The 56,627-nt window shown below is 64.9% G+C and carries 54 protein-coding genes, 1 tRNA gene and 1 pseudogene (1 of these 56 running past the window's edge); 26 read left to right on the forward strand and 30 right to left on the reverse strand.

Annotated features, from left to right (window positions below):
• Positions 1 to 171 (reverse strand): hydantoinase/oxoprolinase N-terminal domain-containing protein (locus LC060_RS10330; protein WP_226636496.1); only part of this gene is annotated, 171 nt, incomplete at its 3' end.
• Between the two features lie 283 nt (positions 172 to 454).
• On the opposite strand from LC060_RS10330, the gene LC060_RS10335 reads away from it, so the two are divergent.
• The 6 genes from LC060_RS10335 (at position 455) to LC060_RS10360 (ending at position 6,893) form a co-directional block, all read left to right on the forward strand.
• Positions 455 to 1,960 (forward strand): aldehyde dehydrogenase family protein, encoded by a 1,506-nt coding sequence (locus LC060_RS10335; protein WP_226635312.1) that lies wholly within the window; start codon positions 455 to 457, stop codon positions 1,958 to 1,960.
• Positions 1,961 to 2,220: 260 nt separating this feature from the next.
• On the forward strand, positions 2,221 to 3,435 hold the full coding sequence (locus tag LC060_RS10340; RefSeq protein ID WP_226635313.1) for an FAD-dependent oxidoreductase: 1,215 nt from the start codon (positions 2,221 to 2,223) through the stop codon (positions 3,433 to 3,435).
• 185 nt (positions 3,436 to 3,620) lie between these two features.
• The gene (locus LC060_RS10345) at positions 3,621 to 4,367 is read left to right on the forward strand and encodes an arylmalonate decarboxylase (RefSeq protein ID WP_226635315.1); all 747 of its coding nucleotides are present in this window, start codon (positions 3,621 to 3,623) and stop codon (positions 4,365 to 4,367) included.
• A gap of 216 nt (positions 4,368 to 4,583) precedes the next feature.
• Positions 4,584 to 5,813, forward strand: coding sequence for a class I SAM-dependent methyltransferase (locus tag LC060_RS10350; RefSeq protein ID WP_226635316.1), 1,230 nt, complete (start codon positions 4,584 to 4,586; stop codon positions 5,811 to 5,813).
• Positions 5,810 to 6,184, forward strand: coding sequence for a hypothetical protein (locus LC060_RS10355; RefSeq protein WP_226635318.1), 375 nt, complete (start codon positions 5,810 to 5,812; stop codon positions 6,182 to 6,184). The genes LC060_RS10350 and LC060_RS10355 overlap by 4 nt, the downstream gene beginning before the upstream one ends.
• Positions 6,185 to 6,215: 31 nt before the next feature.
• On the forward strand, positions 6,216 to 6,893 hold the full coding sequence (locus LC060_RS10360; protein ID WP_039393590.1) for a hypothetical protein: 678 nt from the start codon (positions 6,216 to 6,218) through the stop codon (positions 6,891 to 6,893).
• Positions 6,894 to 7,054: 161 nt separating this feature from the next.
• Here the strand turns inward: LC060_RS10360 and LC060_RS10365 are convergent, their stop codons facing one another.
• The 9 genes from LC060_RS10365 to LC060_RS21045 form a co-directional block, all read right to left on the reverse strand.
• On the reverse strand, positions 7,055 to 8,248 hold the full coding sequence (locus LC060_RS10365) for a CaiB/BaiF CoA transferase family protein (protein WP_226635319.1): 1,194 nt from the start codon (positions 8,246 to 8,248) through the stop codon (positions 7,055 to 7,057).
• Positions 8,245 to 9,165, reverse strand: coding sequence for a hydroxymethylglutaryl-CoA lyase (locus LC060_RS10370; protein WP_226635321.1), 921 nt, complete (start codon positions 9,163 to 9,165; stop codon positions 8,245 to 8,247). The genes LC060_RS10365 and LC060_RS10370 overlap by 4 nt, the downstream gene beginning before the upstream one ends.
• Positions 9,162 to 9,767, reverse strand: coding sequence for a 3-isopropylmalate dehydratase small subunit (gene leuD, locus LC060_RS10375; RefSeq protein ID WP_226635322.1), 606 nt, complete (start codon positions 9,765 to 9,767; stop codon positions 9,162 to 9,164). The genes LC060_RS10370 and leuD overlap by 4 nt, the downstream gene beginning before the upstream one ends.
• Entirely contained in the window at positions 9,764 to 11,152 is a 1,389-nt protein-coding gene (locus tag LC060_RS10380) for a 3-isopropylmalate dehydratase large subunit (protein ID WP_226635324.1), read from the reverse strand. Before LC060_RS10380 ends, leuD begins: the two co-directional genes overlap by 4 nt.
• A gap of 81 nt (positions 11,153 to 11,233) precedes the next feature.
• Positions 11,234 to 12,259 (reverse strand): zinc-binding dehydrogenase, encoded by a 1,026-nt coding sequence (locus LC060_RS10385; protein WP_226635325.1) that lies wholly within the window; start codon positions 12,257 to 12,259, stop codon positions 11,234 to 11,236.
• A complete protein-coding gene (locus LC060_RS10390; RefSeq protein ID WP_226635326.1) occupies positions 12,256 to 13,893 on the reverse strand; it encodes an FAD-binding oxidoreductase in 1,638 nt (545 codons plus the stop codon). Before LC060_RS10390 ends, LC060_RS10385 begins: the two co-directional genes overlap by 4 nt.
• An 81-nt stretch (positions 13,894 to 13,974) precedes the next feature.
• On the reverse strand, positions 13,975 to 15,369 hold the full coding sequence (locus LC060_RS10395) for an FAD-dependent oxidoreductase (RefSeq protein WP_226635327.1): 1,395 nt from the start codon (positions 15,367 to 15,369) through the stop codon (positions 13,975 to 13,977).
• Between the two features lie 7 nt (positions 15,370 to 15,376).
• Positions 15,377 to 15,736 (reverse strand): hypothetical protein, encoded by a 360-nt coding sequence (locus LC060_RS10400; protein ID WP_039393604.1) that lies wholly within the window; start codon positions 15,734 to 15,736, stop codon positions 15,377 to 15,379.
• Positions 15,733 to 16,965, reverse strand: coding sequence for a class I SAM-dependent methyltransferase (locus tag LC060_RS21045; protein ID WP_226635330.1), 1,233 nt, complete (start codon positions 16,963 to 16,965; stop codon positions 15,733 to 15,735). Before LC060_RS21045 ends, LC060_RS10400 begins: the two co-directional genes overlap by 4 nt.
• A gap of 104 nt (positions 16,966 to 17,069) precedes the next feature.
• On the opposite strand from LC060_RS21045, the gene LC060_RS10410 reads away from it, so the two are divergent.
• From LC060_RS10410 to LC060_RS10440, 7 genes are all read left to right on the forward strand, one after another.
• Entirely contained in the window at positions 17,070 to 17,378 is a 309-nt protein-coding gene (locus LC060_RS10410) for an REDY-like protein HapK (RefSeq protein ID WP_039393609.1), read from the forward strand.
• Positions 17,375 to 18,196: an SDR family NAD(P)-dependent oxidoreductase gene (locus tag LC060_RS10415; RefSeq protein WP_226635331.1), complete on the forward strand. Its 822-nt coding sequence runs from the start codon at positions 17,375 to 17,377 to the stop codon at positions 18,194 to 18,196. Before LC060_RS10410 ends, LC060_RS10415 begins: the two co-directional genes overlap by 4 nt.
• Position 18,197: 1 nt before the next feature.
• On the forward strand, positions 18,198 to 19,580 hold the full coding sequence (locus tag LC060_RS10420) for an MmgE/PrpD family protein (RefSeq protein WP_226635334.1): 1,383 nt from the start codon (positions 18,198 to 18,200) through the stop codon (positions 19,578 to 19,580).
• A gap of 37 nt (positions 19,581 to 19,617) precedes the next feature.
• Positions 19,618 to 20,508, forward strand: coding sequence for a VOC family protein (locus tag LC060_RS10425; protein WP_226635336.1), 891 nt, complete (start codon positions 19,618 to 19,620; stop codon positions 20,506 to 20,508).
• 1 nt (position 20,509) lies between these two features.
• A complete protein-coding gene (locus tag LC060_RS10430) occupies positions 20,510 to 21,172 on the forward strand; it encodes a hypothetical protein (RefSeq protein ID WP_226635338.1) in 663 nt (220 codons plus the stop codon).
• A gap of 60 nt (positions 21,173 to 21,232) precedes the next feature.
• Positions 21,233 to 21,961, forward strand: coding sequence for a DUF3108 domain-containing protein (locus tag LC060_RS10435; protein ID WP_226635340.1), 729 nt, complete (start codon positions 21,233 to 21,235; stop codon positions 21,959 to 21,961).
• Between the two features lie 162 nt (positions 21,962 to 22,123).
• Positions 22,124 to 22,861: a GntR family transcriptional regulator gene (locus tag LC060_RS10440; RefSeq protein WP_226635342.1), complete on the forward strand. Its 738-nt coding sequence runs from the start codon at positions 22,124 to 22,126 to the stop codon at positions 22,859 to 22,861.
• Between the two features lie 47 nt (positions 22,862 to 22,908).
• Here the strand turns inward: LC060_RS10440 and LC060_RS10445 are convergent, their stop codons facing one another.
• From LC060_RS10445 to LC060_RS10460, 4 genes are read right to left on the reverse strand one after another with little or no spacing between them, the layout of a single operon-like run.
• Positions 22,909 to 23,922, reverse strand: a complete 1,014-nt coding sequence (locus LC060_RS10445; RefSeq protein WP_226635344.1) for a zinc-dependent alcohol dehydrogenase family protein — start codon at positions 23,920 to 23,922, stop codon at positions 22,909 to 22,911.
• Positions 23,919 to 24,833: a polysaccharide deacetylase family protein gene (locus LC060_RS10450; protein ID WP_226635346.1), complete on the reverse strand. Its 915-nt coding sequence runs from the start codon at positions 24,831 to 24,833 to the stop codon at positions 23,919 to 23,921. Before LC060_RS10450 ends, LC060_RS10445 begins: the two co-directional genes overlap by 4 nt.
• Position 24,834: 1 nt before the next feature.
• Positions 24,835 to 25,731, reverse strand: a complete 897-nt coding sequence (locus tag LC060_RS10455; protein ID WP_226635348.1) for a polysaccharide deacetylase family protein — start codon at positions 25,729 to 25,731, stop codon at positions 24,835 to 24,837.
• A complete protein-coding gene (locus LC060_RS10460; protein WP_205466514.1) occupies positions 25,731 to 26,411 on the reverse strand; it encodes an isochorismatase family protein in 681 nt (226 codons plus the stop codon). The genes LC060_RS10455 and LC060_RS10460 overlap by 1 nt, the downstream gene beginning before the upstream one ends.
• 286 nt (positions 26,412 to 26,697) lie before the next feature.
• On the opposite strand from LC060_RS10460, the gene LC060_RS10465 reads away from it, so the two are divergent.
• From LC060_RS10465 to LC060_RS10485, 5 genes are all read left to right on the forward strand, one after another.
• Positions 26,698 to 26,991, forward strand: coding sequence for a DUF1330 domain-containing protein (locus LC060_RS10465; protein ID WP_226635350.1), 294 nt, complete (start codon positions 26,698 to 26,700; stop codon positions 26,989 to 26,991).
• A 65-nt stretch (positions 26,992 to 27,056) separates the two neighbouring features.
• Positions 27,057 to 28,064 (forward strand): formylglycine-generating enzyme family protein, encoded by a 1,008-nt coding sequence (locus tag LC060_RS10470; RefSeq protein WP_226635352.1) that lies wholly within the window; start codon positions 27,057 to 27,059, stop codon positions 28,062 to 28,064.
• A 5-nt stretch (positions 28,065 to 28,069) separates the two neighbouring features.
• Positions 28,070 to 30,262, forward strand: a complete 2,193-nt coding sequence (locus LC060_RS10475) for a xanthine dehydrogenase family protein molybdopterin-binding subunit (protein ID WP_226636498.1) — start codon at positions 28,070 to 28,072, stop codon at positions 30,260 to 30,262.
• Positions 30,263 to 30,276: 14 nt separating this feature from the next.
• A complete protein-coding gene (locus LC060_RS10480; RefSeq protein ID WP_226635353.1) occupies positions 30,277 to 30,750 on the forward strand; it encodes a (2Fe-2S)-binding protein in 474 nt (157 codons plus the stop codon).
• A 44-nt stretch (positions 30,751 to 30,794) separates the two neighbouring features.
• Positions 30,795 to 32,357, forward strand: a complete 1,563-nt coding sequence (locus LC060_RS10485; protein ID WP_226635355.1) for an AAA family ATPase — start codon at positions 30,795 to 30,797, stop codon at positions 32,355 to 32,357.
• An 86-nt stretch (positions 32,358 to 32,443) separates the two neighbouring features.
• On the opposite strand, the gene LC060_RS10490 is transcribed toward LC060_RS10485, so the two are convergent.
• The 9 genes from LC060_RS10490 to LC060_RS10530 all read right to left on the reverse strand — a co-directional run bounded on the left by LC060_RS10490 (position 32,444) and on the right by LC060_RS10530 (position 40,745).
• The gene (locus LC060_RS10490; RefSeq protein ID WP_226635357.1) at positions 32,444 to 32,623 is read right to left on the reverse strand and encodes a hypothetical protein; all 180 of its coding nucleotides are present in this window, start codon (positions 32,621 to 32,623) and stop codon (positions 32,444 to 32,446) included.
• A complete protein-coding gene (locus LC060_RS10495; RefSeq protein WP_226635358.1) occupies positions 32,620 to 33,399 on the reverse strand; it encodes an MBL fold metallo-hydrolase in 780 nt (259 codons plus the stop codon). The genes LC060_RS10490 and LC060_RS10495 overlap by 4 nt, the downstream gene beginning before the upstream one ends.
• Positions 33,396 to 34,187: a TatD family hydrolase gene (locus LC060_RS10500; RefSeq protein ID WP_226635360.1), complete on the reverse strand. Its 792-nt coding sequence runs from the start codon at positions 34,185 to 34,187 to the stop codon at positions 33,396 to 33,398. Before LC060_RS10500 ends, LC060_RS10495 begins: the two co-directional genes overlap by 4 nt.
• Positions 34,187 to 35,758 (reverse strand): methionine--tRNA ligase, encoded by a 1,572-nt coding sequence (metG, locus tag LC060_RS10505; protein ID WP_226635362.1) that lies wholly within the window; start codon positions 35,756 to 35,758, stop codon positions 34,187 to 34,189. The genes LC060_RS10500 and metG overlap by 1 nt, the downstream gene beginning before the upstream one ends.
• 65 nt (positions 35,759 to 35,823) lie before the next feature.
• Complete coding sequence (locus LC060_RS10510; RefSeq protein WP_226635364.1) at positions 35,824 to 36,795, reverse strand: DNA polymerase III subunit; 972 nt, start codon at positions 36,793 to 36,795, stop codon at positions 35,824 to 35,826.
• Positions 36,792 to 37,442, reverse strand: a complete 651-nt coding sequence (tmk, locus tag LC060_RS10515; protein WP_226635366.1) for a dTMP kinase — start codon at positions 37,440 to 37,442, stop codon at positions 36,792 to 36,794. Before tmk ends, LC060_RS10510 begins: the two co-directional genes overlap by 4 nt.
• Positions 37,439 to 38,623, reverse strand: a complete 1,185-nt coding sequence (locus LC060_RS10520; protein WP_226635369.1) for a D-alanyl-D-alanine carboxypeptidase family protein — start codon at positions 38,621 to 38,623, stop codon at positions 37,439 to 37,441. Before LC060_RS10520 ends, tmk begins: the two co-directional genes overlap by 4 nt.
• Before the next feature lie 102 nt (positions 38,624 to 38,725).
• Positions 38,726 to 39,727, reverse strand: coding sequence for an SPOR domain-containing protein (locus tag LC060_RS10525; RefSeq protein ID WP_226635371.1), 1,002 nt, complete (start codon positions 39,725 to 39,727; stop codon positions 38,726 to 38,728).
• On the reverse strand, positions 39,711 to 40,745 hold the full coding sequence (locus LC060_RS10530; RefSeq protein ID WP_226635379.1) for a lytic transglycosylase domain-containing protein: 1,035 nt from the start codon (positions 40,743 to 40,745) through the stop codon (positions 39,711 to 39,713). The genes LC060_RS10525 and LC060_RS10530 overlap by 17 nt, the downstream gene beginning before the upstream one ends.
• Positions 40,746 to 40,926: 181 nt before the next feature.
• Here LC060_RS10530 and LC060_RS10535 point away from each other — a divergent pair.
• The 5 genes and pseudogenes from LC060_RS10535 to LC060_RS10550 all read left to right on the forward strand — a co-directional run bounded on the left by LC060_RS10535 (position 40,927) and on the right by LC060_RS10550 (position 43,368).
• Positions 40,927 to 41,016: transfer RNA gene (locus LC060_RS10535), tRNA-Ser, on the forward strand.
• 96 nt (positions 41,017 to 41,112) lie between these two features.
• Positions 41,113 to 41,319, forward strand: a complete 207-nt coding sequence (locus LC060_RS10540; protein ID WP_226635381.1) for a hypothetical protein — start codon at positions 41,113 to 41,115, stop codon at positions 41,317 to 41,319.
• Positions 41,320 to 41,427: 108 nt separating this feature from the next.
• Positions 41,428 to 41,670, forward strand: a pseudogene (locus LC060_RS21050) (tannase/feruloyl esterase family alpha/beta hydrolase); the annotation flags it as partial.
• Positions 41,656 to 42,195: a tannase/feruloyl esterase family alpha/beta hydrolase gene (locus tag LC060_RS21055; RefSeq protein WP_413465116.1), complete on the forward strand. Its 540-nt coding sequence runs from the start codon at positions 41,656 to 41,658 to the stop codon at positions 42,193 to 42,195. The pseudogene LC060_RS21050 and the gene LC060_RS21055, both read left to right, overlap by 15 nt.
• Before the next feature lie 186 nt (positions 42,196 to 42,381).
• Positions 42,382 to 43,368 (forward strand): aldo/keto reductase, encoded by a 987-nt coding sequence (locus LC060_RS10550; protein ID WP_226635383.1) that lies wholly within the window; start codon positions 42,382 to 42,384, stop codon positions 43,366 to 43,368.
• 22 nt (positions 43,369 to 43,390) lie between these two features.
• Here LC060_RS10550 and LC060_RS10555 read toward each other — a convergent pair whose 3' ends face one another.
• Entirely contained in the window at positions 43,391 to 43,804 is a 414-nt protein-coding gene (locus LC060_RS10555; protein WP_226635385.1) for a cupin domain-containing protein, read from the reverse strand.
• Between the two features lie 304 nt (positions 43,805 to 44,108).
• Here LC060_RS10555 and LC060_RS10560 point away from each other — a divergent pair, with 304 nt between their 5' ends.
• Positions 44,109 to 45,437, forward strand: a complete 1,329-nt coding sequence (locus tag LC060_RS10560; protein ID WP_226635387.1) for an MFS transporter — start codon at positions 44,109 to 44,111, stop codon at positions 45,435 to 45,437.
• A 51-nt stretch (positions 45,438 to 45,488) separates the two neighbouring features.
• On the forward strand, positions 45,489 to 46,484 hold the full coding sequence (locus LC060_RS10565; protein WP_226635390.1) for an amidohydrolase family protein: 996 nt from the start codon (positions 45,489 to 45,491) through the stop codon (positions 46,482 to 46,484).
• Here the strand turns inward: LC060_RS10565 and LC060_RS10570 are convergent.
• From LC060_RS10570 to LC060_RS10585, 4 genes are all read right to left on the reverse strand, one after another.
• Entirely contained in the window at positions 46,481 to 47,950 is a 1,470-nt protein-coding gene (locus tag LC060_RS10570; RefSeq protein WP_226635392.1) for a carboxylesterase/lipase family protein, read from the reverse strand. The two genes, LC060_RS10565 and LC060_RS10570, sit on opposite strands and share 4 nt — an antisense overlap.
• Before the next feature lie 55 nt (positions 47,951 to 48,005).
• Entirely contained in the window at positions 48,006 to 50,258 is a 2,253-nt protein-coding gene (locus LC060_RS10575; RefSeq protein ID WP_226635394.1) for a beta-glucosidase family protein, read from the reverse strand.
• Between the two features lie 96 nt (positions 50,259 to 50,354).
• On the reverse strand, positions 50,355 to 52,586 hold the full coding sequence (locus tag LC060_RS10580) for a TonB-dependent receptor (RefSeq protein ID WP_226635395.1): 2,232 nt from the start codon (positions 52,584 to 52,586) through the stop codon (positions 50,355 to 50,357).
• Positions 52,587 to 52,821: 235 nt separating this feature from the next.
• On the reverse strand, positions 52,822 to 53,586 hold the full coding sequence (locus tag LC060_RS10585) for an SDR family NAD(P)-dependent oxidoreductase (protein WP_226635397.1): 765 nt from the start codon (positions 53,584 to 53,586) through the stop codon (positions 52,822 to 52,824).
• Positions 53,587 to 53,751: 165 nt separating this feature from the next.
• Here LC060_RS10585 and LC060_RS10590 point away from each other — a divergent pair, with 165 nt between their 5' ends.
• Entirely contained in the window at positions 53,752 to 54,654 is a 903-nt protein-coding gene (locus LC060_RS10590) for a LysR family transcriptional regulator (RefSeq protein ID WP_226635399.1), read from the forward strand.
• Between the two features lie 104 nt (positions 54,655 to 54,758).
• Here LC060_RS10590 and LC060_RS10595 read toward each other — a convergent pair whose 3' ends face one another.
• Entirely contained in the window at positions 54,759 to 56,006 is a 1,248-nt protein-coding gene (locus tag LC060_RS10595; RefSeq protein ID WP_226635401.1) for an MFS transporter, read from the reverse strand.
• 35 nt (positions 56,007 to 56,041) lie between these two features.
• A protein-coding gene (locus LC060_RS10600; protein ID WP_226635403.1) for a phosphotransferase crosses the window boundary here: on the reverse strand, positions 56,042 to 56,627 show its 3' portion. 488 nt of this gene lie beyond the right edge of the window; the window shows 586 of its 1,074 coding nt (coding positions 489-1,074); its start codon lies off the right edge, out of view; its stop codon occupies positions 56,042 to 56,044.

Genomic DNA, 56,627 nt, shown 5'->3' on the forward strand with positions numbered 1-56,627 from the left:
CGGCGTAATCCCCGCCTTCTCGCAGATCGCGCCAAGACCGTTCAGAATACCTTCCGAACTGTCATGCGGCGTCGACGGCGTCTTGTGACGGAAAAACGAGCCGTCTTCCTGGTTGAACAAAAGTAGGTCGGTGAACGTCCCTCCGACGTCGACACCCAAGCGGTAGGTCATGCTTTCCCCATCCGTTCTCTCGCCTAGCGGCGCTGTGGTTGCTGCCCGGTTCGGCGGGGCGGCGCCTCGTGCGAGAAGCCCCTTTGTCCTTGCGGGTCAGCCAGATCTGGTTGTGCGTGGATGACGCGTCGGCCTCCACGGTGTGCTCGAACAGTGAACGTGATCGCGTTTTCATGCTGCGCTTGCGGATAGAGTTATCCGCCCTGCGGCTTTTCGGCTTGGCGTGCGTCGGTCCAGGATGGCATCTGCACTAGGACGAGGCGGAACAAAGGAGACACCGACGATGCCACTCGACTTCGCCAGCTTGCGTCCCGCGACGCGCGAATTCCTTGCCCGCCGCGCCCGCGGCGAGGGCCTGCTGATCGACGGTGAATGGCGCAAGGCCGCCAGCGGCAACACCTTCGCAACGCTCGACCCGGCGACCGGCTCGGAACTGGGCCAGGTGGCCGCAGCGGGCGCGGACGACGTGAACGATGCCGTTGCCGCCGCCCGTGCGGCTCAGATCAAGTGGGCCGCCACCATCCCTGTTGAGCGTGCGCGCATCCTCTGGAAGATCGCGGACCTCCTCGAGGCCAACATCGACGAACTCGCCGAGATCGAGACGCTCGATCAGGGCAAGCCGCTGTTCGTGGGCCGCTGGGCCGAGATCCCCGGTGCCATCAACCAGTTCCGCTTCTTCGCGGGCCAGGCCATGAACATCGAAGGCAACACGATCGAGAACTCGATCAACTACCAGCCCGAAGGTAAGCAGGTGCGCAGCTGGACCGTGCGGGAGCCGGTCGGCGTGGTCGCGGCCATCGTGCCGTGGAACTCGCCGCTGGTGCTGACCGCGATGAAGCTCGCTCCGGCGCTCGCCGCTGGCTGCGCGCTCGTCCTGAAGCCCGCAGAGGACACCTCGCTCTCCGCGCTGCGTCTGGCCGAGATCATGGTCGAGGCGGGGCTGCCCGCAGGCGTTCTCAACGTGATCACCGGCCTTGGCGGCGAAACCGGCGCAACGCTGGCGCAGCACAAGGATGTCGACAAGATCGCCTTCACCGGTTCGACTGCAACGGGCCGTGCGGTGCTCGATGCGGCAAAGACCAACTTCAAGCGCGTGACGCTGGAGCTGGGCGGCAAGTCGCCCTCGATCGTCATGCCCGACGCGAACCTCGATCTCGCCATTCCGGGCGTGGCCAATGCAATCTACTTCAACGGTGGCCAGGTCTGTATTGCAGGCTCGCGCCTCTACGTGCACCGTTCGATCCACGACCAGGTCGTGGAAGGCGTGGCCAACTATGCCAAGGGCCTGAAGCTTGGCCACGGCCTTGAAGCCGATACGCAGATGGGCCCGGTCGTCTCGCTGCGCCATGCCGAGCGTGTCGAGGGCTTCCTGCAGCGCGCCAAGGGCGCAGGCGCCACGATGCTCACGGGCGGTGAGCGCACCGGCGAGGCCGGCACCTTCATCACGCCGACCGTCGTCACGGACGTGACGCCCGACATGGAAATCGTGCGCGAGGAAGTCTTCGGTCCGGTTCTGGTCGCCCAGGCCTTCGATGAGCCCGAAGAAGTGATCGCGGCCGCGAACGACAGCGAATATGGCCTCGCCGCCAGCGTCTGGACCGAAGGGCTCAGCAACGCGCACCGCATGTCGAGCGAGATCAAGGCGGGCACCGTCTGGATCAATTGCCACGCGATGTACGACCCCGCGCTTGCCATCGGCGGCGTCAAGCAGTCGGGCTGGGGCCGTGACAGCGGCAAGCAGGCGCTGGAAAGCTACCTGGAGTGGAAGACGGTCTGCGCGGTCGTCTGATTGCATCAAAGATTCGCGAAGGATCGGAGGGGCGCTGCGGCGCCCCTCTTTTTTTGTCGCAGCGCATGTTCTTGATCGAGGTCACTGACACCTGGGCAGATGTCCGGGCGGACCACTAAGAATTGGGCATCGAAGCGCCCGAAATAGCGCGCATCGCACGATATTCACCGCAAGTCGGATAGTCGGGCAGTGGTGTCTAACCAGTCCGGGCACGCGGTCCATACCTGTCAGCAAGAAGCAATTAGTGGAGTCTGCTGGATATGGCTGCAGTTGAACGGTGCCAGGTAGTGATCGCGGGGGCAGGGCCGGTTGGGACGGTTCTGGCGACGCTTCTGGCTCAGGCGGGCGTCGACGTGGTCGTCCTGGAAGCGGGTAGCGAATGTGCGCAGGACCTGCGCGCCTCGACCTTCCACCCGCCCTCGCTCGAAATGCTCGACCAGATCGGCATCACCCAGATGCTCATCGACAAGGGCCTCAAGGCGCCGGTCTACCACTGGCGCGACCGCCAGAGCGGCGAAGTCATCGACTTCGACCTTGCCGAGATCTCGGACGTCACCAAGTACCCGTTCCGCATCCAGTGCGAGCAGTACCACCTCTCGCAGGGACTGGCCGAGGGACTTGGTAAGTACAGCAACGCGCAGGTCCGCTTCGGCAGCCGCATCGTCTCCTTCAATGACGATGGCGCGGGCGTTGACGTCTTCGTCGAGACCATGACCGGTATCGACAAGCTGCGCTGCGACTTCCTGGTGGGCGCCGATGGTGCCAACTCGATCGTGCGCAAGTGGCTGGGCGTCGAATTCGACGGTTTCACCTATCCCGAGCGCTTCCTCACGCTCTCGACCGAGCTTGAGCTGGCCGATCACCTGCCCAACCTGTGCTACGTGAACTACGTCAGCGATCCGCAGGAATGGCTCGTGCTGCTGCGCGTCCCTTCGGTGTGGCGCGTGCTGGTGCCGACCGATCCCGAGGCCGACGAGGATTACCTGCGTTCGGACGAGGTCAAGAACGGCATCTTCGATCGCCTGATCGGCGAAGGCGCGGGCAAGGACGTCAAGACCGGCCACCGCACGCTGTACCGCGTCCACCAGCGCGTTGCGAAATCGTTCCGCGAGGGCCGCGTGATGCTGTGCGGCGATGCCTCGCACCTCAACAACCCGCTTGGCGGCTTTGGCATGAACTCGGGCATTCACGATGCCTTCAATCTGTTTGAGAAGCTGATGCCGGTGATCGAGGGCAAGGCCGACATGGATGCGAACCTCTCGCTCTATGACCGCCAGCGCCGGACGGTCACGCACAGCTTCACCCAGACCCAGACCAAGGCCAACATGGCCATGATCAAGGGCGGACAGGACGATGCCCACCAGCAGCGCCGCCAGGCGATGCTCGACATCAAGGCCGACGACGACAAGCGTCGCGCCTACATGATGCGCCAGGCCATGTACGAGAGCCTCGAGCAGGCCAGGTCGATTACCTGATACCCATTCGGGCACGGGGAAGGGGCTTGTTCTCTTTCCCCGTGCCGCGCCCACAGGGCCCTTCGGGAAGAAACGCGGCGCAAGACCGCACCAGGAAAAACACAACAACTCGCCACACCACGAAGGCGGGGAGAAACGTCATTCAACCCGCAGGCCCTTGGCGGCCTGCAAAAGGAGTACATGCAATGGGAGACGTTCTCGGTTGGCGCAAGCTGCTGGGTGTCATCGCACCGTCCACCAACACGGTTGTCCAGCCCGACATGGAGCGCATGCGCCCTGAGGGTGTAACCAACCACTTCTCGCGCATCTACGTCGAGGATCCGCTGGCCCTCTCGAACGAGGACTTCATCGCGGGTACGACGCTGATCGCCGAAAACACCCTTGATGCGGTGCGCTCGGTCATGACCTGCAAGCCCGATTACCTCGTGCTCGGCATGTCGGCGGTGACCTTCTACGGCGGTGTCGAAGGCGCCGCGAAGTGGAAGAAGCAGGTCGAGGACTTCGCCGGGATCGGCGCATCGACCGGCGCGGAATCGGTTGCCGCGGCACTCAAGGCCTACGGCAACGTCAAGACCGTCAGCTTCGTCTCGCCCTACTACCCGGTTGCGAACGCCGAAGTGCGCCGCTTCCTCGAGGAATCGGGTTTTGACGTGAAGCGCGACGTTCCGCTGCAGTGCAAGCGCTGGACCGACATCGCCAAGGTCACGCCCGAGCGGCTCGACGAGGTCATCGCCGAACTTGATGGCGATGATGTCGATGCGATCGTCCAGGTCGGCACCAACCTCTCGATGGTCGATATCGCGGCCCAGTACGAGCAGAAGCTGTCCAAGCCGGTGATCGCGATCAACACCGCGACCTACTGGCACGGCCTACGCGCCTGCGGCATCGACGACAAGATCCAAGGTCTCGGCCGCCTCCTCGCGGAATTCTGATCCCGCGCTTGCGGCATCGACGTCATTTGTCATAGCCGCAAGGCACCGAAATAGCGCAGGGCTCCGCGGTAAATCGCGGGGCCCTGTTCTTATTTGTTATATTGTTGACTCAAATCAACCTCGCGCGCGTCGTGTGGCCATACATAGGTGAAGCGCGAGAGGCCGAGGGCTCCCTGATCGGACCGCCCCGCCGCCATCCGCAGCAAGGAGGGTTTGATGTCAGCCGAAATTCCACCACCCTACACCGCGCTTCAGCGCCATCCGATGATGGCACAGGCGGACCACGATGAAGCCTCGCGCTTCAATTTCCTGACCCAGTTCAACCGCTACCTGTCGGGCGATCTCGGCAAGGGCAACTGGCTCGCATACGAGAAGCGCGTCCTGCCCGCCTTCGAGGCGATCCATGGCCGGTCGCCGGAGAACCGTGAGGAAATCCGTGTCGCGATGAACCAGGATCCCTGGCACCGCACCTGGTCGGCGCTCAAGCGCAACTCGATGGAGATGCGCCAGCAGAATGGGCGCCAGATCGTGCTGCGCCAGCTCGACGAACTCGACGCAAAGGCCAAGGCGTATAACGAGGCTTCGGGCCTGCTCGAACTCGATTCCTCGGTCGAACAGCCCCTCTACGTCACCTGCGTCGATATCCACTGCCAGCCCGGTAGCTACCATACTGAGGAACGCCCGGGCGACGTCGCGGTCGCGGCGAACTACGATGTCGGCCTCTTCGCCACCACTGGCGGAGCGCTTGGCAGCCTCAACGATGGCGGTGGTCAGGCCGTGGTCGGGTGGATCAAGGAGAACCGCCCCGACTGGTCGCCGGAACGGGTGCTCGACGTGGGCTGCACGGTGGGCCACAACGCAGTGCCCATCGCACAAGGGTTCCCGGAGGCCGAGGTGATCGGCATCGACACCGCTGCACCCGTCCTGCGCTATGGTGCCGCGCGCGCGGCCAGCCTGGGTGTATCCAACATCAAGTTCGTCCAGGCGAGCGGCGAGGACCTCTCGCGCTTTCCCGACAACCATTTCGACTGGGTGCAGACGACGATGTTCCTGCACGAGACGTCGGCCTCGGCGATGCCGCGCATCCTCTCCGAATGCCACCGCGTGCTGAAACCGGGCGGGCTCCTGCTCCATGTCGAGCAGCCCCAATACGGCCCCGACATGCCGCTGTTCGAGCAGTTCCTGCGCGACTGGGACGCTTACAACAACAACGAACCCTTCTGGTCGGCCATGCATGGTGTGGACCTCAAGGCCGTGATGGAAGAGGCCGGTTTTCCGCTGGACGAGCAGTTCGTGACCGGTGTGCGGGCAATTCCCGACAAGACACTGTTCCCTGGCTCGCCCGACGGAGACAAGGAAGACTACGGACGTGCGGCCATCTGGAATGCATACGGGGCCTGGAAGCCGAAGGTTTCCAATGAGATCGCCAAGGAGATTTCGGCATGACGCAGGATCTGGACTGGATCGCACGTTCCGGCGCACGCGCCAAGGGTGGTCGCCCGGCCTTCTTCGACGAGATGGCCCTCGACCGCCTCTACTCGCTGACGCTCTCGCTCACGGCCGAACTCGCCGCCACGCGCGAACGTCTGGATACGGTGGAGCGGTTGCTCGAGCTGGAGGGCTCGATCGATCGCACCAAGATTGAAAGGTATGAGCCGGACCGCAAGGCCGGTGAGGAACGGGGAATTGCCATGAGGGCGTATATCGCCCGCGTCATGCGCGGCTTCCAGCAGGAAGTCGAGGCCATGGAGGAAACCGATCCGCCCGTCACCGACTGGGTGGAGAAGCTTTCCCGCCAGGACGCCGCATCGGCTTAGGGGCGGCTCCCCCTTAGACAAGGGGAAAGTCGTGATAGAAGAAGTATTGGTACTGCGCTGGGTGCACATCATCGCCATGGTCTATTGGCTGGGCGGCGAATGGGGTGTTTTCCAGACGAGCTACAACGTGTGCAACCGCAAGCTGTCGATGGACGAGCGCCGCCGCCACATGGAGACGGCCTACCGCATCGACATCCTGGCCCGCACCGGCATCATCTCGCTGCTGCCGCTGGGGCTGCACATGGGGTACATCTATGGGCTCCATCCGTTTGGCGGTGGGTACCTCACCGCAATGTGGATATTCATCGCACTCTGGCTCGGCCTGTGCTGGAGCGCCTTCATCAAGCGCGAAACCGATGTCGGCGTGAAGCTTACCAAGATCGACGAAAAGATCCGCTGGGTTCTCATCCCGCTGATCTTCGTGGTCGGCATCTCCTCGCTGCTGGGCCATGGTCCGCTGGAAGCGGGCGAGGGCATGCGCTGGTACGCGACGAAGCTGACGCTCTATGGGTTCACCTTGTGCATCGGGCTTGGCCTGCGCTGGATCATGCGCCTGTGGACGGTGCGTTTCCGGCGCCTGGCCGAAGGTCCCAACCCGGCCGAGGAAGCCGCTCTCGAGCGCGAGTTCATGTATGGCCGGATGATGGCCTACGTCTACTGGATAACGATTTCCGGCATCTGCTTCCTGGGTACGGTCAAGCCGTTCTGAGGAAAGCCGATGTTCCGATAAAGGAAATCGCAGGAGGAAAGGGCGGTCCCACAGGGATCGCCCTTTTTTCCTGGCGGAAGAGGGGGGCGTGTAAGCGCAAGGAAAAGGGCCCCGGAAGCGCGAACTTCCGGGGCCCTTGCCATGTCGTGTATCGGAGCCGATCAGGCCGCGCCGACGGCGCCCTTGGCGGTGAGCGCTTCAATCTTTTCGGCCGAGTAGCCCAGGCTCTCCAGCACCGAGCGGCTGTCCTGGCCCGCGCCGGGCAGCGTAACCGGAGCGCCCGGACGCTTGCCGCCCATCTGCAGCGGGATGGTGGGCAGGCGGGTCTGTTCGCCGCTGTCGAGGGTCACGTCCTCAAGGCCGCCTTCGGCGAGCTGGGGATCGTCGAACATGTCCTCGGGCTTGCCAATCGGGGCGAAGGGAAGGCCCGTGCCTTCGAGCATACCGACAACTTCGCCGCGGGTCATGCCCAGGAACATCTCGCGCACCTGCGGCAGGATGCGGTCACGCGCCTTCACGCGCTCGTTGTTGGTGCGGATGCTCTCATCGGCCCACAGCTCGTCGAGCTGGAAGATCTTGCAGAACTTCTCCCACAGGACATCGCTGACCACGCCGATGAAGACGGGCTCGTCCTTGGTTTCGAAGACGTCGTAGATCGCCCAGGCCGAGATGCGCGCGGGCATCGGGTTGGCGGCCTTTCCGGTGACCGCGAACTGCGCCATGTGCTGGCCCACGAGGTAGATCGTGGTCTCGAACAGGCTGGCGACGACCTTCTGGCCCTTGCCGGTGCGGTGGCGTTCCTCAAGTGCGGCGAGGATGCCGATCACGCCGAACATGCCGCCGGTCACGTCGACGACGCTGGAGCCAGCCCGCAGAGGGCGTCCCGGAGGGCCGGTCATGTAGGCAAGGCCGCCCATCATCTGGGCCACTTCGTCGAGTGCGGTGCGCTCTTCGTAAGGGCCGGGCAAGAAGCCTTTTTCCGAGCAGTAGATGATGCCCGGATTGGTCTCGGCAAGGGTCTCGTACGAGAGGCCGAGGCGGTCGAGTGCGCCGGGGCGGAAGTTCTCGACGAGGACATCGGCCTTGGCGCACAGGTCCTTGGCGACCGCGATGCCTTCCGCGCTCTTGAGGTCCAGGCAGATCGACTTCTTGCCGCGGTTGTACATCGGGAAGTAGCCCGAGCCCGAACCCAGCAGCTTGCGGGTACGGTCGCCGCCGATGGGCTCGATGCGCACGACATCGGCGCCAAGCCCGGCGAGGATGTGGCCGACCGTCGGGCCCATGACCATGTGGGTGAATTCGATGACCGTGATTCCGGCCAGCGGCGTCGGTGCGCCGCCCTGTTCAGCGCTCATCGCGCAATCCTTTCCTTGTAGTCCAGCATCGGACCTGCATCGGGCGTGAAGCCGTAAAGCGGTTCGCCCGGAAGGGCTTCTGTCAGGATCGACCGCACTTCGAGCAGTTTTTCCAGATCGATGCCGGTGTCATAGCCCATGGAATTGAGCATGAGAACGAGATCCTCGGTGACGAGGTTGCCCGAGGCGCCGGGCGCATAGGGGCAGCCGCCCAGACCACCGAGTGAGGAATCGATGGTGGTGATCCCTTCCTCAAGGCCCGCCAGCGCGTTGGCCAGACCCAGGCCGCGCGTGTTGTGGAGGTGCAGCGTGGTGAGCATGTCATCGCCCACCGCGGCCTTTACCTTGCGCACGAGGCGCTTGACCTGCGCGGGGTCGGCATAGCCGGTCGTGTCGGACAGGCTGAACTCCTGGCCGCCCGCTTCGGCCGCGGCGACGGCAAGGCGCACCACGGTGTCTTCGGGAACCGCGCCCTCGATGGTGCAGCCAAACGCGGTCGAGAGACCCACCGCGAAGTGGATGCCCGCATCCTTGGCGATTTCGGCCGCCTTCGCGATCTCGGCGAGCATCGCGGGGTGGTCCTTCTTGACGTTGCGGATCGAGTGCTTCTCGCTCAATGAGAAGGGGATCGACATGCCGTGGACGCCCGCCTTCGCCGCGTTCTCGGCGCCGCGCGCATTGGGGACGAGGGCGACGACGTTGAGGCCCTCGATGCCCTTGGCAAACTCCACCAGTTCAGGGGTGTCGGCCATCTGCGGGAGGAGCTTGGGCGGCACGAAGCTGCCCACCTCGATCTCCTTGACACCGGCGGCGGCCTCGGCCGCGATCCAGGCCTTCTTGGCTTCGAGCGGCATCACCTGCTTGATCGACTGCAGGCCGTCGCGCGGGCCCACTTCGGAAATGAGAATTTCGGTCATGCGGTCTTCTCCAGGTAGACCCAGGGACGCGCCGTGCGGTCGGCGTCGGTCCACGCCTCGATGGCGGGCAGGGCCTTCAATGTGAGGTCGATCACGTCGAGGCCTTCGAGCAGCATCGTGCGCGGCTCGTCCTCGATCGTGAGGCTATGTGTGGTCTCCCCGGCCGTCACCATCTGCGCGGGCAGATCGACAGTGATCTCCTGCCAGGCCAGCGCGTCGACATCGGCGCGGGGCAGGGTGATCGGAAGGACGCCGTTGCGGATGCAGTTGGCGCGGAAGATCGGTGCGAAGCTCTCGGCAATGACGCAGCGGATGCCGTACTCGACGAGCGCCCAGACCGCGTGCTCGCGGCTCGAACCACAGCCGAAGTTGGCGCCGCCCAGGATCACCTGTCCGCCCTTGGCCTCGGGCATGTTGAGCTCGAAGGTCGGATCGGGGGTGCGTGCGGCAACATCGCTGTAGCGCCAGGGCGCGAAGAGCCCCTCGGCCAAGCCGGTGCGTCCGGTGCTCTTCATCTCGCGGCTCGGGATGATCGCGTCGGTATCGACGTTGTCGCGCAGGATCGGTACGGCAACCGAGGTGAGGGTGGTGAAAGGGGTCACTGCGCGCTCTCCTTTGCCAGCTCACGCGGGTCGGCGATAACACCGGCGACGGCGCTCGCGATCACGGTTTCGGGGCTCGCAATATGCGTGCGGATGCCCGGACCCTGGCGACCTTCGAAATTGCGGTTGGTCGAACTGATCGTGCGGCTCCCCTCGGGGAAGCGTTCACCGCCTGCGAAGAAGCACAGCGAGCATCCGCTTGCGCGCCATTCAAAGCCAGCCTCGGTGAAGATCGTGTCCAGACCCTCGGCTTCGGCGGCTCGCTTGACCGAGGAACTACCCGGCACGACCATCGCCTTCTTGATGCTATCGGCGACCTTGTGGCCCTTGACCAGCGCCGCGGCGCGGCGAAGGTCGGAAAGGCGGGCGTTGGTGCACGAGCCGACAAAGGCGACGTCGATGGGCGTGCCCAGCATCGCGGCCCCGGGGGCAAGGTCGATGTACTGGTGCGCACGCTGAGGGCCCTGCGGCACCGCGCCATCAATGGGCATGGAATGCTGCGGGCTCGTGCCCCAGCTGACCATTGGCGCGAGCGAGGCGGCGTCGATCACGATTTCGGTGTCGAAGGTCGCGCCGTCATCGGTCGAGAGCGTTTGCCAGTAGGGATCCTCGAAGTTCGCGGGCGCATAGCGGCGTCCGGCAAGGTACTCGAAGGTCTTGGCGTCAGGTGCGATGAACCCGGCCATGGCCGAGAACTCGGTCGCCATGTTGCACAAGGTCATGCGCGCTTCGATGTCGAGCGCTTCCACGGCCTCGCCCGCGAACTCGACCGCATGGCCCGCGCCGCCACCCGCGCCGTGCGCGGCGATGAGGGCGAGCGCCATGTCCTTGGCGGTCACGCCCGGCGCAAGCTGGCCGGTGAAGGTGACGCGCATCGTCTTGGGCTTTTCGATGCGCAGGGTGCCGGTCGCCATGGCATGCTCGGCTTCACTCGAACCGATGCCCCAGGCGAGCGCGCCCAGCGCGCCCTGCGTGCAGGTGTGGCTGTCGGGTGCGACAAGGGTGACGCCCGGAAGCACGATGCCGAGTTCCGGCGAGATGACGTGGGTGATGCCCTGGTCGGGATCGTTGACGTCGAAGAGCGTGATCCCGGCGGCCTTGGCGGCAGCGCGGGTCTCGGTGATGAAGGCGGAACCGCCTTCCATCAGTGTGCCGTCACCGCGTCCGATGCGGGTATCGACAATGTGGTCCATGACCGCAAAGACACGGGCCGGATCGCGGACCGGTCGGCCCGCGGCAGCCATCGACTTCAGCGCAGCCGCACCCGTGCGCTCGTGCAGGAACACGCGGTCGATGGCGACAAGTCCTGCGCCCGAGGTGCCGGTATCGATCCGGTGTGTGTCCCAGATCTTCTCGAAAAGTGTCTTTGGTCCCGTGGATGTCATCGTTGTTTTTTCGTCAGCCCGTTCGCAAATGGTCGAGGGGCAAGCGTCATGGGCTTGCCCCAGCGACCTGCCTAGACCTGTTTAGGGCGCTTCGTGCAAGTCGACGACCACCTTACCCGATGAGCGAGCAGACAGGAGACGCTCGACCCCGTCATAGATCCCCGCGATCCCGTGATAGGCCGCGCTGTCGAGGTGCACCTGGAGCTTGCCATCCTCGTAAAGACGGAAGAGGCGTTCGCGCGCTTCATCCCAATACTGGGTGAGAAGGCCGTTCATGAAACCGCGCACCGAGGCGCTCTTGTAGTAGATCGAATTGGCAATGCGCGGGGCGGTGACGATTTCGGGCTTGCCTTCAAGATCCGAGGCCGCGCCTCCGACGACAAGCCGTCCGTGGTTGGCGAGGTTCGCCAGGAAGGCGTCGTGGATCGGCCCGCTGACAGTGTCGACCGCGACGTCGAGCGCGTTGTGGTATTCGCGGCCCAGCACTTGCGCCACGTCGTCGGCCTTGTAGTCGATGACGCAGGCGGCGCCGAGCGACTTCACGAAGGCACACTTCTCGGGGCCTCCGGCAACGCCCACCACATGGCACCCGCGCAGGGCGGCAAGCTGGACGAGGAAGTGGCCAAGTCCCCCCGCAGCCGCCGAAATTGCGACCGTCTCGCCGTCCTTCAGTTCGCCAATGCGCTCAAGTGCGACCATCGCCGATACGCCCGTCGAGGCAAGCGCGAGGTATTCGCGCGTGACGGCGGGAGCCTTGACGAAGCCGCTGGCAGGCGCGGTGTTCTCCTCGCGGTATCCGCCGGTGAAACGAACAGAGACGGCCGCATCGCCCACCGCGAAGTCGCTGACGCCTTCGCCTACGGCCTCGACCGTGCCGATGGCCTCAACCCCGGTGAAGGTGGGGAGGGCAATCTTGACGTAGTCGACGGCGTCACGCGCGATCTGGGTGTCGAAGATGCCGTTGATGCCGCAAAAACGGTTGCGCACGCGGATCTCTCCGGGGCCCGGTTCCCGGCTCGGCAGCTCGACGATATCGCAGGCTTCGCGGAAGGAGGGCGCGATCCGTGTCAGGCGGATCGCGCGGTAGGTCTTCGCCGTTTGGCTCATTGCTGCGCGATCTTGCCCTGCGGGAAGCCCAGGCCGCCCGGGTTGAACAGGCCCTTGGGATCGACCGTGTTCTTCACCGCGTCGAGCACGTCAAGGAAGGCCTCGTCCATGCGGTCGCGGTACTTGTAGGAACGGCCGATCTGGAAGTGGCCCGCACCATACTTGCGCGCAATTTCCTTCACCTTCTCGCGCGCGGCAGTGACGATGGCGGTAGCTTCGGGATGGGCGCCCAACTGCTGCAGGCGCCTCATGTGATCGGGCTCGACCATCGATTCGTGGATCGGGCGGTAACCTTCAGGCCAGAAGAAGACCGGCTCGATGATGATGGCGTTGGTCGACATCGAGGAGATCAGGAAGCCGTTGAAGATGCCATGCTTGTCGAAGGTTTCCTGCATCTCGTCGAAGTAGGCGCGGATCTCGGTAAAGGCCTTGGGCGCGGTCGAGAGCGAGAACTGGCCATGGACCGGGATCCAGCTTTCGCCCTCAGGCCCCAGGATCGAGTTGGGCGCAGGGAAGGGCATGGCGCGGATGATCTTGGCGATCGAGTTCTCGATCTCCACGCCGTCGAACTGGGCGGCAATCTCGCGGGCCCGTGCGATATCGTGGGCAACCGCTTCCTTGCAGCGCCCTTCGGCGGTGATGTGGAGCGGGTACTCTTCCTCGGGGATGAAGTTGCGGCCGCCCATGGCGATCTTGGCCGCGGCCAGCAGGCCCTTGCCCAGCGACTTCTCCTTGGAGATGACCTTGCCCAGCGTCTTCACGTCGCTTGCCATCGACATGCGCTTCATGCGCACCTTGGTGAGGCCCGGGTCGAAACCGCAGCTTTCCGCAGCAAGCCCCTCGCGGGCCATTTCGCCCAGCGCCTCGAGCATGGCCGGGCCGCTCTTGAAGGAGAACGAGGCGGACTGCTCGAAGGCGGGCTGGCGGATGAGGCGCAGGGTGATCTCGGCCTTGAGCCCCAGCGTGCCCGAATCGCCGCAGAAGAGGCCCGCGATGTCCGGGCCGAAGTGACGATAGAAGGGAGTGTCGCCATCCGGTCCGCGCGCGCCGGTGCGCAGGATGCGCCCGTCGGCGAGCACCATGGTCAGCGCGATCACGCTCTCGCTGGTCGTCCCATAGTGGCCTGCACCGAACATGGCGTTCAGCATCGAGAGGCCGCCTCCAATGGTAGAGTAGATCCCCGACATCGGACCCCAGAACGGCGTGCGCAGGCCCTTCTCCTTGAGCGCCTCGTTCAGCTCACGCCACGAGCATCCGGCCTGGACGGTCACGGTCATGTCCTCGGGGCTGATATCCAGCACCTTGTTCATGCGCGTGGTATCGATGGTGACCGTGTCGTTGGTCGCCGGGATGTAGGCTTCGGTGTAGCTCATGCCCGCCCCGCGTGGAGCAAGGGCGACACCGGCCTCGTTTGCAGCGGCGACCACGGCAGCGAGTTCCTCGGTCGTTGCCGGGGCGACGATCAGCATCGCAACGTGATCGGAGGCAATCCACACGTCCTCGCTAAAGAGACGCAGGCGCGCCTCATCGGAGGTCACGTGGGCCGCACCGACGATGCCTTCGAGCTTGGCACGAAGGTCACTCGGACACGGAGCAATGGAAGCAGGGGCAGCCGGGGCGGCGATATCGGACATGGTGTGTTTCCCGTGAGTGAGGCCGCGTGCGGAGGCATGCGGCCGGGGATTACGAAAGAAGCGAGGTGAAGGCGAAGCGCATCAGGCCGGTTCGCGGCTCAGCGCGAGCTTGGCCGCCGCCTCTCCGGCAAGGCGCCCGAAAGTCACGGCTGTCGCCAGCCCCATGGCAGGGAGGTAGCCCCAGTGCGCGGGGCCGGAAACGGACCGCGCGGCGCCGCCACCTGCAAAGAGGTTGGGCAGTTTGGTACCATCGGGGCGCAGGACCTGCGCGTTGCCATCGATCTGGAGGCCGCCCTGGGTGTGGAAGATCGCGCCCACGACCTTGAGCGCGCGGAAGCGCGGGGCAGGGGGGAGGTCGCCGTCCCACACACGGCCGAAGCTGTCGGCCTCGCCAGAGCCTTGCGCGGCGCGTGCCTCGGCCAGTGTTGCGGCAAGCACCTGTGCGGGAAGACCGAGCACCTGCGCCAGTTCCTCTTCGCTGTCGGCAAAGCGCGGGGCGTTGAGCTTGTTGAGCTCGATGATCTCGGGGATGTAGTCGACGTCCTTCTCGATGCGGTCGTCGTAGATCACCCAGACGTAGTCGCCCGGTTGCTGCAGCACAGGGTGCACCATGCCGGCAATATCGTCGGTCTCGTTGGTGAAGCGCTTGCCCTCGATGTTGACGAGGATGCCGCCCGCAATCGGGACGCCCGGCGGGACTGGCATGCCCTGCGGCTCAGTCAGCATGGCATACCCCTGGTAGGAGGCCATGTCGCCAAGCGCGGCGCCAACCTCGCCGCCGACAGCGATGCCTGTGCCTTGGCTGCCCTCATGGCCGTTGTTCCGGGCCTCGGCCATCTCCGGCATGTTGGCCGCGACCATCGCATGGTTCGCCGCAAAGCCGCCGCAAGCAAGGATCAGGGTGTCGCAGCCAACCGCTTCGTGCGAGCCGTCGGGGCGCGCGATAGTGACGCCCGTGATACGGCCATCTGCATCGGCATGGACATCGACCAGCTTTGCCTCGGTCATGACATCGACGCCGTTGTCGTCGAGGCGGCGGTGGAGCAGGTCGACCATGTCCTGGCCGCCGTGCCCGCGCCAGCCGTGCACGCGGTAAGTGCTGTTGCCGTAGGCGGGCCGGAAGCCGGTATCGAGCTCCCAGGGCATGTCGAGTTCCTCGACCATCCAGTCGACGGTGGGCCCGGCATAGTCGGCAATGGCGCGCGCCAGAACCGGGTCGGTCTGCCCCTTGGTCTTGGCCATGATGTCATCGAAATAGGTGTGCGCGCTATCCTCGATGCCGTGCGCAGCCTGGGCCTTGGTGCCCGCCGCGCAGATGAGGCCCTGCGACATGCCCGTAGAGCCCATCGGGCGCTCGTCCTGCTCGATCAGCAGGACTTCGGCCCCGGCTTTCGCGGCGGCAAGAGCGGCAATGCAGCCGCAGGCGCCGCCGCCCACCACCAGCACGGGAACGGTGAATTCGAAGGTTTCGCTCATGGTGCGATCACGCCTCTCGTGCGAGTTCTTCGCCGACATCACCCGAGGCGACATCGTCATCCAGAACCGCGGCTTCGTTCTCCTGCTGCACGATGCGCAGGATGCGGGCGATGTATTCCTGATTCCACATCTGCCGTTCGGCCGAAGCTTCCCGGGTGGGTTCGAAAGCGTCGATCTCGCCATCCTCAAGGATGCCCTTTTCGCGCAGCAAACGCTCGAGCGTATCGTTGCGCTGGCGGGCCACCGCCAGTTCCTGGGCCACAGCCATGGTGATCGCGAGGACCTTTTCGACCTGGGGTTCGAGGAAGTAGGGACGCTTGCCAGCGGGCTTGGCGCCGGCTCCGTTCAGGGCGTCGGAAAAGCTCATGCCACGGCTCCGATCACGTGCCAGGCCGCCTTGCGGCCATAGTCTTCGGTGTCATCTTCTTCCGCATCAGGGAACAGCTCGCGGTCGACCACGCCGTAGACGCCGCCATGGATCAGGCTGTCCTTTGCAAAGCCGGCATCAACCATGGCCTCGTCGAGGTCCATCTCGTGCATGCGCGACCAAAAGGGTTCGTTGTTGTAGAAGGCATCCCAGTCGCGCATCGCCTGCTCGAAGAGCGGCATTTCGGGCGCGTACTGCGGCTGCTCGACGTGCAGCACGATGCCGCCGGGCTTGAGCAGGCGGCGCGTCTCGCGGAAAATGTTGCGCAGCGCAGTGGTCGAGAGTTCGTGGAGGAACATCGTCGTCTGGATCCAGTCGAAGCTGGCGTCCTCGAAGCGCGACAGGTCCTCGCCGCTCGCCTGCACGAAGGAGACGTTGTCGACGCCCAGCGACTTGGCGCGGGCCAGGCCGTAGCGCAGCACCGGCGCACCCAGGTCGACGATGGTCATCTCGGCCTCGGGATAGGCCTGCGCCAGGGGCAGGCTGGAGTGGCCGACCGTGCCGCCGATCTCCAAGATCTTCTTCGGAGCGAAGTCGGGCAGGTTCTTCTTCACCCAGTTCACGACGGCCATGCCGCCGCCGTCGGAATACTTGCCGAGGAGGCCGCTGGTGGTGACGAACCCGGCGTGATCGTAGTTCGCGCCATTGGTGACGTCGCCCTCGAAATACTCGGTGTGGTAGCTGCCGGGCATGCAGTGGTGGTCGACCGCCGAGACGTACCGTGGGATATCCACCGTGGGATCAAGCTGCAGGCGTGGATCGCCCTCGGTCAGGTCCGCCGCGATGGCGGCAAGGCGCTCGGCCTGGCGCAGCGATGTCCAGCGTCCGGCTTGCTGGCGCTGTTCCATCGTCATGCGGCGCAGCGCGGACCAGGTCTGGAACGCCGGATCCTTGAGCAGCGCCTTGCGTGCCTCGTGACGGTTGGCGAGTGGTCGGCCGTTCTCGGCCTCGAACTTTGGCGCCACTCGGCTGTCGTAGGCGGCCTTGACGCCCGGAACAATGCGCGCGGCGAGATGACGGTTCATCTGCGCGAGGAAGTTCACGCGCTCGATCTCGTCGTGGTTGGTCTCTGGGAATACCGCATGGCGACCAATTACCCGGTAGTCGGGTGGGCCGTCATAGGCGGCGCTAGGATCATTTGCAGGTGGAGTTGTACGCGACGTCTTCACGGCCTACCTCATTTGTTATAGCCTTATGCTATATTGTCGTTACAAGAGACGCAAGAGCCGAAGCCGATGTGCCAAGGCGACATGCAAGACCAAGGGGAAACCGGATGATCATTTTCGCCGTATTCAACCTGAAACCGGGTGTCTCGGTGGAGGAATACGAAGCTTGGGCGCGGGAAACCGACCTTCCCACCGCCAATTCCCTCAAGTCCATCGACAGCTTTCGCGTGTACCGTTCAACCTCGGTTCTGGGCTCGGATGAAAAGCCGCCCTTCGGATATATCGAAGTTCTCGACGTCAACGACATGGAGCAGTTCGCCGCCGACGCGCAGAGCGAAATCATGCAGGAGGTCGCCGCCACCTTCCAGGGCATGGTCGATGTCACCTTCGTGATGACCGAGGAGCTGGTGGCATGAGGTTTGCCGGCAAAGTCGCCGTTGTTACCGGCTCGGGCCGCGAGGGTGGTCTGGGCGAAGCCATTGCCCGTCGTCTGTCGGAAGAGGGTGCCAAGGTCGTCATCTCGGACATCGGCACCTCGCGCGATGCCTCCACGCCCGATGCCATGATCGGCAGCACGGACGAGATGAAGCGCATCGCCGACGCCATGCCGAGCGAGGCAACGACCTTCGCTTGCGACGTGCGTGACCCGGCGCAGGTCGAGGCGCTGGCCGATCATGCTATCGACACCTTCGGCTCACTTGATATCTGGGTGAACAACGCTGGCATCGGCTATATCATGAAGCCGCTTGTCGACGTGTCGGTGGACGACTGGCGCGCGGTGATCGACGTCAATCTCAATGGCGCCTGGTTCGGCCTTCAGGCCGCGGCCAAGCGCATGATTGCAGCTGGCAAGGGCGGACGCATCATCAACGTCGCCAGCCAGGCGGCCAAGTCGGGCTTTCCCCATGCCCAGGCGTACAGCTCGTCCAAGCACGCTCTGGTCGGCCTTGTCCGTTCGGCCTCGATCGAGCTTGGCCCGGAAGGCATCACCGTTAACAACGTGTGCCCGAACCACGTCACCACGGGCCTTGGCAAGTGGCAGAACGAGCACTTCGCCGAAGTGCAGGGGATCAGCGTTGAGGAGTACCTCAAGCGCATGGCTGCGCGTATTCCGATGGGCCGTCCGGGCCTGCCGCAGGACACCGCATCGGCCATCGCCTTCCTGTGCTCGGACGAGGCGATCTACATCACCGGCGAGAGCATGAACGTCTCGGGCGGCGAGGAGCCGCACTGAGATGACTACCGGGGCCAAGCAGACCGAAAATCCCGCGCACGTTCTTATCGATCATGCGCTGGCACTCGAGTGGGAGACCATCCCGGCCGACGCGCAGGAGCGGGCGCAGACCTTCCTGCACGACAGTCTGGCCGTGGGCATTGCAGGGCGCAACGCCGCCCATTCCGAGGGCGTCTTTGCCATGGCGCAGGGCTGGGGCGAGGGCGGCGCGACCTCGGTGCTGGGACGTCCCGGTGTCCGTCTGCCCGCGGCCTCGGCGGCCTTCGTCAATGGCTTCCAGATCCATGGGCAGGAATACGACTGCGTCCATGAACCGGCCGTGCTGCACCCGATGGCGACCGCTCTGGCCGCACTTCTCGCCGAGGCCGAGCGCGGTGATCCCGTGCGCGGCGAGGACTTTCTCGCGGCAATTGTCGCGGCGGTCGATGTCTCGGTTACCATCGGGATCGCGGCGCCCGATGCGCTCACCTTTTTCCGCCCGGCAACGGCCGGGATCTTCGGCTGCGTGGCGGGTATCGCGCGGATGCGCCGCCTGCCGCGCGCTGAGGCGCTCGATGCCTTCGGTCATGCGCTGGCGCTGACCTCCGGCACGATGCAGGCGCACGTCGAGGGCAAGCCCGCGCTGCCGGTTCAGGTCGCCAATGCGGCGCGCAATGCGCTTGTCGCCGTGGACCTCGCGCGAGTTGGAATGCCCGGCGTGGCCCATCCGCTCGACGGCCCTTTCGGCTATTTCGCGCTGATGGAAAAGCGCGAGGCTCTCGCCCCCGCACTCGCCAGGCTGGGGCAGGGGCGCCGCATCACCGAGGTGAGCTGGAAGCCGTTCCCGACCGGACGGGCCGGGCATGGCGGGATCGTTGCCGTGCAGGACCTGATGGCCGGGCAGGGCCTCACCGCCGCCAACCTGGAGAGCCTCGAATACCATGCGCCGCCCCTTATCCATCGCCTTGTCGGGCGCCCGGCCAAGGCGGACATGGAGCCGGGCTACGCACGGCTGTGCATGCAGTACCTTGCGGCCGTGACCTTGCTGCGCGGCAAGGTGGCTCTGGGTGATTTCCAGCGCGCCTCGCTCGATGACCCCGAAGTCCATGCACTGGCGAGCCGGATCACGGTGATCGCCAACGACAATCCCGACATGGCCGCGTTTGCCCCGGCGCGGGCCATTGCTCGCACCGCTGACGGCCGCACGCTGGTGCAGGATGTCGAGGCCCAGTTCGGCTCGCCCCAATGGCCGCTCTCGCGCGAGCAGCACATGGAAAAGGCGCAAGGCTGCCTCGACTTTGCAGGGCTTGGACACTGCCATGCAGATCTCGCCGCGGCCATCGACACCTTCGCAGTGGCGCCCGACGCCATGGCTATCCTTCGCGCCACGGGCGTGATGGGCTGATCCCTCTCTTTTCCTCTATCCCAAAGCAGGACACCCGATGACCCTACTCAAGTGCGCAACCCTCGTCGTTGCCGACATGGCCGCATCGAGCGAGCGCTACGCCCGATGGATGGATTACCGCGTCGTCGACCAAGGCGCCGTGCCCGAAGATCTTGCCGCCGCCTGGCAGGCACCGGCCTCGGCCGGACGTCCCTTTGCGCTGCTGCAACCTGCCTCCGGCGAAGAGGTGTTCCTGCGCTTCGTGGAAGGTGATCCGGTCGCCTCCTATGCCCCGATCCGCACCTATGGCTGGGCCGCGACCGAGATTTGCGTGCGCGATGTCATGGCCGTGAACGCCCGCATGGAGGAGAGCCCCTTCGAGATCATCGGTCCACCCAAGGACCTCGACGGCTTTGCCACGGTCAAGCCGATGCAGGTCAAGGGCGATGACCAGGAGATCGTCTATCTGACGCAGATCCTGCAACCTGGCGAGGAGAACGGCCTTCCGCAGCCGACCTCTCTGGTCGACCGTCCCTTCATCATGGTGCTGGCCAGCCACGATCTGCCCGCCAGCGTGAAGTGGGTGGAGGACGTGCTGGGCCTTCCCGTGATCGATCCGGTGCCGATCCGCTATTCGATGATCAACCAGGCCTTCGACCTCGATCCCGAGACGAAGACGGCCATCGTGACCGCACGCGGTGCGGGCCAGACCTTCCTCGAGATCGACCAGTACCCGGCCGAGGCGACCGTGCGCGAAAAGCACGCGGGCGACCTTCCGCCCGGCGTTGCCATCACGACCATGCTGCACCCCGACTTCGCGCGCCTCGAAGGCCACTGGGCCAGCGCGCCGGTGGTGCGCGAAGGGCCGCTCTATGCGGGCAAGCGCACGGGCATTCTTCTGACGCCCGAAGGCGCGCTTCTCGAAGTGATCGAAGGGGGCTCGATCTGAGATGGACCACACCCTTGCACTCCTCACCCTGCTGCACCTCCTGATCCCGATCTACTGGCTGGGCGGTGACCTTGGCGCGTTCTATTCCTCGCGCTTTCTGGTCGATCCCAAGCGGACCGTGCCCGAGCGCCTGCTCGCGCTGCACATCCTCAACAACATCGACATGGCCCCGCGCACCGCGCTGATTCTGGCCTTTCCCACCGGCTTCACGCTGGCCGCGATGAAGGGCTGGCTGGCAATTCCCGGCATGGCGGTGACCGGCGTGTGGGTGGCAGGGCTGGCCTGGCTCGCACTCGCCTGGGCGGTCCACATCCTTCATGGACCTGCAGGCAAGACCTACAAGCAGATCGATCTTGCCATCCGTTATATCGTCCTCGCCGCGCTCGTCGCAACAGGTGTCGCCGGTCTTGCAGGCGTTCTGGCGCTACCGCTCTTCATCGCGCTCAAGCTGCTGGTGCTGGCCTTCTGCATTTTCATCGGCCTGCTCGTGCGGCGCCAGCTTGTGCCGCTGATCCCAGCTATCGTCGATCTCGCCAAGAACGGCGCAAGCCCTGAGGGGGACAAGACCATCGCGGGTGTTCTGGCCGTGACGCAGCCCACCGTGATGACGCTCTGGGCCGCTGTCCTCATCGCCTCGTTCCTCGGCATCGCCACCCCGTTGTGAGGGCGCGCCGAGTTTTCCTTGATCTCACCGATCCATCTTCCAAGAACACAGGAGCCGATTTTGCAGAAGCATCGCACCATTACCGGCAAGATCCAGTACACCTCGCGCAAGGAAGGTCGTGAAGGGGCCGACCGCGGCCGCGAGACCTTCATGTGGACCCACCATTCCGACGGCAAGAAGACGTTGCGCGCGCACTGCGAGATCGACGAGCCCGATCCCACCGTCATGCGCGACATCACCTATAGCCTCGATGAGAACGACCGTCCGATGGACTGCCTCGTGCGCCTCACGGTCGGCGACGAGTTCATGGGGGCAGGTCTCTTCATCATCGGCGAAGATACGATCGAGTGTGAAAGCTACGGCCCCTCGATCGGGCGTGTCTCGCAGTCGAAGAAGATCGGCGGCGCATTCGATGGCTTCGGCACCCACCCCATCGTCGCGGATGCCTACATCACCCGCAAGATCGATCGTTCGAAGGGCTTTCACAGCCGTCCGTTCCGCTGCTTTCTGCCCTCGCCCGACCACCGCGGCGCCACACCGCCGCTGATCGCAGAGACGACACTTCAGCTGGGCTATGTCGGCGACGAAACGGTGACCGTGCCTGCAGGTACGTTCGAATGCCACAAGTTCCAGTTCACCGACGAGGACGGCGACATGGTCGGCGTCTCGGGCGAAGCGCACCCGCCCTATGAGATGTGGGTGACGGCTGATGAGGACGCGATCTTCGTCCAGGGCGGAGTAGGCGGTTACATGCAGACCTGGTACGAACTGGTCGAACTCGAACGCTGAGCGCGCGTCCGATCCGTTCCGGCACGCGAGGTCTCAGGGGACAGCGTGCCGGGACGGGTTGACTAAGCCCCTGACGAGCGCGAAATTTACGGTTTACGCTGCGTCGCTTCCGCACGAATTCGTGCAGGGGTGAGGGGGCCTTGCACAGGGGCAAGTCAGAACGTGCTTGATCGCGAAGGGGCGGTTCCCCTCTATCACCAGATCTATCTCTTCCTGCGTGACGAGATTCTCTCGGGCCAGCGCCCCTTCGGGAGCGCGATGCCCACCGAGCAGGAATTGGCCGAGACGTACGATGTTTCGCGCATCACCGCGCGCCGTGTCCTCAACGACCTTGCCGAACAGAACTACGTCGAGCGCAAGCGCCGCGTCGGCACGCGGGTCATCTTCAAGTCTCCGTCCAAGCCCATCGAGGCGAATATCGATCAGGCCTACGATTCTCTCCTTGCCTTCGGTGGCGGGACGGACGTCAAGGTGCTCAGCGTCGAGGAAGTTGCGGCGCCCCCGCGTGCGGCGGCGAGTCTGGGGCTCGAGGCAGGCGATCCCGTCATCCGTTCGGTGCGCCTGCGTGAGATGGAAGGTGTCGCGATTGGCTGGATCGTCAGCTATGTCCCGGTCGAACTGGCGCCTTACGTTACCACGGAAACTTTGGCCTCGGCGCCCATCCTGCGGCTTCTTGAGGATGTCGGGGTCAAGCTGAAATACGCGACGCAGACCATCAACGCGGTCCTGGCGTTTGGTGAGATGGTCGACGCCATGGGTGTCGAACTGAACTCACCGATCCTGCGCATCACGCGTGTGTCCTATGACGCGGACGACCGGCCGTTCATGCTTACCTACGCGCACTACCGCGCGGATCGCTTTCACATCCGTATGGACCTGAACGGCCCCGGCACCCACTGAAATGCGGCACCGGAGCCGTCGAAGGTTCCATTCCGGGATGCGTCAGGTCAGGAGACCTTGACCATCACCTTGCCCTGATGTCCGCCGGATTTCAGGTATTCCAGAGCCTCTGCCATGTCTTCGAAGGCGAAAGTCTTGTCGACGACCGGCGCAAAGCCGTTCGCGTCCATCGCGCGCAGCAGGTTCACCAGCATCCCGCGGCTGCCCGAGGCGATGCCCTTGATGACAAGGTTCTTGCCGATGATCGCACCATAATTGGGCAGCGGGCTATCGGAACTGCCGACACCGATCAGGACGACGCGTGCGTTGCAGGCTGCCGCGTTGATCGACTGGGGCAGGGTGTGCTGGCCGCCGGTCTCGGCGATGATGTCCGCGCCGCGTCCGCCGGTCTGCTTGAGCAGTTCGGCGGCCCAGTCGGCGTGGGTGCGGTAGTTCACGGTGTAGTCGGCGCCCATCTTGCGCGCCTCTTCCAGCTTCTCATCGCTCGACGAAGTGATCGCGACGAAGGCGCCGTTGGCCTTGGCGATCTGGAGCGCGGCCATCGAAACTCCGCCGGTGCCCAGCGCGAGGACAAGATCGCCCGCCTTGACTTCGCCGACCACCGATACTGCGTGCCAGGCCGTCAGTGTGGCGGCGGCAAGCGGGGCGGCGGCTTCATCGGAAAGGCCCTCAGGGACCTTGACGAGGGCGCCTGCCGGCACCTTGATGTACTCGGCTGCCCAGCCATCGGTGAAAGTGCCCAGGTCCTTGCCGAAGTAGCTCATGTCGAACGGGCCGTCGTGCCAGGCGACGAAGTGCGGGCACACCGCGCGGTCGCCCACGGCAACCTGCGTGACGCCGTCACCGACCGAGACGACTTCGCCCAGACCCTCGGCGAGGGGGATGCGGTCCTCGGCCTTCTTGGCGCCGTAGCGCCCTTCGAGGATCTGGATGTCGCGGTTGTTGAGGCAGGCAAGGCGCACCTTGAGCACCGCCTCGCCGGGGCCCGCGACCGGGTCGGGGCGCTCGGTGAGCGTCAGCGAGGGAATACCTTCCTGCGTTCCAAGGACGTAAGCTTTCACATCTGGCTCCTGAACTGGTCGAGAATGTCGCAGCCTCGCGCGAACCACGTGCCCTCACGCGCCTTGAGATCGCCCAGCAGCTTCTCGAAGGCGTCCATGCGGTAGGGGAGGCCGATGATGTACGGCGTGAGGTGCATGGGCAGCATGCGCCCGCCATGGACCTCGGCCTCGGCGCTCAGCCAGTCGTGCGCGTCGAGCATCTGCTGCGCGTAGCTGTCGGCCGACTGCTGCTGCACGTTGATGATCTGGCGGTCCGACAGTTCATGGTTGAGCGGGATGTTCACGACGCCGTTGTTGAAGGCGTAGGGAAGCTCGTCGTTGACCCAGTCGCAGCAGTACTCGATGCCCGCGTCCTTGAGCAGGTCCATCGTTGCAAAGCTCTGCTGGCGGGCAATCGAATGCCAGCCGCGCGGCTTCACACCTGCAACGTCGGAAAGGATCGCGACGCTCTCGGTAATGAGCTTGCGTTCGTCCTCGACGGGGAGGGTGGAGGCGATGGTGCCGTTCATGTCGCTCGAGTGGGCGATGATCTCATGCCCTGCATCGACGATGTCGCGGATAACGCTGGGATAGCGCTGCGCGATCGCCGCATTGGCCGCGACCGAGACCTTCACGTCCGCCTTCGCAAAGGCGTCGAGCAGGCGGTAGAAGCCCACCCGCGTGCCGTATTCGCGCGCAGTGTAGTGGCGGTAGTCGGGGTAGGCGGTCTGCATGTGGCCGGGCGCTTTGAAAGGCGTGCTTTCCGGCGTGATCGGGAACCATTCCAGGCTCACCACCATCCAGGTCGCGACGCTCTTGCCCTCGGGCCAGGCGAGGGGCTTGCGCTCCTCCATGACCGAGTAGGGGAAGAGGTCGTGATCGTAGCCCAGGCCGCGCTTGGGGTATTCGAGGTATTCGGGATCGAGGCTCATCTTACGCCTCCTTCGTGTGAATGGCGCGCCAGGCATCGGCAATGTCGCCCGAGCGCGTGATCCACGCGCGTCCACCGTCTCCGGCATCGGCGGCGATGTGCTTCAGGACGTCCTCGAAGGGACCGATGCGGTGGGGCTGGCCGATGAGATACGAGTGAAGCGGAATGCACATGACCGTGCCCGAAGGCTCGGCGGCAAGGCGCTCGTACTGGCGGATCAGCGTGTCGGCGTATTCGCGCGGGCTCATGTTGTAGACGAAGAAGCCGTAGTGGTCGTTGACCTCGAGACTGTAGGGCATCGAGATCAGGTCGCCGGTCTTCGTCTTCACGCGCTGTGGCTGGTCGTCGTGGTAGAGGTCGCAGGTATAGTCGAGACCATACTCGGCGATGAGGTCCAGTGTGCGCGGGGTGTGGGTGAGAGCGGGCGCCAGCCATCCACGGATCGTCTGACCGGTCGCCTCGCGCACGGTCTTAATCGAATCCTCGATGATCGCGCGTTCCTGCGCCTCGTCCATCCCGTAGGAATAGCGGGTGTTGTAGATGCCGTGGCTGAAGAACTCCCAGCCCCGCTGGTTGGCGTCCTCGACCACGTTGGGGTGGTGTTGGCACAGCGCGACCGACAGGCTGACCGAGCCGGGGAAGCCGTGCTTCGACATGACTTCGGCCATGCGCCAGTGGCTGACGCGGTTGGCGTGGTCGCGGTGCGACTGGCGCACGACGTCAGGGTGCGGCATCGCCCAGGACTTGCGGTGAGGATTGGTCGGCGGATCGATCTCGTAGAACTCGAGGTTCGGCGAGATCCAGACAGCGACCTTCTTGTCGCCCGGCCAGGCAAACGGCTTGCGCCCGCGATAGGGCGCGAAGTCGTAGAGGCCGGGGTCCTTTTCGCCCTCGTTCATTACTTCGCCTCCAGCCAGTCGATCACGGTCTGCACCGGCTCGACGTCGGCGTACTTGAGGTGAAGGTCGGTGAGATTGGCAAAATGGTAGCTCTCGTGCTTGTCCGCGCAGGTCTCAATCGGGACGATCGTGCGGTAGCCCCGGCTGAGGCTGTCGACGGCGGTCGCGCGAATGCAGCCCGAGGTCGAACCGCCCGTGACGATGACCGTGTCGACCTTGTGCCAGACAAGCAGGCTCTGCAGCGGCGTCTCGAAGAAGGCGGACGGCATGCGCTTGGTGTAGATCATGTCGGCCGGATCGATCTCGCAGCGATCATCGAACGCGTGGCGGCGCGAATCGTACTTGATGTTCTGGAGCGAATCCGGGGTGTCCGTGCGCGTGCCCCAGACACCGGCGTCGCTCGCGTCCTCGGCGTAGGCGACGTGAGTCCAGATCACGGGCATGCCCTTTTCGCGGGCAAGGCGCGAGATCGTGTTGGTGTACTCGATCTGGCGCGGGTCGGTCTCGTACGCCGTCTTGAACTCGTCGATACGGGTATAGGCGTTCTGGAAGTCCACGTTCACGATCGCCAGCTTCTCGCCGAAGCCGAACTTCGCGCGGGTGGGGTTGGCGATGACTTCCTCGAAGATCTGGCGGGCGGTCTTGCCGTCGCTGACCATCTTGGTGCCGACGATGCTCATCTGGATCTTACCTCTTTTCGCAACTTGTGGGGGCTCCCGCTTCGCAAGGAAGCGCAGCGCGCGGCGGCGACAATGCACCGATGGGGGAGACCTATCCGACTAAAAGATATAGTTCTAGGTCATATTCGCGCTACCGTGGCGCAATGTCGATGGTTTGCCGGGCGATGGGGAAAGCCGGAGCAATTCATCCGCCCTGCGGATAGCGCCACAAGCACCCTGTTTCCAAAACCCGAAGTGAAGGGGATCACTGCACCCAAGCGAAACCGAAAATAGGGAGTATATCCAAATGGCCGCATGGCTCATCGTCACCGCCCGCGTCCCTGACCGCGATGCTTTCATGGCCTCGGGCTACCCGCAGGCGGCCGCCAAGATCCAGGCGCAGTACGGCGGCGAATACATCATCCGCGGCCCCGGCGGCACCGTGCTCGAAGGTCCGGGCGAAGACGGCGCTTCGGTCGTGGTCACCCAGTGGAAGGACCGCGAGGCCGCGCTCGCCTTCTGGAACTCGCCCGAATACGCCGAAGCCAAGAAGCTGCGCGAAGGACTGGCCGAGGTGGCGGTCACGCTCGTCGGCGCCTGATCTGGACGGAATATGGGGCAGAGGCCGCACGTGCCTGCGGTCCTGTCCAGGAGGGGGAGATTCGCATGAGGGCAGGTCGTGTGTGGCGGTCAACTGCAGCGCTCGGGATCCTGGGAGCCATAACGGGCGGTGGTGGAGCGGCCAAGGCCACACCTGCGCAGCCGCTCCGCGCGGGCGAGGTATTCACCGACTGCGCGCAAGGGTGCCCGCAGATGGTCGCGATTGCCCCGGGACGTTTCCGGATGGGCGCCGATGCCGGCGAGGAAGGACGCCCCGAAGGCCCGGTCCGTGAGATCGCGCTTGCGCGTCCCTACGCGCTCGGCCGGTTCGAGGTCTCCAACCAGGAGTATGCTCTATTCGTAGAGAAGACCGGACATATCCCTTCCGCCGATTGCCGCTCGCTCAATGCCGAGCACGGGACCGTCGCCAAGACGCCCACGGCCGATTTTCGTCACCCGGGCCTCGGCGCGGGTGACGGAGCCCCGCAAATGCCGGTCGTGTGCATCTCCTGGAACGATGCGCAGGCCTATCTCTCCTGGCTGAGCGCGCGCACTGGCGCGCATTACCGCCTGCCGAGCGAGGCCGAGTGGGAATATGCCGCCCGCGCCGGCTCGCAGGACGACTACCCCTGGGGCCAGAGCCCCGAGGAGGGGTGCGGTCAGGCGAACATGCTTGACGAAGATGGCGCGGCCAGTGGCATGATCCCTGTTTTCGGAGGCCAGGCCGATGGCGACACCACCGCCTTGCCCCGTGCTGCCTGCCACGATGGGCACGCCGGGGCCGCACCTGTGGGCAGCTATGCGCCTAACGCCTTTGGACTTCACGACATGATCGGCAATGTCTGGGAGTGGACCCAGGATTGCTACGAAGCGCCCTATCCCAGCGCGGTGCCCCTCGATGGCCGCCCCTACGTCGATGCCGAGGAATGCCCCTTGCGCGCAGTGCGCGGTGGCAGCTGGATCAGCACGCCTTTCCGCAACCGCGTGTCCTGGCGCGGACGTGATCCGGTGGATCAGGTCACCTGGATCTTTGGCCTGCGCGTGGCGCGCGATATCGACGGAGACATCCAGTGACGGCCATGCCCGCCATTCTCAATCTGTCGCGCCGTGGCTTTGCAGGCGCGCTTGGCCTTGCTGCGGCGAGCTTCGTGCTGGGCATCCCGCGGGAAGGGCGGGCGGCCGAGGCTGCGGACGCCCCCGACGCGGCCCGTTTCGGGGCCATGCTCAGCATTGATATGACAGGCCTCGTCCGTCTGATCGTGCCGTCCTCCGAACTGGGCCAGGGCACGCAGGAAGCGCTCGCCCGCATGGTGGCCGAAGAACTGGAATGCGACTGGGCGGCTCTCGAAGTGGACCTGCCCTGGGCCGATCCGGCGTTTGCCAATCCTTTCTCGCGCAAGCAGATGACCGCCAACAGCACCTCGGTTATGGGCTACTACACCGCGATGCGGACCCTGGGCGCAGCGACCCGGATGATGCTCACGCGCGCCGCCGCGCAGCGCCTGGGCGCTGACGAAGACGAACTCGTCGTATCGGGCGGTACCATCTCCCATTCCGCGAGCGGCCGCACGCTGGGCTTTGGCGATGTTGCGGGTGCAGCCTCGGCGCTGCCGGTTCCCGCCGAAGTTCCTCTCAAGCCGGTTTCCGAATTCCGGATCATCGGTGGGACGAGCGTGCGCAAGGATCTTCTCCCCAAGATCAACGGCAGCGCGGAATTCGGCATCGACGTGCGCGAGGAGGGCATGCTTGTCGGCGTGCCCGTGCTGGCCCCGCATCCGCAAGCGACCTTCGAACTTGCCGGAATCGAGGATGCCAAGGCGCGTCCGGGCGTGCGCGCCGTGGTGCCGGTCACCGGAGGCGTCGTGGTCGTGGCCGACCGTTTCTGGAGGGCAAAGAGCGCGGCCGAGGCCATTACTCTGACGGTCACGTCATCCCCCATTGCCGGGCTCGACGATGACACCATCCGCTCGCGTCTGCGCGAGGCATTTACCACGATAGAGCCCCGGGTTTTTCCCGAGTTCGAGAAAGGCAGCGGCTTCCCGGGCCGTCCGATCATGCCGGACAAGCCCGCAGTCGAGGCCGCGTTTGCACAGGCCGAGCGCGTGCTTGAAGTCGAGTACGAAGTACCGTTCCTGGCACACGCGACGCTCGAGCCGATCTGCTGCGCCGCGCGTATGGACCGGGCCAGTCTCTTCGTGCGCGGCCCGCTGCAGGACCCGGAAAGTGCGCGCATGCTGGGCGCAAAGCTCTCGGGCTTGCCGCTCGAAGACGTACGGGTCGAACTGACTTATGTGGGCGGCGGTTTTGGCCGCAAGTGGGGGACCGACTTCATCGGCGTCGCCATCGAGGCCGCCAAGGGCGTGCCAGGCCAACTGGTCAAGACGATCTGGCCGCGCGAGCAGGACATGGCCTTTGACCAGTACCGCCCGGCCTTCATCGCCCGCTCACGGGCAGCCCTGGCGAAAGACGGGCGCGTTGCAGCCCTGAAGTCCGCGGTCGCCGGACAGTCGATCATGGCCTACCACGGTCGCGGCGATATCCTGGGCGACATGGCCGACCCGATGAGCGCGGGCAAGCTCGTCTACGAGGCCTATGCCGAGCCCCTGCGCTATGCGGAAAGCCACCGCGTCGACATGGGCGTACCGGTTGGCTTCTGGCGTTCGGTCTCGCTCTCGCAGAACAGCTTCTTCATGGAGAGCTTTATTGACGAGATCGCGCAGGAAACCGGTCAGGACCCGTTCCGGCTTCGCCTGCGTCTTCTGGATGGGCATCCGCGAATTACGCCTGTCCTCACCCGTGCTGCGCAGATGATCGGCCTCGACGCACCAAGGCCAGAAGGCACGGGACGCGGCATCGCGCTGGCCTATACCGATGCCAATTTCTGTGCAGTCGGCATCGAGGTGGCGCTTTCGGGTGAGAACCTCAGCCTCACGCGAATTGCCTGCGCGTGCGATTGCGGGCTCATGATCGATCCGGTCAGCGTGGAGGGACAGGTCAGCGGCGGCATTGTCTTTGGCCTCCAGGCAGCCCTGTGGGGCGAGGTCCACTTTGCCGACGGCGCCCCCACGGCGCAAAACTTCTCCGACTATCGCCTGCCGATGATGATGGACGTGCCCCCGATCGAGGTCGCGCTTATGCCCGGCAGTGACCAGCCCGGAAATGTCGGTGAGGCTTCGACACCCGCCGTCGCGCCCGCGCTCGCCAACGCCATTGTCGATGCGGGAGGGCCGCGCATCCGCGCGCTCCCCATCTCCCGCACACTCACGATCTGAAGGACGCTATGACGATGAAGAACCTGCTCGTAAATGGCGCTCGGCGAACGGTCGAGGCGGAGGAGGACACACCGCTGCTCTGGGTACTGCGCGAGGATCTCGATCTTCCCGGCACCAAGTACGGCTGCGGCATCGGCATGTGCGGGGCCTGCACCGTTCATATCGACGGCATGGCCGTGCGCAGTTGCCAGATGCCGCTTGCCGCCGTGGAGGAAGGCCAGGCCATCTCCACCATCGAGTCCTTGTCAGGCCCGGACGAAGAGGACGCTTTGCATCCGCTCCAGCAGGCCTGGCTGGAGGAGCAGGTGCCCCAGTGCGGCTATTGCCAGAGCGGCATGATCATGGCCGCTGCCGCCTTCCTTGCCGAGACGCCTGAGCCTGACGCCGAGACGATCCGGGCCAGCATCACCAATCTGTGCCGCTGTGGTACCTATCCGCGCATTGAACGGGCCATCCTCAAGGCGGCAAAGGCCATGCGCGCACCTTGATCTGAGGCATGGCGTAAGCTGTGCCCCTGTGCCATCAACGAAGCATGGGTACTTCCAAAGCCGACAGCCCTGACAATTCGCAAGCCCGCGTACTCGCGTTCCTCGCCGATCCCGCAACACATGGCGAGCCGGTGGAACGCGTGGACACGCATGGGGCCAGCGTCTTCCTCGCTTCCGACAGGGCCTACAAGCTCAAACGTGCCGTGCGTTTCTCCTATCTGGACTTTTCGACCCTGGAGAAGCGCCACGCCGTATGTCTGCGCGAGTTGGAGCTGAACCGCCGCATCGCACCGGGCCTCTACCTTGACGTCCTGCCGATCGTGGAGCGTGCCGACGCAAGCCTGGCATTCGGGACAGCCTCGCAAAGTGGTCCGGAAGTCCTTGATTGGGTCGTTGTCATGCGTCGTTTCCAGGATCGCGATCTGCTCGCGACGATGGTGAGGGAAGGGCGGCTCGAGCCCCTGATGGTGCGCGACCTTGCCGACACCATCGCCCATTTTCATCAACACGACGCCCATCCGGTAGAGGACGACGGCGTCAGCCGTGTGCGCCGGGTGATCGAGGGCAATCGGCAGAGCATGGCGGCCACGGGCACGCAAATTCTCGATCCTGAGGCTTGCGAAAGCTGGCTGGACCATAGCCTCGCGGAGCTTGAGCGTGTCAGCCCGGTCCTGCGCGCTCGAGCTGCCGAAGGTTGGGTACGGCATGGCCACGGCGACCTCCATCTTGGCAACATCTGCTTGTGGGAAGGGCGCCCGACACCGTTTGACTGCCTTGAATTCAATGACGAGTTCCCGATCAGTGACGTGTTGTACGACCTTGCCTTCGCGGTCATGGACCTGTGGCATCGTGGACATCACGAGCTCGCCTCGCTTCTGACCAATCGCTATCTCGACCGGGTGGATATGGAAGCGGATGCGTCGGCCCTGTTCCCCTTGTTTCTTTCGATGCGGGCGGCCGTACGTGCGCACGTGCTTGCGACACAGGCGACGCAGGTCCGTGACAAGGAGAGGGGGCTCGCGCTTCAACAGGATGCCCGGAGCTACCTGTCGGCAGCTCGGGATTTCCTGATCCCGTCACCGGCTCGTCTCGTCGCTGTGGGTGGCTTCTCGGGCACAGGAAAATCGACACTCGCGGCGCATCTTGCTCCGGAGCTGGGAACCGTGCCGGGGGCGCGCTGGCTACGTACCGATGTCCTGCGCAAGAAACTGGCGGGTGTCGCGCCCGAGACCCGCCTGCCAGAATCGGCCTATAGCCGGGCAAATTCGGATGCCGTTTATGCGCGTCTGCTGACCCTGGCCAAGCAGACCTTGCGCGCCGGAAGCAGCGTCATCGTCGACGGTGTCTTCGCCCGTGGCAGCGAGCGGCAGGCCCTGGCCGAACTCGCGGACGAGGTCGGTGTGCAATTCGTCGGACTGTGGCTTGAGGCACCAAGGGAGGCACTTCGCAGTCGTATCGAAGGGCGCATGAACGATGCTTCAGACGCGAATGTCGAAGTGCTCGAACGCCAGCTCGAGATGGATCCGGGCGATCTAACAGACTGGCATTGCGTTTGCGCCGTAGGTTCTCCGCGGGCTGTCGCAGAAGCCGCGCGAAGGGCTCTTTGATCTGGAAGATTGCTGGGGTAGATAATATATATTATGTTAAATTATGTTGAAGGACGGTGGCTGAACTGCCGGGCTCATTCCGGTGGTTATGTGCTGCTATTAAGTACCTCAATCACCAGCACCAAACCAACGATCAGGACCGCCCAGATCAGCGCCAGGCGGATGAAACGCGCCGGACCCAACTCCCGCAACCCCGAATGCTGACTGACAAGCAGCAGGCAGCACCCGATGGCTACGATGGACGCCAGGGTCGGCATCAGGTTCACGGCGCGATCACCATGCCGTCATAGGCCACTTCGACACCTTCGGGCACTTCGCCCGAAAGCGTGGCGTAATCCATGCTCTTGTCGAGATGCGTCAGCACGGTGCGATTGACCCCGGCACGCTCAGCCAGTTCGAGCGACATGCCCAGATGCGCGTGCGTGGGATGCGGATCACGCCGCAGGCAGTCCACGACAAGGAGATCAGCGTCTTCACAAAGGTCTATCATGTCCCTCGTAATTTCACTGAAGTCTGTCATGTAACATACCGACTTTCCGTCACAATCGAACCGGAACCCCGTTGACTGTGCCGGGCCATGCGGCATTTGAGTATGCTCTACGCGGTAGCCTTCGCACAGTCTCAGGTTGTCCAGGTTCTCCAGCGAGACGAGCGTCGGATACCCGTACTGGCCCGCAAAGACGTACCCGAAGCGCTGGCGCAGGCGGCGCACGGTTTCCGAGGCCGCAAAGCCGGAAATCGGACCGGCCCGGCCATAGCGCAGCGGGCGAAGGTCATCGATGCCGTGGCAATGATCGGCGTGATCGTGAGTCCAGAACACTGCATCGAGGCGATGCACGTCATTTGCCAGAAGCTGCGCCCGCAGATCGGTGGGGGTGTCTACCAAGATGCGCTTGCCCGCATCGCTCTCGAGCAGGATCGCAACACGGGTGCGGCGGTTCTTTGGTTCCTCGGGGTCGCAATGCCCCCAGTCGGCGCCGAATTCACCGCCCAGACGCGGAACGCCCGTAGAGGTGCCGCAACCAAGGATGGTGACCTTCATGCTCCCTGCTCCACCGGGCTCGCCTTGGTGAACAGGGCAAAGAAGTTGCGCGTGGTGTTTGCGCCCAGTTCCTCAAGGCTCTCGCCGCGAAGATCCGCGACGAAACGCGCGGTGTCCGCCGTGAAGGCCGGCTCGCATTTGCGGCCCCGGTGCGGGATCGGTGCCAGGAACGGGGAATCCGTTTCCACCAGCAACCGGTCGGACGGCACGTCCTTCGCAAAGGCCTGAAGATCCTTCGCGTTCTTGAAAGTCACGATGCCGGACAGGCTGATCGTGAGACCAAGCTCAAGAACGGTTCGGCCGAATTCGGCGCTGGCGGTGAAGCAGTGGATCAGCGCTGGGAAAGCGCCCTTCTCCATCTCCTCGCGGAGGATGCGGGCGGTGTCCTCTTCGGCATCGCGGGTGTGGATGATGATCGGCAGGCCCGTCTCACGTGCCACACCGATGTGCATGCGGAACAGGTCCTGCTGCACCTCCCGGTCCGACTTGTCGTAATAGTAGTCGAGCCCGGTTTCGCCGATCGCGATTACCCGCGGATGGGCCGCAGCTTCCAGAAGCGCTGCAGCGCCGAGATCCGCGTGGGCGTCGGCTTCATGTGGGTGGATACCGACCGAAGCCCACACATCAGGCTCGCGCTCGGCGGTTGCGACCACCCTCTCCCATTCGCTGCGCCGCGTGGAAATGTTGAGGAAGCCCTTGATACCGGCCGCACGGGCACGGTCGAGAACACCGTTTTGGTCCTCGACCACGCCCTCGTATTCAAGATGGCAGTGGGAATCGATGAGCATCAGGCCGCGTCACCTTCGGCCTGATCGTCGGGCAGTTCGAGACGCGGGAACACACCCTGCGGCTTCTCGACGGCATAGTCCGAGGCGGCCAGAACCGCGAACCAGTCGGTCTTCTCGAAGGCCTCATAGCCACGCGCATCAGCGGCGACACCCATCTGGTCGAGCAGCGCGTCGATGGCGCTGGGAACGACGGGACGAACCGCGATGGCTAGATCGCGGACCACCTGGAAGAGTGTCATCAGGACAGCTTCCATACGCGCCGGATCGGTCTTGCGCAGGGCCCAGGGTGCCTGTTCGTCGACATACTGGTTGCAGGCAAAGACCGCCTTCATCCAGGCATCAAGACCATCGCTGAACGCAAGGTCCATGAAGGCCTTGCGCATGCCGGCAATGCCCGAGGCCACGGCCTCGAAAAGCGCCGCGTCTGCTTCGGATTGCTCCAAATCGGACTTAATTTCGCCGCCCATATTCTTGAAAATCATGGACAAACTGCGCTGGGCTAGATTGCCGAAGCTGTTGGCCAGCTCGGCGTTGCAGCGCGTGACAATGGCTTCGGGCGACCACGAGCCGTCCTGGCCGAAGGCCACCTCGCGCAGGAAGAAATAGCGCAGTGTATCGACACCGAACGTCTCGGCGAGCGCGATGGGATCGGTCACGTTACCGACCGACTTTGATTCCTTCTGGCCCCGGTTCAAGAGGAATCCGTGGCCGAAGACCTGCTGCGGCACCGGAACGTCCGCGCTCATCAGGAACGCGGGCCAGTAGACCGTGTGGAAACGCACGATGTCCTTGCCGATAAGGTGCAGGCTCGCGGGCCAGTAGCGGGCGTAGTCGCCTTCCTCGTTCGGGAAGCCCAGGCCGGTCAGGTAGTTGGTCAAGGCATCGACCCAGACGTACATGACGTGGTTGTCGGAGCCGGGGACCTTCACGCCCCAATCGAAGCTGGTGCGCGAGATCGAGAGATCGCGAAGGCCACCTTCGACGAAGCGTGCGATCTCGTTGCGGCGGCTTTCCGGGCGGATGAAGTCGCCGCTGTTGTAGAGCTCGAGCAGCTTGTCCTGGTAATTGGACAGGCGGAAGAACCACGATTCCTCGACGGTCCATTCCACCGGCGTGCCCTGCGGAGAGAGCTTGGCGCCCCCTTCCCCTTCGACGAGTTCGCTCTCGTCGTAATAGGCCTCGTCGCGCACCGAGTACCAGCCCTCGTAGCGGTCGAGGTAGAGGTCACCCTTGGCTTCCATCCGGCGCCACAGCTCCTGCGTCGCCTCGTGATGGCGCGGCTCGGTGGTACGGATAAATACGTCATAATCGACGTTGAGAGCATCGCACATCTCACGGAAATATCCGGACATTTCCGTAGCAAGTTCTGCGGGGGTCGTCCCGAGATCGCGTGCCTTCTGCATCATCTTGAGGCCGTGCTCGTCGGTGCCCGTCTGGAGACGGACATCAAAGCCTTCAGCCTTGCGATGGCGGGCAATCACGTCGGCGGCGATCGCCTCGTAGGCGTGGCCGATGTGGGGCTTGCCGTTGGGGTAGGAAATGGCGGTAGTGATGTAATAAGGCTCGCCCATGGCGGCGTCACACTTTCTGTGTCCGGAGTGAATGAAGGCCGTGCGTTCGTCGGGCCCGAGGTGTCCTAGGCCCGACGTTCTCTAGGCATTGCCGAGGATGCCAGCAACCCGCCAATCTCCATTATGAGGACACCGGCGTCGAAATTGTAGGTCGGCGCGCGCACCAGAAGCTGGCCGAGGCTCTGGTAGGCCTCGATGATCGCGAGTTGCTGGCGCCCGGCGCTTTCGCCCAGTTTGGCCAGGAGTACGGCGCGCGCGAGCTCAATAGCCGCCAGTTGGCGATCACGCGCCGGCCGCATCCCCATTTCACGAGCGAGGCCGCCACGTAGCGCATAGTCACGGTCGCCGTTCTGCAAGATCCGCACCATCAGATCGTGGATGGCGCCAAGGTCTTGCGCCACGAATGTCCGGGCGAGTCCTGGCGAGCCCTGGGCGGCGCGGATGGCCGCTTGCCGGGCCGCATCGTCCGCTTCGGGCGCCTCACGCGCGAGCATGGCGCCGAGCGCGTCTTCACCCAGCGGTGCAAAGCGCAGAACGCGGCAGCGCGAGCGCACGGTGGGCAGAAGACGTCCAGGCTGGTGCGCGAGCAGCAGGAAGTAGGTCCCGGCAGGCGGCTCTTCCAGCACCTTGAGAAGCGCGTTGACGGCGCCCTTTTCCAGATCGTCGGCCGGATCGACGATGATCGCGCGGCGATCACCCAGTGTCGGACGGGTCGCGAGCTTGCGGATCATCTCGCGCACCTGGTCGACCGAGATATTGCGCTTGGTCTGGTAGGGCTTCCCATCCGCTTTTTTCTTGGCGTCGTCGTCGCTTGCCGGAAGCGGGGTCAGGACATGGATATCCGGGTGCGCTTCTGCGTCCATCTCACTTCCGGGCAGATGGCCAACGAGTTCGCTGGCCGCCGCGCGGGCAAAGGCCTTCTTGCCCAGCCCGCGCGCTCCGGCAAGCAGCCAGGCGTGGTGCATGCGCTGCGAGCTAAGGGCGCGCATCCATTCCTGCCAGGCGGCATCCTGGCCCCAGAATTCACCTGTCGTCATTCTCCCGCTCCTTCGCACAAGGGCGCGATGGCTTCGAGAATGCGCGCGTGGATCTGCTCGGGCGTGCCGTTGCCGTTGATGCGGGCGAAACGCTCTTCATCAGCGTCGGCCAGCGCGCGGAACGTAGCCGCGACACGGTCGTGGTAGGCCTGTTCGCGCCCGCCGATACGGTCCGAGCCTTCGGTATCGCGCAAGGCCAGGCGCCGCACCACTTCCTCGGCGGCCACCTCGACCAGCAAGGTGACGTCCGGGAGCAGCCCTTCGCTGCCGAATGCATGGAGTGTCAGGAGATCGGTGTCGGAGACGCCCCCTCCTCCGCCCTGGTAGGCACGACTGGAATCGAGATAGCGGTCGCAGACAACCCAGGCTCCCCGCTCAAGCGCCGGACGGATCAGGCGCGCGACGTGATCGGCCCGGGCTGCGGCAAAGAGCAGTGCCTCGGCGCGTGTCCCCCAGCCCGCTGTGTCCCCTTCAACACCATTGAGAAGCAGGCCGCGGATCGCTTCGGCTCCCGGGGTTCCGCCCGGTTCGCGGGTCGTGATGACCTCGAACCCGCGTCCCCGCAGGGCTTCGGCCAGGAGCCGGGCCTGGGTCGACTTGCCGGCCCCTTCCCCGCCTTCGAGCGCTATGAATCGTCCTGTGGTCATCGGAAGATGTTGATAAGCCCGTTGCGCAGCCTGTCCAGCGTACCGGCCTTGGCAACATCAGCCCCGGCGAACAGCGGCACGCGTCCGGGGGCAAGTCCTTCGACCGCGATTTCCAGATCGCCAACCCGGTCGCCCTTGGTTACCGGTGCCTTCAGCGGCCCCTGGTAGTGGACCGTTAGCGTCACTTTGCGCCCAGGCGCATCGGCGGGAAGCGTAGCGTGGACCTCGCGATCAGTAACCAGCGGAACCGAAAGTTCGGCGCCGTCCTGGACCTGGGCGTCGGTCACGCTCTGTCCCATGTCGAAGAGATGGCGCGCGCTCCAGTCGGAGAAGCCCCACTCCAGAAGGTTGCGCGCGGCTGCGTCCCGGATGCGGTAAGTTGGCGATCCGGCGAGCACCATGACGAGGCGGCGGCCTTCACGCTCGGCCGTGCCGACGAAGTTGTAGCCCGCCTCCAGCGTGTAGCCGGTCTTGATGCCGTCCGCGCCGGGCACGATGCCAACCGTGGGGTCGTGGCTGCGCATGACGACATCGCGCCACTTGTACTGCTTTACGCCCGAGAATTCGCGGTAGAGCTTGGGATGGCGCATGATCATGGCATCGGCCAGTTTTACCATGTCGCTGGCGGTGACGTAGGTCTGCCCCTCGTCCATCCAGCCATTGGGCGTGTTGTAATGGCTGCGGCTCATGCCGATGCGCTTTGCGGCCGCGTTCATCATGTCGACCCAGGCCGACACGCTTCCGGCATAGCCCTTGGCGAGCACGATGCAGGCATCGTTGCCCGAGGCCGTCATCACGCCGTGAAGCAGTTCTTCGGTTGTGGGCCGGTCATTGCGGGTGATGTACATGGTCGAGCCCTTGGCCCACCATTCCTTCTCCGTTTCCGGATCCATCTGGAAGCGCCGGTCCAGCGGCAAGCGCCCTGCATCGATCTCCTCGAAAGCGACAAACGCGGTCATCACCTTGGTCACCGATGCGGGCAGGAAGGGAATGTCCGGCCGGCGCTGTTCCAGGACCTGCCCCGATCCCAGATCGACGAGCATGCTGACCGGGATCTGAGCCAGTTCCTCGGGTGGTTTCGGGTTGCTGGGGGCGGCATGGACCTGCGTGGCAGCCGCCAGCGCGACACCCATGGCAAGCACGGCACGTCGCGCGCGTGCAAACGAACGATAGGACTTCAAGATCCGCTTCTCCGACGCGCCCTGTCACGGCGCGATGCTAGGCCTTTTGCAAAGGGAGAACGGCGAAGATTGCCGCCGGGCGAGCGACCCTGACTTCTCGCGTCAGTCCCGATGCAGGATTCGGGCGTCGTTATAGCCAGCCTTGCGCGCCGTCTCCAGCGCCGCTCCCGCTTTTGCACGGTTGTCAAAGGGCCCCATGCGCACGAGCCAGAAGCGACCGGGCTTCTCGACGAAGCCGTCGAGTGCCTGCGCGAGCTTGCGGGCATTGGGTTCGATCGAAAAGGCCCCCACCTGCACCATGAAACTTGAGGCTGCGGGCGCGACCGGGGCTTTCGCCGGAGATGGCGCCGGCGGGGCCGGCGTTGCGGGCTTCGCCGATGCTGTCGGCGATGGCGCCGTTGCGCTTGTCTTTGGGCTCGGCTCGGGCTGTGGCTCGACCTTGGACACAGCCGCGGGAGCCGGAAACGCAGTCGCGAACGCCGTTGCACCGCCCTGCTCCATCATCCCGGGCGACAGCTTGGGCGGCGTGGGCGGGGTCGAGGGGGGAGGCAGCAGCGGCGACTGCCCAGCCAGCTTCTTGCGCAGCACCTCCAGAAGGCCTTGGGGCGTATCCATCCGGCGCGGGGCCTCTCCACCCTGGCGTAGCGCCGCACGTTCGGGCTCGGGAGGATTGACGCGGCGCACCCGGACCGGGGTATCGGAGCCGGGGGAGATCCCCAGCTGCCGCGCCGCCCCACTCGAGAGCTCGATCAGCCGGGAGTTGGTCATGGGGCCGCGCTCTTCCAAGCGCACGAGGATCGTGTGTCCGCTTTGGAGGTCGGTGACTTCGACATAGCTGGGAAGTGGCAGCGTCTTGTGTGCCGCCGTGATGCCGGAGGTATCTGCCTGCGCCACAGACGCCATGCCGACCGCATCGTAATTGAGCTGGTCGCGGGGCGTCCAGACGGTCCCGTCGATGGTGAACGGCTCTCCGATCACGACCGGGTAATCGGCTGCGGGGCCGGTGCGCGCGGAATTGGTATCCTGCGCCTGGACATGAGGCGCAAGGATGCTCCCCGCGAGTCCTCCAAACAGCGCCAGCGTGCGCTTAACGGGCAATCTCATCTGCAAGCAATCCGACCGAGAGGGCGTAATAGTTCGAGCAGTTGTACTGCAGGATCACCCGATAATTCCCGGTTAACAGGTAGGCTGGCGTGCCCGGGCCGTCCGGTTGGAACAACGAGGCCAGCACGTCATCGCCCAGTGCGGACTGCGGCTGAACGCCAAGCGCCTTCCACTGCGAGACCGGCATCCACTGCGAATGGCGCGCGTGCACCCGGTCACAGGTGGGAGCCTCAAGCTTGGTTTCATACCGGTCGAGCGAAAAGCCGGAGGGCACCGAGGCGCGCACGCCCCAAGGGCGGCCCGGGCGCCAGCCCGCGTCCTGGAAATAACGCGCGATCGAGGCCAGCGTGTCAGCCGAACTGTTGAAGATGTCGATGGTGCCGTTGCCGTCGCCATCGGTGGCGAGGCGTAGGTAGACGCTGGGCAGGAACTGGGGATTGCCGATGGCGCCGGCCCAGCTTCCCTTCAGTGTGGACGCCGGGACACCTCTGTCAATCATCTTCATGAGCGCGATGAGTTCGCCCTCGAAAAGCTCGCGGCGGCGTCCCTCCCAGGCCAGCGTCGCCAGCGATCGCGCGGTGTCGAAATTGCCGGTGTAGCCGCCGTAGTTCGTTTCATGCCCCCAGATCGCGAAAAGCACGGAAGCCGGGACGCCATAGCGCCGCTCGATCCCGGGCAGGATCGAGGCCAGCCCCTGATATTTGGCGCGCCCGCGCGAAATGATCGAGGAACTCAGATGCCGCGAGAGATAGCCGGACATGGGCGGAGGTGTGTTCGAACGCCCGGGTTGCGCTGTGTCGAGTTCGATTACGCGCTGGTTCGGGGTCAGCCCGCTCAAGGTCCGCGAAATCGTCGCCTCGCTGACACCCTCGCTCCGGGCATGCCGTGCCACGGTCTCCATGTACGCCGGGAAACTCTCCGACTGCGCACAGGCCGTGACACTGGGAAGCGAAACAAGCGTCGCCGTCGCCACAAGTGCGAGGGGAACAGAGCGAAGGGAGCGGAATCGTAATTTCATTACACCTAGTTTTCGCACAAGGCTTTGCGTTTGCAAACCGGTCCACCGCGCCTTCCCACGCAAATTGCCGCATGCCACAAGGCTTTGGTCGTGCAACTTCATCATCATCAGGCTGCAACGCCAATCTCGCATAATTCCACCTTGCACTCCGCGCACGTTTCTCTATGCGCAAGGCCAGCGCGGACAGGTGGCCGAGTGGTTTAAGGCAGCGGTCTTGAAAACCGCCGTGGGTGCAAGCTCACCGTGGGTTCGAATCCCACCCTGTCCGCCAATCACCTCTCTTCCCATGTCCAGCCGAACACCGAAAAGTCCAAGGGTCTGGCTTCGTTGGTGATTCGCGTCCTTCTGCATCCAGCCGCATCCACTGGTGACCGAAACGCGTGCCACATTTTCGGGTCAGGCCTTTGCATTGCTGCAGGTGGTGATGATGGCACAGGCATTGCGCGTGGCAATGGCTTCGAGACAGATCTTTTGGAGCTTTGGGGCAGGTCCGCAACCTAGAACGGACGGCTATGGCGGTAGCCTTTGCGCCTTGCAGATCGACATTATCAAGGCTCACTCAGACACAATTTGATGGCACGTGCAAAGTCCAATGTTGAACTGCATTTCACACAACATGGAGCGATACGGCACTGAACAGCCTCGCTTCCAGATGCGCCTGCTCGAATAGTGGAACGGACGCTTCCTGTTCCAGGGCGGTGGCGGCACCGACGGCTTCATCGCGCCCGCCATCGGTGCCATCCCGAGTACCGGCTCGACCGCGACGCCCGCGCTGCAGCGCGGCTATGCCGTCGTCAGCATGGACAGCGGCCACGACAAGCCCAACCTCGATTTCGCGGTGGATCAGCAGGCCGTGCTCGACCTAGCCTATGCCTCTATCGGCAAGGTGAGCGACACCGCCAAGGCGCTTATCCGCGCACGCTATGGCCGCGCGGCGCTGGGCTCGGTCTGGGACGTGCGCCAGTTCCAGGCGCTGGCCGGCAAGGGCCCGTTCTACGATGCGCTCACCCAGTCGGACCTCGATCTCATCTCGAGCGCGGTCCTCAAGCAGTGCGACGAACTCGACGGCGTGAAGGACGGCATCGTCGCAGCCTTCGTCCAGCGCGGTGGCAAGATGCTGATCTTCCAAGGCGCAGCCGACCCGATCTTCTCGGCCGACGACATCGCGCGCTGGTACGGCGAAGCCGCAGAGCAGAACGGCAATGACTTTGCGCGCCTGTTCGTGGTGCCCGGCATGACCCACTGCGGCGGTGGCCCGGCCTTCGAGGACTTCGACCCGCCCACCGTCCTTGAAAACTGGTCCGAGACGGGAGGCGCGCCGCTCTCGATGCCCGCCAAGGCGCCGACTATGCCCGGACGCGAGATGCCGATCTGCGCCTATCCTGCCTATGCGCACTACAAAGGCGGAGATGTCGACAAGGCCGCGAGCTACCGCTGCACCACGTCCTGACAACGGCAAGGGAAGCCCCGCGCCCGGCGCCGTAGCGGGCCGAAGCGCGAGGCTGTCCAGCCGTCCTGAAAGGGGCTCATGTGACCGTTGAGCAGGCCACGTGCAACGTACCTGCCCGCCCGTGGGTTGCCTTGTGCAACGCTATGCACGCCGCCACTCTGAGTGGCGACGCGAAGGAGATTTCTCATGGAATACAAGACATTGGGTCGAACCGGTCTCAAGGTCAGCACGCTGTGCCTTGGCACCATGAACTTCGGCGACGTGACCGCAAAGGAGGATGCCTTCGCGATCATGGACGCCGCGAGCGACACAGGGATCAACTACTTCGACACGGCGGACGTCTATGGCGGCCCGCAGAAGCCCGACATGGAAAAGGGCTACGGCATCTCCGAGGAAATCGTGGGCGAATGGCTGGCCAGGGGCGGACGGCGCGATTCGCTTGTCCTTGCCACCAAGTTCTACCAGCCGATGCAGACCGATCCCAACGGGCGCGGCCTGTCCGCGTACCATATTCGCCAGGCCGTCGAGGACAGCCTGCGCCGCCTCGGGACCGACCGTATCGACCTTTACCAGATGCACCATTCGGACATGAGCGTGCCGCGCGACGAGCTATGGCAGGCGCTCGACATCCTCGTCCAGCAGGGCAAGATCCTCTATGTCGGCTCCAGCAATCACGCTGGCTGGCAGATCGCCACCACGCACGCCGCCGCGCAGGCGCGCGGTTCGCTTGGCCTCGTCTCCGAACAGACCTACTACAACCTGATGGAGCGCACTGCCGAGCTCGAGGTCCTGCCCGCCTGCAAGTACCACGGCATGGGCTTTGTCGCCTGGAGCCCGCTCAACCGGGGCCTGCTGGGCGGCGTGCTCGATGCGCCTTCGCAGGGCCGCCGTGCCCGCGCCGGTGTGGCGCAGAAGGTGGAGGCGGTTCGCCCGCAGCTCGAGGCTTACGAAGCCTTCTGCAAGGAGCTGGGCGCCACACCGGGCGCCGTCGCCCTGGCCTGGCTTCGCGCCAACCCCGTCGTCACCGCCCCCATCACCGGGCCGCGCACCCTCGACCAGCTGAACGACGCGCTTGCCAGCCAGGAGCTGACGCTTTGCGCAGAAGCCCTCGCCCGCCTCGACGAAATCTGGCCCGGTCCGGGCGGCGAGGCCCCGCAGGCCTACGCCTGGTAAATCGGTAAATCCGCAGCCGACCTCAGGGCTCGACGGCGGGGCCGCGGTACTGCGCGTCGGAGACCTTCTCGAGCCAGTCCACGGCCTTGCCGTCCAGCGCCTCGGTCACCGCGATATGGGTCATCGCGGTCGTTTCGGTGGCGCCATGCCAGTGCTTTTCGCCCGGCGGCGTCCAGACCACGTCGCCCGGGCGGATGACCTGCTTGGCCTGCTCCCAGGCCTGAACCCATCCACACCCGGCCGTGACGATCAGGATCTGGCCGAGCGGGTGGGTGTGCCAGTCGGTCCGGGCGCAGGGCTCGAAACTGACCGTGCCGGTGAGCACCCGGCCGGGCGCCTCGGCGTTGACCAGCGGATCGCGCCGCACGCGGCCGGTGAAGGTGGCATCGGGGCCTGCCGGTGCCGACGGGTTGGTCCCGGCGCGTATCACTTTCATTCTGGCCTCCTCGTTCCCGTGTGCGGCGATCCGTCCGGCCGCGCGCGTCCTGCGGTGTGGCGCATATTGGTGCGCGAGGCACCTCATCTGCGTTGCAACGATCTTTCGCACCGCGCGCAACGTCGCAACGCATTAAGGCGGTCGTCACGGGCCATGGTCCGGGTTAAGCATGGGGCCTGTATCCCGTGCCCCGGGCGGCCACTCCTCCTCCTCCTCATCGCGCAACCCTGGGCACGGGATACGAAAAGAGCCGAGAAAGATATTCGGCCATGCACCGCCGCGAGCCTTTGGGAAGAGGATCCGAATGACGACACACGACGCGCTGGCACGCCCTGCCGGCAAGCCCTACCCACCGGCAGGCTATGCCTGGTTTGTCGTTGTCTGCCTGCAGTTTGCCTATGCCATCGCGCTGGTCGACCGGCAGATCCTTGCGCTCCTGGTCGAGCCGATCAAGGCCGACATGCAGCTCAGCGACACGCAGTTCAGCCTCCTGGCCGGCATCGCCTTCGCGCTGTTCTACGGCGTCATGGGGCTGGTGCTGGGCAAGATCGCTGACACCCGCAACCGGCGCAACATGATCATCGTGGGCATGCTGGTCTGGAGTGTGGCGACGATCGGCTGCGGGCTTGCACGTAACTATGCCGAGCTTTTCGCCGCGCGCGTGCTGGTGGGGGCGGGCGAGGCCGCGCTCAGCCCGGCGGCCTATTCGATGATCGCGGACTATTTCTCCAAGGAGACGCGCTCGCGCCCGACCGCCTTCTACACCATGGGGGCGTTCACCGGATCGGGTGTTGCCCTGCTCTTCGGTGCCGCAGCGGTCGCCTATGCCAGCCAGTCCGATACCATGATCCTGCCCTTCATCGGTGAAGTGCGCAACTGGCAGACGGTCTTCATTGCGGTGGGTATTCCCGGCATCGTCATGGCCGCCCTGATGCTTCTCGTGCGCGAGCCCGAACGCCGCGAAGTGGCCCGGGAAGGCGCGCCCGTGGCCGATCTTCGGGCCTTCCTCAGCCGCCGCTGGCGCCTGCTTGCGCTGCTGATCGCAGCCTTTGCCCTCAACGGGGTCGTCTATTTCGGCACCAACACCTGGATGCCCGCGGTCTTCATGCGCAAGTTCGCGTGGCGTGCGCAGGACATCGGCTTTGCGATGGGCCTCCTTCAGCTGATCTTCGGGTCGGCCGGTATCCTGGCGAGCGGATGGTGGGTCACGCGGGCCTCGGTGCGCGGATCGGGCCGGGTGCTCGCCACCACGCCGATGACCTCGATGTACCTGATGGCCGCGCTTGCCCTCGTCATCGGATTCGCGCCCTCCCCCACGCTCGTTGTCGCCGCGTTGGCGCTGTTCCTGTTCCTCATCGGCACCGTATCGGCGCAGTCGGTGGTCGCGATCTACCAGGTCACGCCCAACCAGTTCCGCGGGCAGGTGATTGCGGCCTATCTCCTGACGGGCACACTTCTGGGGCTTGGCTTCGGGGCGACGCTTATCGCGCTCATCACCGATTATGTCTTTGCCGACGACATGATGGTGGGAGCTTCGTGCGCGATCGTGTTCTGTATCGCCGCGCTGATCGCGGCCGAGTGCCTGCGCCGCGCGGCAGGCCGGATCCCCGACGCGGACGAAACCATCACCTGATCCGGGCGCTTATTCGCCATATCCCTTCCCGCACCAGCACAAGGCGCCCGCGTGACCGACCTTACCCCTGCCATCCTTGAGCCTGACCTCGCCATCGTCGATGCGCACCATCACCTGTTCCACAACGCGAACGTGACGTACGGGGCGCAGGACTATGCGCGCGATGCGCAAGGCGGGCACAAGATCATCGCCAGCGTCTATGTCGATGCGCATAGCTTCTACCGGCCCGACGGCCCCGAAGTGCTGCGACCGCTGGGCGAGGTGGAATACGCGAACGGGATCGGCGCGATGGCGCGGGGCGGCGCTTTTGACGGTGTGGGGCTATGCGCCGGGATCGTGGGCCATGCGGACCTGCGCCACGGCGCGGCCGTGGGCGAGCTGCTCGACCGCGCGATGGCGGCCGCGCCCGAGCGGTTTCGCGGCATACGCCAGACCACGATGGATTTCCCCGACGAGCGGCCCTACCGCTACTTCATGTCGGGCAAGCCGCCGATGGGCGTTCTGGAACACCCTCGATTTCGCGAAGGCTTTGCCGAGCTCGCGCGGCGCGGGCTCTCCTTCGATGCGGCGGCGTTCCACCACCGCCTGCCCGAGATCGCGAAGCTGGCCGACGCTTTCCCCAAGACCCCGATCATCGTCAACAACATGGGCATCGCCATGGCGCTCGATACCGAGGGCGAGGAGAAGCGCGAGGTCTTTACCCTGTGGGCTGCGAACCTCACCGACCTGGCCCAGCGCGGCAACGTCACTTGCAAGGTCGGCGGCCTGGGTATGCCGTTCTGGAACCTCGGGCTCCACGAACGCACCGAAAAGGCCGGTCCCGAAGAGCTTGCCCGGCTCTGGCAACCGCTCATCGAGACCACACTGAACGCCTTTGGCCCGGCGCGCTGCATGGCCTGCAGCAACTATCCGCCCGACAGCCGCTCAGCCAGCTACGTGGACCTTTGGAACGCGCTCAAGTTGGCTACGGCGGGGCTTTCGAAGGAAGAGCGCAATGCGCTCTTCCATGGTACCGCCACAGCCATCTACCGCCTCGACCTGCCTTAACCGCGCAGCTGCCGCTCACGAAAATCGAGGGTTGCAGTCAGCGGATCCTCGGCGTGGCGGGCACCCATGCTCTCGATGAGCTGGACGCAGGTGTCACTTTCCCCGGTGACACGCGTCCAGGCGGGAACCTCGCCTGCACCGTCCGGGCAGCCGGTCTTCGCAAAGTTCACCCAGTAACGGTGGGTCAGCGCGGCGACGGCCGCATCGTGGCCGGTGTCGATCTGCTGGAGGCGCGCCTCGGGCACATCGAAGACGTAAGGAATCTCGGCCGCGTGGGGCACACCGCCCATGGCAAGCCCCGACGTCACGCCGACATGCGCAAAGCGGTAGAGCCACACCTGCCCTCCCCGCGCGGCGAGCGTGCGGGCAACGGCACGGGCGGGTTCGCGGAAGAGATGGTCGGCGCTCATCTGGGTGCCGATTTCCAGCGCGCTCTTGTCCCCTGCCGGATCGTAGAGGCGCCGCGCCTCGTCCTGCACCGCGCCGAAGCGGGCAAAGAGAGTGTCCTTGTCCTCTCCGGTGGGGAAGCCATCAGCCGAATTGGCGCCGAGCAGGACCGGCACATCGGGATAGAGGCCGTTGCGGGCAGCCGCGAGCGGTTCCCCGATCAGCGTCTCGCCATCCAGGACCGGGCCGCAGTAGCTGTCCGAGATCATCTTCGTCATGCTCAGATCACCGACAATGTCCGCCACCGGCATGGCCCGAAGGTCCTGCGCGCTGGCGCCGGGCGCAAAGGCTTCTCCGGTGGCCGCGGCCTTCGCCTTGCTGGACGGGGGCAGCATGGTGTTACGCCCGCCGCCCGATTGCACGATGGCGCCTGCAAACAGGCCACGCGCGCGCGGAGACTGCAGCAGCATGTGAACCGAGCCCCCGCCTGCGCTTTCGCCGAACACCGTCACGCGCGCCGGATCGCCGCCGAAGGCCGCGATGTTGTCGCGCACCCATTCCAGCGCGGCGATCTGGTCGAGAAATCCGAAATTGCCGCCAAAGCCCTCGTCCGCCAGAGCGGGATGCACGAAGAAGCCGAAGCGGGCGATGCGGTAGTTGATGCTGACAAGGACAACGCCGTCGCGCGCAAAGGCGTGGCCCGAATAGGCCGGGTTCGCCGAACCGCCCGAGACATAGCCACCGCCATGGATCCACACCATCACGGGAAGGCCCGAGTCGGCCCCGGCCGAGGCAGGTTTCCAGACGTTGAGCGTCAGACAGTCCTCCGACATGCTGGCGGGCATTTCGGGCAGCACGTTGGGCGGAAAGATGTTCTGCGGGCAGACATCGCCCCAGGTGTCCGCGCGGCGGACACCCTCCCAGCTCGGCGCTGGACCGGGCGCGCGCCAGCGCCGCTCCCCGACCGGCGGCGCGGCGTAAGGAATGCCGAGGAAGGAGGCCACGCGGCTCCCCTGCCCCAGTTCCTGCACCTGTCCTTCAAGACACCCTTGCGCGATTGTAACGATCTGGTTCGGCACGAAATCGGGTCCTGTTCCGGGAGTTACAAATCTCTGCTCAGGACACCAACGCGCGTCAATCCCTCCAGCTGCGTGCCTTGAGACGAACCGTGACGGTCGCGCCAAGATCCTCGGCATTCTCGCCCAGGGCAAAGCCGTAGGTCCCGGCCGGGATCGTCCAGCCCGCGCCGTTCCATTCGGCCAGCAGGCGTGGATCGAAGGAGACCTGAACCCGCTTCGTCTCGCCAGGCAGAAGTGTCACGCGCTCGAAACCGACAAGGCGCTGGTTGGGTTTGCCATCCCGGCTCACGAGGTAGACCTGGCCCAGCGTCCGACCTGCACGCGCTCCGGTATTCGTCACGCTAAAGCGCGCGGTCTTGCCATCGGTTTTGAGGCCATCGGAACGGAAGGTCGTATAGGAAAGGCCATACCCGAACGGGAACAGCGCCTTGTGGCCTTCCTTCGCGTTCCAGCGGTAACCGATCTCGGCGCCTTCGATGTTGTAGTCTGTCTCCAGCTTGAGACTGGGATCGACGGTCGAACCAAAGGCGATGGGGTCGAATGCGATCATGCCCGGAACGTCCTCGCGCGGGAGCTGCGCGGTCGTGCGCGGGAAGGTGATCGGCAGGCGCCCGCTGGGGTTGAATTCGCCAAAGAGCGCGCCCGCAATTGCCTCGTCGCCTTCCTGCCCGGGATACCAGGCCTCGATAACGGCCGCGACATCGTCGAGCCAAGGCATGTCGATGGCGCCGCCGGTCTGAAGGACGACCACGGTGCGCGGGTTGGCCTTGGCAATCGCCGCGATCATCGCGTCCTGCCCTTCGGGAAGGCCAAGGTCGCTGACGTCGATGCCCTCGGCCATCCACTGGTTGGCGAAGACGATGACCATGTCCATTTGCGCGGCGAGCGCAGCGGCATCGGAGGCATAGCGTCCCGGACGGTAGCGCACGACCGCGCCGGGCTTCCTCTTGCGGATAGCCTCGAGCGGCGCGCCGCGCTGGTACTGCTCGGTGGTCATGGAGGCAAACGCGCCTGAATTCATCAGCGGGCGCATGAAGGCGGGACCGCCCTCGCCGTGGACTTGGCTCGACCCGCCGCCCGAGAGCACGCCGAAATCGGCGTTGCCGCCCACGACCAGGATCGACTTGGCATCGCTCGCCAGCGGCAGGATGTCGCCCGCGTTCTTGAGCAGGACAATGCCCGCCTGGGCCGAACGCAGCGCGACATCGGCGTGGGCCTTCCAGTCGATGGCGCCGCCCGGCTTTACCGGATGGTCGAGCACGCCGGTCGCGGCAAGGCCGGTCAGGACGCGCGCGTTCATGTCGTCGAGACGGTCCATGCGCGCCGGGTCGGCCTTTGCCGCGTCGAGCAGGGTGTCATCGAAGAAGACGTCGGGATCCAGCCCCGCGCCCGATTGCTGGTCCAGGCCGTTCCAGGCCGCGTAGAGGCCAGGCACCGCGCCCCAGTCGCTCATCACCCAGCCCTGGTAGTTCCAGTCGGTCTTGAGGACCTTGTTGAGGAGGTATTCGCTGGCACAGCCGCGCTCGGTGTTGACCTTGTTGTAGGCGCACATGACCGAGCCGGGTTGGCCGATCTCGATGCCGATTTGGAAGGCAAGGAGATCGCTCTCGCGCGCGGCCTTGTCGCTGATCTTCACGTCGACAAAGCGGCGCCCGGTCTCCTGCCCGTTCAAGGCGAAGTGCTTGATGGTCGAGACGATGTGGTTCGACTGAACGCCCGCGATATTGGCACCGATCACCTGACCTGTCAGCAGCGGGTCCTCCGCGATATATTCGAAGGTGCGTCCGTTGCGCGGATCGCGGGCCAGGTTGGCGCCCCCCGCCAGCAGCACGTTGAAGCCCTTGGCTCGGGCCTCCTGGCCGATGGTACGCCCCTGTTCATAGGCCAGATCGCGGTCGAAGGAGGCGCCCAGTGCGATCCCGGAGGGCATGGCGGTGGCATAGTCGCCGCGCAGGCCCTGCACGTAGCTGATACCCGCCGGGCCGTCGGTCTCGGTGAGGTTGGGGATGCCCAGACGCGCGATGCCGGGCACGAAACCGGCCGCGGGAATGGCCCCTTCGGGCGGCGGCGGGCTGTTGGGCCGGATCGGAAGTGGCATCACGCCCCAGGTCAGGTACGTTTTCTCCTGCGGCTCCATCTGCGCGACGATGGCTTCGGCGCGCTGGCGGGCGGCGAGCATGTCCTCGTGCGTCAGTGCGCCCGCATGGGAGGAGGCGGAAGTCTGGGCGTGAGCGGTTCCGGGCAGGCTGCCGGCTCCGATCAGGACGGTTCCGGTAAGGGCGATACTCAGGACGTCGCGACGGGCCATTTCTTCCTTCGCACAAGTCTCATCCCCCACGGGATGGTAGTAGAGAGAGGCGGGGGCGACCCACCGACCGGCAGGCCGCCCCCAGGGAGGAGCTGCTTAGAACTTCACGCCTGCGCGCAGACCATAGGTGCGCGGATCGGAGAAGACAGCCGTCTGGGGCGCGTTTGCCACAGTGACGATGAGGTTGTTCTCCAGGTTCTCGACATAGGCGCCCAGGTAGTAGCGGCTGTCCGGGGCCTTGTAGGTGACCGAAAGGTCGGTCTTGGTGTATCCGGGCTGCTCGAAGAAGCGGTAGGTCGAGAAGTCGCTCGACAGGTCGTAGCTCGAACTGAAGCGCGTCGCCGCGTTGAAGTCGATCACACCGTCACCCACCGGCAGGCTGTAGTTCGCCGCCATGCGGCCCGAGTACTTGGGGCTGCGCGTCAGCGGACGTCCCGAGAGGTCCTGCCCGGGATTGAAGGTCGCATAGCGCGCATCAAGGTAGTTGAAGGCGACGTTGAACGTCCAGCGATCCGAGGGACGCAGCGTCGCATCGAGCTCGACACCATCGACCTTCGAGGTGGCCGCGTTGGTCGTGATCTGACCGTTCTGGCCGGGCCCGAGCAGGTTGAGCACGAGCTCGGTGAGCTGCATGTTCGAATAGTCGTAGTGGAATACCGTGCCGTTGAGCGCGAAGGCCGGACCGAAGGCGAACTTGAAGCCCGCTTCGTAGGCGGTCAGCGTTTCGGGCTCGTAGAACAGGAAGTCCTGCGTGAAGGTGCAGCCCGGCAGGGTGCCCTCAAGGCAGCCATCGTTGAACCCGCCCGCCTTGTAGCCGGTCGAGACCGAGGCGTAGATGAGGCCAAGATCGGTGTCGTAGTCGAGTCCGGCGCGCCAGGTCACCTTGCTGAAGCTGCGCTCGGCCTGGTTGTTGGTGAGAATGAAAGGATCACCCACGGGCACGCCGAAGTCGTACGAGCTGTTGATGTAGCTGTAGGTCTGGATGATGCCGCGGCCCACGCGCGACTTCTTGTCGTGCGAGTAGCGAATGCCGCCCGTCGCGCGCAGACGCGGCATGAGTTCATAGGTGAACTGGCCGAAGACCGACTTGTTCTGGGACGTGGTCGGCCCCTGGAGGAACGAGAGGCGGCCCACATTCTCACCCGTGCCCCGGTTGATGTTCAGGGTGATGTCCGATTCCTCGCGGAAATAGTAGCCACCGACCTGCGCCTGGAGCGGGCCATCGTTGTAGGCGAAGCGCAGCTCATGCGACTGCTGGTTGTAATCGCCCGAGGTGTCGGCCTGCCGCGCGCCATTGGTGAGAACGCCGATGCCAAAGGCGTCGGTCTCGCGGTAGCCGCCGAGGTAGGTCACGCTGGCCGGACCGAAGTTGTAGGTGATCTCGCCGGTGATGCCCCAGTTTTCGGTGCGACCCGAAGGCTGCTGGGAGAAGGGCGTGGGGTTGGTGCGCTGGGCCTTGTTGTTGGTGTTGATATAGCGCGCGTTGGTCAGCGGCGGGGTCGTCCCGATGTCCTCGTAGAAGTTGGAGGCGGGCACGAAGTTGGAGTTGACGATCGTGTTGACATTGTCGCCGGTGAGGCGGCTGTAGTCGCCCACGAGGTAGACGGCGAGGTCGCTGGTCGGCTCGAACAGGGCCGAGAGGCGGACCGCCTTGTTGTTCTTGAAACGGTTGTAGTCGACGCCATCGTCGGGCGCGCCGTCGATGATGTAGCTGTCGCGCTGGTCGACGTTGCCGGCCAGGCGGAAGGCCAGCGTGTCGCTCGCAGGGACATTGAGGACGCCGGTCGCGTTGAGCTTGTCGAAGTTGCCGTAGTTGACATCCAGCGAGGCGCCGAACTCGTACTTGGGACGCGCCGAGATCACGTTGATGACGCCCGCCGTGGCGTTGCGGCCATAGAGTGTGCCCTGGGGACCGCGCAGAACCTCGACGCGCTCGACGTCGAAGAAGCTGGTCTCCTGTTGCTGGGGACGCGCAATGTAGATGCCGTTGAGGTTGAACGCGGCCGAAGGGTCGCCCTTCTCGGTCTGGTCGGTCGAGGTCACGCCGCGGATGGTGATCTGCAGGCCGTTACCGCGGGTGATCGCGATGTTGGGCACCAGTTCGTTGAGCTGGGTGGGATCGAGGATCTGCTCATCAGCAAGCTGGTCGCCGCCGATTGCCGACATCGCGATAGGGGTGTCGGACAGGAGCGAGGCGGTGCGGTTGGCGGTAACGATGATGTCGCCAGCACCGAGGGGGGCGTCCCCTTCGGCAGATTCCTGCGCGAGGGCCGGCGTGGCCGCAAGCGCAATGACGGACGATGCGCAGACGAACAGGGTCTTCTTCATGGTATGTCCCCTCCCTTGAGGATCGATGTTGTTTGTTCTTTGCCCCCGGATAGGCAATTTCGCGTCCCGGGATCAGTCATCATGTATGCAAAGGTTCTTTCCGCCAGGAGAGGAAGTGACCTGAGGGAAACTCCTTGGTTTCGCCCAGACAACGTCGCTTGGGATGGGCCTCCCCATCCTCATTCCGCGCCTGGCGCGGGCTCTGTCGGTGGCGAAACCTCCGCCTGTGGATTCATTAGTGGGAAGGCTGGCCCACCGAGGAACCGCCATCGACCGGGATCACCGCGCCCGTCATGAAGGCCACTTCGTCCGCTAGCGCAAAGGCGATCGCGGCGGCGATTTCTTCGGGCATGCCCTCACGGCCGATGGGATGGGCCGCACGGATCCTGTCCACGTTTTCCGGGTCCTCGAACATGGGTGCGGTCATCGGGGTATGGATCATCCCCGGGGTGACCACGTTGACGCGGATGCCGTACTTGCCAAGGTCCAGCGCAGCGCCGCGCGTCAGGCCGATCACGCCGTGCTTGCTGGCGACGTAAGCGAGGCGGTTGGGAACCCCCTGGATGCCCGCAGCCGACGATACATTGACGATGGCCCCGCCCTTGCCCGCATCAACAAGACACTGGGCGAAGGCCTTGCAGGTGTTGAACCCGCCTTCGAGATTGATGGCGACATTGCGGCGAAAGAGGTCGAGATCGGTTTCCAGGATCGAGCCAACCCCGCGCACTCCGGCGCAATTGGCAAGGCCGTCGGGCACTCCGAAGCGGGCGACGCATGCCTCCATCAGGGCATCGACTGCCTTGGCATCGGAGACATCGAGGGCATGGATGAGAAGTCGCTGCGGATCACCGATGTCCTGCGCAAGCGCGCTGGCCGCGTCTTCCTGGAGATCGGCGATGACGACATTTGCGCCTTCTTCGTACAGGCGGCGGACCGTAGCCGCGCCGATACCGCTGGCGCCGCCGGTCACGATGACGGTCTTGGCGGAAAACCTTTTCACAACCCCTCCCGAACTCTTTTCTTTGCTTGTTCGATGCCCCCTAAATCCCCGATCTGGGTCGGCTTGGAAAGTTAAAATGCCGCCCTTTCGGCGCGAAAGTGATTGGCGGTGGATGCAAAGACGGCTTTGCCTCACGCCGGGCAAGGGCTATGCCGGGCCGCAGATATGGATGACCTGCTCAAAATTCGCGCCTTCCTCGATGTCGTGGAAGATGGCAGCTTTTCGGCTGCGGCCAGGCGCCAGGCGGTGTCGACGAGTTCGATCGCGCGGCGCGTCGCCGCGCTTGAGGACGAACTGGGCGTGCGCCTGATCAACCGCAACACGCGCAGCCTCTCGATCACCCAGGCGGGTGAAGTCTACTATCGCAAGTCCCGCGCGGCGCTGCGCGACCTAGAAGAGGCCCGCAGCGAGGTACTGTCCTTCCAGGAGGACGTGAAGGGCATCCTGCGGGTATCGTTACGCATTTCGGCCGGCGCAGTGGTGCTGCCGCAGCTCAAGGATTTCCTCGAGAGCTATCCCGACCTCACCATCGACCTGACCCTGACCGACGAGAGGCCCGACCTCCTCAAGAACAGCATCGATGTCGCGGTCTGGGTCGGAGAGCTCAAGGATTCGGAACTGATCGCGCGGCGCCTCGATCCCGGCAAGCGGCTCCTGTGCGCCAGCCCCACCTATCTCGACAAGGCCGGGCGCCCCACCCATCCCGACGATCTGGAACAGCACGAATGCCTCGTTTACCACGCGCCGGACTACGATGGGCGCTGGACTTTCGTGAAGGACGAGGAAACCCATGAGATCAACGGCACCGGCGCGTTCCGGTCCTCTTCGGGCCCTGCCCTGATGGCCGCGGCTGTGGCGGGAATGGGCCTTGTGGTCCTCCAGAAGTACATGGTGCAGGGCGAACTGGCCTCGGGCGCGCTGGAAGTCGTGCTTGAGGACTACGCGGTGGGCCTCAGCGGCACCGACGCCGGGATCTACGCGATCTACCCGCATAGCCGCCACCTGCCCACCAAGACGCGCGCCTTCATCGACTTCCTGCTCACGTGCTTTGCCGAGCAGGCGGTCTAACCCCCACTCCTCCACCTTGCACCGCCATTGCTGAGAAGGATGTGGTCGCCCATTTTGGGGTCAAGAAGCGATAGCCCCTTGAAAAACAATCTTCTTTCTTTGCCTTACGAGAGCGTGTCGCGCCTCTGATCGGGGATCGGCAGCCAGCGCCCGACCAGCACACTGCCAAGGCCCAGCACAGCCAGCGCGCACAGGCTGACGAGCGTTCCGGCCGCATCGGCAAGGAGCCCGCTGATCCAGCTGCCCGTTGCAACACCGGAGAAGACCGCCATCTGGTAGAGCGAAAGCGTGCGTCCCCCGATACGGCGCGGCGAAGCCAGCTGGATCGTGGTGTTGAAGATCGAGAGGGCGAGGACCCATCCCGCGCCCGACAGCGCCAGCGCGCTCATGGTGAGCGGCACGAAGGGACTGAAGGCGACCAGCAGGTTGCTCAGCGCCAGAAGCACGATGCACCCGCGCAGGATCACCTCTCCCCCCAACCTGCGGCGGATCCGCGCACCCAGCAGCGCCCCGCCCAGCGCGCCGACACCGAAGCTGGCATAGAGCGTGCCGTAAAGGTCCGGGCCGCCCGCAAGGACCCGGCTCGCCACCAGCGGGATCAGCGCCTGCAAGCCGCTGAAGGCCGCGGTAAAAAGCATGGCGCGCAGGATCGAGGCCTTGATCGGCGGGGTTTCCAGCGCAAAGCGAAAGCCCTGGCCGATGGCTCCGATCAGTGGTTCGGCCAGCGGTGGCTGCGCGCGTCCATCCTCGCCGAAGTCCGGCCGCCAGCGATAGAGGACGAGCATCAGCAAAAGCGCGATGGCCGCGGCCACGAGGTAGTTCGAGGCCACTCCGCTCACCGCCAGAAGCAGCCCGCCTGCCGCCGGGCCGACACTGCGTGCGACGTTGAGCCCGACCGCATTTGCCAGCACCGCTTCGGGCAAACGCTCACGTGGGACGGTGTCGCTGACCGAGGCCATGAAGGCGGGACCGTTGAAAGCCAGGCTGCTCCCGGCCAGGAACATGCAGGCCAGCACTACAGGCGCGCTCGACCAGCCCTGCGCGCTGGCGAAGGCCAGCACCAAGGCGACGGCGCACAAGACTAGCTGCGCCCCGATCATCACCTTGCGCCGATCGAAGGCATCGCAGATCGCGCCCGAGAGCGGCGAGATGAGCATGAGCGGGAGGCTGAGCGCGGTCTGCACGAGGGCCACCAGCTGGGGCGAGGCGTCCTGTTCGACCAGCGCCCAGGACGCCCCGACCGATTGCACCAGAACGGCCGCGTTGCAGGCGAGGTTTGCAAACCACAAGGTGCGGTAGGCCGGGAAGGCAAAGGGGGAACGAGGTGGCGAACGAAAGGGCTCAGCGCCCATGGGAGGTCCTTTGTTGAGCGCGTTAGCCTTCGGGCTCAGCGCGCGGCGCGGCGGGTCTGCTGCCAGGTCAGTTCGATGAGTTCGGGAAGGACGTCAACCCGCGCCTTGGCTTGCGCGCTGGCCGCGTTGCCCCGCAGATAACGCCCCTTGATGCCATGAAAGATCGCGGCGAGCCGGAAGAAATTGAACGCCACGTAGTAATCGTAGTGGGGCATCCCCTCCCGCCCGGTGCGGCGGCAATAGGCAGCCAGATACTCCTCCTCGCTCGGGATACCCGGACGGGTGAGGCCCTCGCCGGCCAGGCCCGCCACGATGTGCGGGGGCATGCGGTACATCATCGCGTTGTAGGCAAAGTCCACCGCCGGATCGCCCAGCGTCGCCAGCTCCCAGTCGAGCACGGCCAGAACGCGCGGCTCGGTGGGATGGAAGATCATGTTGTCGATGCGCATGTCGCCGTGAACGATGCTCGTGCGCGCATCCTGCTCCGAGGGCATGTTGGCGTTGAGCCAGTCGATCACCTTGTCGAGCGTAGCGTCGGGCCCCGCGTCCTCATCGGCAAGGTACTGCTTCGTCCAGCGGCTGACCTGACGTTCCAGGTAATTTCCCGGACGGCCGAAATCC

Source organism: Novosphingobium profundi (assembly GCF_020524485.1).
GTDB classification, from domain to species: domain Bacteria; phylum Pseudomonadota; class Alphaproteobacteria; order Sphingomonadales; family Sphingomonadaceae; genus Novosphingobium; species Novosphingobium profundi_A.

What these genes read in the sequence shown, in the direction of transcription:
- LC060_RS10455 (WP_226635348.1), bottom strand. Translation starts at nt 25,731, where the DNA reads ATGAACGAGGGCGAAAAGGACCCCGGCCTCTACGACTTCGCGCCCTAT.
- LC060_RS10430 (WP_226635338.1), top strand. Translation starts at nt 20,510, where the DNA reads ATGGACCACACCCTTGCACTCCTCACCCTGCTGCACCTCCTGATCCCG.
- LC060_RS10475 (WP_226636498.1), top strand. Translation starts at nt 28,070, where the DNA reads ATGCCCGCCATTCTCAATCTGTCGCGCCGTGGCTTTGCAGGCGCGCTT.
- metG (WP_226635362.1), bottom strand. Translation starts at nt 35,758, where the DNA reads ATGGGCGAGCCTTATTACATCACTACCGCCATTTCCTACCCCAACGGC.
- LC060_RS10385 (WP_226635325.1), bottom strand. Translation starts at nt 12,259, where the DNA reads ATGAGCCAAACGGCGAAGACCTACCGCGCGATCCGCCTGACACGGATC.
- LC060_RS10550 (WP_226635383.1), top strand. Translation starts at nt 42,382, where the DNA reads ATGGAATACAAGACATTGGGTCGAACCGGTCTCAAGGTCAGCACGCTG.
- LC060_RS10530 (WP_226635379.1), bottom strand. Translation starts at nt 40,745, where the DNA reads ATGAAATTACGATTCCGCTCCCTTCGCTCTGTTCCCCTCGCACTTGTG.
- LC060_RS10485 (WP_226635355.1), top strand. Translation starts at nt 30,795, where the DNA reads ATGGGTACTTCCAAAGCCGACAGCCCTGACAATTCGCAAGCCCGCGTA.
- LC060_RS10395 (WP_226635327.1), bottom strand. Translation starts at nt 15,369, where the DNA reads ATGAGCGAAACCTTCGAATTCACCGTTCCCGTGCTGGTGGTGGGCGGC.
- LC060_RS10340 (WP_226635313.1), top strand. Translation starts at nt 2,221, where the DNA reads ATGGCTGCAGTTGAACGGTGCCAGGTAGTGATCGCGGGGGCAGGGCCG.
- LC060_RS10500 (WP_226635360.1), bottom strand. Translation starts at nt 34,187, where the DNA reads ATGCTCATCGATTCCCACTGCCATCTTGAATACGAGGGCGTGGTCGAG.
- tmk (WP_226635366.1), bottom strand. Translation starts at nt 37,442, where the DNA reads ATGACCACAGGACGATTCATAGCGCTCGAAGGCGGGGAAGGGGCCGGC.
- LC060_RS10470 (WP_226635352.1), top strand. Translation starts at nt 27,057, where the DNA reads ATGAGGGCAGGTCGTGTGTGGCGGTCAACTGCAGCGCTCGGGATCCTG.
- LC060_RS10525 (WP_226635371.1), bottom strand. Translation starts at nt 39,727, where the DNA reads ATGAGATTGCCCGTTAAGCGCACGCTGGCGCTGTTTGGAGGACTCGCG.
- LC060_RS10560 (WP_226635387.1), top strand. Translation starts at nt 44,109, where the DNA reads ATGACGACACACGACGCGCTGGCACGCCCTGCCGGCAAGCCCTACCCA.
- LC060_RS10355 (WP_226635318.1), top strand. Translation starts at nt 5,810, where the DNA reads ATGACGCAGGATCTGGACTGGATCGCACGTTCCGGCGCACGCGCCAAG.
- LC060_RS10400 (WP_039393604.1), bottom strand. Translation starts at nt 15,736, where the DNA reads ATGAGCTTTTCCGACGCCCTGAACGGAGCCGGCGCCAAGCCCGCTGGC.
- LC060_RS10575 (WP_226635394.1), bottom strand. Translation starts at nt 50,258, where the DNA reads ATGGCCCGTCGCGACGTCCTGAGTATCGCCCTTACCGGAACCGTCCTG.
- LC060_RS10495 (WP_226635358.1), bottom strand. Translation starts at nt 33,399, where the DNA reads ATGAAGGTCACCATCCTTGGTTGCGGCACCTCTACGGGCGTTCCGCGT.
- LC060_RS10335 (WP_226635312.1), top strand. Translation starts at nt 455, where the DNA reads ATGCCACTCGACTTCGCCAGCTTGCGTCCCGCGACGCGCGAATTCCTT.
- LC060_RS10480 (WP_226635353.1), top strand. Translation starts at nt 30,277, where the DNA reads ATGAAGAACCTGCTCGTAAATGGCGCTCGGCGAACGGTCGAGGCGGAG.
- LC060_RS10425 (WP_226635336.1), top strand. Translation starts at nt 19,618, where the DNA reads ATGACCCTACTCAAGTGCGCAACCCTCGTCGTTGCCGACATGGCCGCA.
- LC060_RS10345 (WP_226635315.1), top strand. Translation starts at nt 3,621, where the DNA reads ATGGGAGACGTTCTCGGTTGGCGCAAGCTGCTGGGTGTCATCGCACCG.
- LC060_RS10350 (WP_226635316.1), top strand. Translation starts at nt 4,584, where the DNA reads ATGTCAGCCGAAATTCCACCACCCTACACCGCGCTTCAGCGCCATCCG.
- LC060_RS10410 (WP_039393609.1), top strand. Translation starts at nt 17,070, where the DNA reads ATGATCATTTTCGCCGTATTCAACCTGAAACCGGGTGTCTCGGTGGAG.
- LC060_RS10365 (WP_226635319.1), bottom strand. Translation starts at nt 8,248, where the DNA reads ATGAGCGCTGAACAGGGCGGCGCACCGACGCCGCTGGCCGGAATCACG.
- LC060_RS10420 (WP_226635334.1), top strand. Translation starts at nt 18,198, where the DNA reads ATGACTACCGGGGCCAAGCAGACCGAAAATCCCGCGCACGTTCTTATC.
- LC060_RS10460 (WP_205466514.1), bottom strand. Translation starts at nt 26,411, where the DNA reads ATGAGCATCGTCGGCACCAAGATGGTCAGCGACGGCAAGACCGCCCGC.
- LC060_RS10590 (WP_226635399.1), top strand. Translation starts at nt 53,752, where the DNA reads ATGGATGACCTGCTCAAAATTCGCGCCTTCCTCGATGTCGTGGAAGAT.
- LC060_RS10465 (WP_226635350.1), top strand. Translation starts at nt 26,698, where the DNA reads ATGGCCGCATGGCTCATCGTCACCGCCCGCGTCCCTGACCGCGATGCT.
- LC060_RS10510 (WP_226635364.1), bottom strand. Translation starts at nt 36,795, where the DNA reads ATGACGACAGGTGAATTCTGGGGCCAGGATGCCGCCTGGCAGGAATGG.
- LC060_RS10415 (WP_226635331.1), top strand. Translation starts at nt 17,375, where the DNA reads ATGAGGTTTGCCGGCAAAGTCGCCGTTGTTACCGGCTCGGGCCGCGAG.
- LC060_RS10555 (WP_226635385.1), bottom strand. Translation starts at nt 43,804, where the DNA reads ATGAAAGTGATACGCGCCGGGACCAACCCGTCGGCACCGGCAGGCCCC.
- LC060_RS10580 (WP_226635395.1), bottom strand. Translation starts at nt 52,586, where the DNA reads ATGAAGAAGACCCTGTTCGTCTGCGCATCGTCCGTCATTGCGCTTGCG.
- LC060_RS10370 (WP_226635321.1), bottom strand. Translation starts at nt 9,165, where the DNA reads ATGACCGAAATTCTCATTTCCGAAGTGGGCCCGCGCGACGGCCTGCAG.
- LC060_RS10450 (WP_226635346.1), bottom strand. Translation starts at nt 24,833, where the DNA reads ATGAGCCTCGATCCCGAATACCTCGAATACCCCAAGCGCGGCCTGGGC.
- LC060_RS10595 (WP_226635401.1), bottom strand. Translation starts at nt 56,006, where the DNA reads ATGGGCGCTGAGCCCTTTCGTTCGCCACCTCGTTCCCCCTTTGCCTTC.
- LC060_RS10390 (WP_226635326.1), bottom strand. Translation starts at nt 13,893, where the DNA reads ATGTCCGATATCGCCGCCCCGGCTGCCCCTGCTTCCATTGCTCCGTGT.
- LC060_RS10380 (WP_226635324.1), bottom strand. Translation starts at nt 11,152, where the DNA reads ATGACATCCACGGGACCAAAGACACTTTTCGAGAAGATCTGGGACACA.